Genomic DNA, 56,716 nt, shown 5'->3' on the forward strand with positions numbered 1-56,716 from the left:
ATCAGATAACCGGATTTTCTGGTTATCTGGATTTCCATTTAATTGATCTGCCGGTTTCGTCAAGGACCGGCAGCGAATGCAAAAGACACTTCGGTCGCCAAGACATTTGCGACTTATCCAGTTGATCGTGGACAAGCGCAAAGCCGCAGGCTTGAGCCAAGCCGACTTGGCAAAAGCAATCGATCGATATCAGTCAGTGGTCGCAGCGATCGAGTCGGGAGGGCGCCGCCTGGATGTGATCGAATTCCTCGATCTGGCTGAAACGATCGGATTCGACCCCCATGATATTCTGAATGAGGTGGCAACAGTTCCGAGTATGCCCGCCAGAAAGCGTTAGCGGTCGATTTGCTCGAGGGCGAAATCGGAACTCTGAAATCCAACGAATTTCTTTTTGGCTGCGCTCGAAATGGCAGCAGTCGCATCGCGAGCCGGGCAGAGCCCGGCGAGCGCCCGCCGTGGTTTCAAAACGGCCGCACGCGCCGACCCCGATGATCTGGTCGCTAGATATTCTTGTGCTATGACGGTCTCATTGATGTGGCGGACCTAAAGACCGCGCGGTGAAACGTTCGCCGCGCGGCCCTTCGTTTGCTCATGCCGCCTTTTCCAACAAGGCCTTCGCCCTGCCTTCCAGTTCAAGCCGGCTATCCTGATGCGCCTTGCTACGGGCATGCGCGGTCATGCCTTGCACGAAATCGAAGATGCTTTCGGGCGGGCGGCCCTCCTCCTGCAAAACTGCCTCGATGATCTTGCCTGTTTCGCTTTTGGAGAAACCGCGCTTACGCAGGAAGCTTTCGCGGTCTTCGTCGGTGTAGGCGACGATCTTCTCGCGCGCGGCTTTGATGCCGGCGATGAACGGCGCGGGGCTTGAGTTCGCAAAACTCCTCAAAGCGGGTGCGGCATCACGGGCAAAACGCTGCGCGGCAAACTTCGAATGCCGGATCGTAATTTCCTCGAAACCTTCCACGCCCCATAGATTGCGGTTCATGCAGACGGCGCGGAGATAGAAACTCGCGATGCCTAGAGTCTTCGAACCGACTTCCGAATTCCAGCAATAGAAGCCACGGAAATACAAATCCGGTTCGCCATTCGGAAGGCGTCCGGCTTCGATCGGGTGTGTGTCATCCACCAGAAACAGGAAGACATCGCGGTCGCTGGCGTAAAGAGTGGTGGTGTCCTTGGTGATGTCCACAAACGGATTGTGCGTCATCGTCGCCCAATCCAGAACGCCCGGCACCTTCCACATGGTGTCACCGGTGCCATTGCCCGCGATCCTCATGACCGCGCTGACAAGCTCGTGATCCCAGATACGGCCATAGTCCGGTCCAGTCACGGCGCGAAGTTCAACGCGTCCGTCCTCCGTCTCAAGTGTCTTCATCAATTCTGCTCGATGGCTCAAAAGGCCATGCTGCAAATTGATGCCTGCCAGAGGCGCAGGAAGCTGGCGCATGTAGGTTGCCGGTGCGCCGACAAGACTGCAAAGCTGGCCAAAACTCCAATGTGTGGGCGAAATCGGTTGCTCCTGTCCGGGGACAAGAAGCGATAGCCGCTCTGCATTGTCGCGGGTGGCTTCTACGCGGACGGCGCGACTCTCGACAGTGCGGGCGGTGGCGCGGTCTGCGCGTTGCTTCACGGCATCATGGAGCTCGGTGAGGCTCAGATAGCGCTCATCATCGGGACGCGAGAACCATTCCGAGGAAACCCGTCCGATCCGTCCGCCGCGCGTGATGTCCACGCGAAAGCCACTTGAAGCCGGCTGCTGCTGGCGGTTGCTCTCGCCGTCGATGATGGTGGTCATGTTCATTTCGCTCACTCCTTTTCCTCAATGCCGAAGGCATGTCCCCCGGCATGCCTTCCGGGGGCGCGAGAGCGCGCGGGAGTGATGGGGGCCAGTGCCAGCGCGCGGAGCCGGGTTGCATGGTTGAGCGAAGCGGATGGAAAGCGATCGAGATTATTGCCGTGGTAAGCCGCTTTGCGAGCCAGCGACCCTGCTCTGCACAGCCGGAACTGGCGGGGAAGCGAGGGGAAGCTCCTTGCTTCCCATGGGATCGGCAAGGGCATCCGCAGCCGATCAGGACGATAAAAGCGAAGCTTACTCTTATAATGTTGCGTAAGAGACATGGATTTTACAAAGAAACGTACTATTTGCCTCGTGGGCAGGCTGGGAAAATCAAACGTCGCTCAATTCATCCGATAGAAAAAGGGAAATTACATGAGCACTGCTCTCGAACAAGGCAACCAACTGGACACCGTGTCGATAACGGCTGACATTGTTGCCGCCTATGTATCGAACAATCCAGTACCGGTTGGCGAGTTGCCGAAGCTGATTGGCGATATCCATGCCGCTCTGAACGGCATCGGAACGCCAGCGGTGGAACCGGTGGTCAAGCAGGAGCCGGCAGTATCGATCAAGAAGTCGGTGACGCCGGACTTCATCATCTGTCTGGAAGATGGAAAGAAGTTCAAATCGCTCAAGCGGCATCTTCAGCATTTTAACCTGACCCCCGACCAATATCGGCAGAAGTGGAACCTGCCGGCCGACTATCCGATGGTGGCGCCGAACTATGCGGCGACCCGGTCGGCCCTGGCGAAATCGATTGGACTCGGGCGCAAAGCGCCGGCGGCCACACCCGCCGCGGCGGCGAAGCGGGAACCCGTCGTACGAGCGGCGGCGGCAAGAACAACTGCTGCTGCAATCAAGTCGCCGGTGAAGAAGCCGCGCAAGACGACTGCCAAGGCTTAACTGGCACGTCTGACGAGTGGTCGGTCGCCAGCGGACCTGAACATGACGAAGCCCCGCCTTGCGGCGGGGCTTCGTGCTTTGTCGGATCACTCCGCAGCGCGGCGGGACCAGATGAGCGAGAAGTCGCCCTCGGTGTCGGTCTCGACAAGGCTCGCATAGATCGGAGCCGGGAAACTGGGATCGTCGAGCTTGACGGAGTGGTAGTCGCGGCCCTCGCGCGAGGTCTTCTTCCATGCCGCCCCGAACTCGGTGGCGCCGGCGAAGATGCGGAAGTCGGGACCCTTTTCGTTTTCGCCATCGGCCGGAGAGAACGTCACCGTCTTGACGTTGAGGTTGAGGGTCTTGACGGAGCCGGAGAAGCCGTTCGCGGTGCGGGAGAAAGTGCCGATCGTAGCCATTGTGGTGTTCCTTCTGTTTTTCTCGGGCCGCGCCCATCGCGGCCTCGATGGTGGTCGTGAGACCGGGGACGATCGGTCCGCACCCAAAAGGGGCTGAAACGAAGTGGAGGACGGCGACGCGAGGCTTTCTTGGATCGCGAGGAATGGACGCGCAGCGGCCAGGGGAAGAAAACGCAGCGACGTCGTTGCGGGAACACGATCGAGACTGAGCGCAGCGAAGGCGGTCTTCGGTCAGACCCAATCCATTCGAGGACGCCGTGGTCGTGGCTTGGCGCAAAAGGAGGGGAACACCACGAGCTACGATGGATCATGGCCAGTATCATCCGCTCAGTGACGCTACCCCGTACTGTCAAAGAACTGGTCTCAAACACCAGGAGGTGTAGTCCCTCCTCCCTGGGTGAAAAAGGGACAGCCCGACTCCTTTCATATTCGGGCCAAATCGCCATTGAGAATTGGGCAGGTCCGAAGACGATCGACTGACTGCTGGGATTGCTGCGACTTCCAAGCCGCCAGCCGTGACGATTTCGCATCCCAAATTTACAGAACTTGCGCCCGGTTGAGAGCGAACGCGTTGGCACTCAATCACACCTGATCTCCCGGCATGGCGGACTGATCCCAATACGCTGACTACTCAGGCATGGTGATGCATTGTCGGAAAGGGACCCCCGAAGGCGACCGACGCCGAGATGCGCCGGGTGGATAAGTGGCGTCGTGCCGGGACAATGTTCGCCCCGGTAGGTATCATTAGCGCTCCAACACTTCCGAGCTTCGTGCCGGGTATCCGGCCGCGCTAGAGCATAATCTGACCTGATGGAATCGCGAGGGATTCCCATCGGGGAGAATATCTGATTCATCATGTCGGCTGGGTATGGAGGCCAGCAGGCATGGTTAGAGCCATATCGGAGGATTTGCGTTCGCGAGTGATCGCAGCGGTTGAGAGTGGCCTGTCGCGGCGGGCTGCGGCGGATCGTTTCGGTGTTGCCGCGGCAAGCGCGGTCCGCTGGGTACGCGAATGGCGAGAGAGCGGCGCGACGCGGGCAAAGCCCCAAGGCGGAGACAAGCGCTCCCAGCGGATCGAAGCCTACCGGGATACGATCCTGGCGGTGATCGAAGGTCAGGACGACATCACACTGGTCGAGTTGGCTGAATTTCTCAGGGCGGAGCATGCGGTCGTGTTCGCGCCGAGCACGATCTGGCGCTTTCTCGACCGTCACTCGATGACCTTCAAAAAAAACAGCGCACGCCAGCGAGCAGGATCGGCCCGACGTGCTCGCGCGGCGACGCGCCTGGTTCAAGGCCCAGCCTGATCTCGATCCCGAACGGTTGGTCTTTATCGACGAGACCGGCGCATCGACGAAGATGGCTCGCCTGCGTGGACGGGCAAAGCGGGGCATGCGGTGCCGATCTCCGATCCCGCACGGGCACTGGAAAACGTACTTTTACAGGCGCATTGCGCCTGACGGGCATGACTGCGCCGATGGTCCTCGACGGACCGATGACGGGTGAATGGTTCGCCGCTTATGCCGAGCATGTATTGGCGCCTACGCTTCGAGTTGGTGACATCGTCATCCTCGACAACCTGCCCGCTCACAAAGTCGCCGCCGCCCGCCAAGCGATCGAAGCGGCCGGCGCGCGAATGCTCTTCCTACCGCCTTACAGCCCCGACTTTAACCCGTGTATGGATGGCTCCTGCGGGTCAAGGGTATCGGATCGGGTTTGGTGAACAGGTCGGTTGCGGCCATGTATACGGCGTCTGAATGTGCAACGGGATCGCTGCGCGCCCTGATGAATATCCGCTTGGAGAACAGGTCCCACTCAATCGAGCGCGCTCGAGGCGCTTCGGATTAATCGGGGTGTCCTGGTTCTTCGTCTCCGTTTGTTCGCCATCACCTCACTTTGCCCTGACCATTCCGAGAGCCTGTCAGGCTGACTGCGGCTCGTAACGCGATCCGTCCCTCAGGACGGCGAATATTGTTCGTGCCATGCGATGCGCCAAAGCGACGGCGACGATCTTCGTCTTCTTTCGCATCAGCATGCCCGATAGCCAGTCCGAGCTCGGCTCGCGCTTGAGTCTGCATCTGAGCATGATCTGCGCCATGGCGCCCAGATACAGCAAGCGTCGGATATAACGATTGCCCATCTTCGAGATCCGGCCCACCCTCTGCTTGCCTCCGGTGGAGTGCGGCTTGGGAGTGAGGCCGAGCCAGGCGGCATAGTCCCTTGCGCTGCCGAAATTGTCGACATCCGGCGTCGTCGCCGCGATGATCGTCGCCGACAGCATCCCCACACCTGGGATTGTGGCTAGACGCTGGCTTGTCTCGCTTTGCGCGTAGGTCTCTTCGAGCTCGTCGGTCAGCCGCTCGATCCGCTTGTCCGTCTCGGCCAACTGATCGAAGAGCAAACTCACAGGCATTCGAGCTACTTCCGGCAGTTGATCCAGTTGATCCTTCAGTCGATTGACGTTCTGCGCGCCCTTCGCCGCGATGACGCCGAACTCCGTCATGTGGGCCCGGATCGCGTTGCCGATCTGCGTGCGCTGGCGAACCAGAAAGTCTCGCGTGCGGTGAAGAACCAGAACCGACGAGCAGGCTTCGCTCTTGATGGCGACAAACCGCATGGAGGGGCGTGTCACGGCTTCACAGATGGCGGCCGCATCCGCAGCATCCGTCTTCCCGCGCTTCACGTAAGGCTTCACATAGGAGGGCGGCATCAGCCGGACGTCGTGCCCCATCTCCAGAAGCCTGCGCCCCCAATCGTGAGAACCTGCGCAAGCCTCCATGCCGATCAGGCATCGTGGACGCTTCTGGAAAAACACCAGCAACTGGCTGCGGCGAAGCTGACGGCGTACGAGAACCCGACCGTTCCCATCGACACCATGGATCTGGAAGACACTCTTTGCGAGGTCGATGCCAACTGTGGCAAGTTCTGACATGGATGGCTCCTTTGCTCGGGACGACAACATCCCAACTATGGCGCAATGCGACGCCGGGAGCAGGAGCCATCCACACCATCAATCGAGAATGCCTTCTCCAAGCTGAAGTCGATCCTCAGGAAAGCCGCCGCACGCAACATCCCCGAGCTTTGGGACGCAATCCGCGACGCCTTGCCACGCTTCACCGCCGAGGAGTGCTCAAACTACTTCTGCGCCGCAGGATACGAGCCTGAGTGATCAGATTCTGCTCTAGTGGCGCGGCCGAAAATTCTTGCAAAGTAGGCAGGAGACGCGTTGCAGCCCCTGCCCGTTGCGCCTCATTCGGCGGCGACGTTGAAGGCCTCGCCTTCTTCGGTCGTGTCGGGCTGAGCGGATTTCGTTTCCAGTTCGGAAACGTCCGACGATCTTGCATCCGCTACCTCGTCTTGCCCTTCCACGGAGATCGCTGGCCGCTCGGTGCGTAAGACCGCAGGCAACCATCCGGTTCCGGCAAGCAACTGCTCGGCGGCTTCCGCCATTGGCTGCTTTTGCAGGTCCGATAGCCGGTCTGCCGCCTCGCCGCTGGCAGCTTCGCGCACGGCGTCGAGGATATGCGCCTTGGTGATGCGCCCGAGATACGTCCGGACGGTTGGCGTCCAATGTGCCGTAATGTCGAGGTTGATGGCCGTCGCCAGCCTGTCCGCAGTCTCGTGGGCGCGAAGCTTGCGCTCCCAGGGCTGCTTTACGGCATTGACGGTGAGCGAGGCGCAATGGGCGAACAGAGCCATGACGCTGGCATGGTCGAGTGAGGCGATGAAGCCCCACAGTTCAACCACATAGCCGGGCATGTCCGCAGCCCACTCCGCGTGTCGGTCCGCCAGTGACTTGCCTGCCGCCGTATCCTCGATGCCTTCCGCGTGAGCGGCGAGGTAGACGCTTGTTGGGCGGATTTCGAGGCAGTGGGCCTCATCACCCTGATAAAAGGTCTGCGCAGCAAGCGCATGGGTCACCGCGACAAGGGCGATGTCTGGCTGTTCGCCAAGCGCAAGGCGAAGCCCGAGCGTCCGGTGAGCGGTCAAGTCGCGAATGAGAAGGTCCGACAACGGCTTGCCGTCGTCCTCCGCTTCCTCCTCGTTCCTACCATCGCAATCCGAGCCAGTGCCGGCTCCGGTGATCTCGTCATCGTCGTTGACGGCGTAACCTTCGCCGCCTTGCAGCGTTTCCGCTTCCGGTTCCGGCAACTCATCTTCGGCGCGGATGAAGCCACGTTCGATGCGGGGCCGATCCGTCATGGGCAAGCACAACAAACACGCCACCCCGCGAGACAACATCAGGATCGAAGGCGTGACGCAGCGCGTCGATCCGCTCGATCTCGGCTTCCAGCCTGCCGAAACGCTGATCGATATCGTCCGGCAATTCCTCGGCGCTATTCCATTCTTCGGTCAGCCGGTTGAATTCGTGGGATACCGATGCATAGGCGGCGTTGTCTTCCTCCGACAAATCCACCGGCTGCGCGTAAGTGCGGCGCAAGCCATTTGCATGGGGGAAGTCGATGTGAACGTCCGCCCATTTCCAGCCTTCCGCCTGCCGAACCGTTTCCGAGATACCTTGCAGCTTCTCGATCACCAGGCGGTCGAGCAAAGCCGCATCCTCGTAGAAGCCGCCACGATCTTCGGTGAACAGGTCGCGCAGGATAGCGCCACCAGCTTCCGTATAGGCTTGCGCGCCGATGAAGATGGCCCGCCGGTCGCTCGCCGCGATATGCGTGCGCGTCAGTTCGCGGCGGATGACGTAGGGATCGCGATTGTAGGAGAGGTTTTCGAACACCTGTTCCTGCCGGACGTGATCGTCGGTAATGGCAAAGGCCATCAACTGGTCGAGCGTCAGCCCCTCCTCGCGATAGACCTGCATCAGCTTGGGACTGACCGCGCCGAGACGCAGGCGCTGCCGCACGACATGCGCGGTAATGCCGAAACGGGCGGCGATTTCCTCCGCACCCCATCCGCGTTCCTCGTGAAGCTCGCGGAACGCTTCAAACTGATCGGCGGGATGCATCGCCTCGCGGGTGATGTTCTCGTCCAGGCTGATCTCATGCGCGTCGTTGACCGTGTCGATGACACAGCGGATCGGCTCGGTCTTCTTGATATGCTTGCGCTTCACGCGCAGCAGTTGCGCCAGCCTGCGGCCTTCGCCGATGCTGACGAAATAGAAGCCGGTTTCCGCGCCCTCGCTGTCAAACTCCGGCTCAACCACAAGGTTTTGCAGGATACCCTTGGCCGCGATGCTGGCCGCATAGGCTTCGATGATCGCCCCGCTGTGCGGGGTCTTGCGCGCATTGCGGGGCGACTTCTTCAGCTTGTTCAGCGGAATGAAAACTTCGGTGCCGCTCTCGCCAGCAGTTGCGGCCTTCGCATTTGTCACGTTGATCGTCATGGTTCTGATCCTTCTCCGTTAGATGCCGAAGGCATGCCCCTCGGCATGCCTTCCGGGGGCGCGTGAGCGCGCGGCAGAGAGGGGGGCGAATGCCGGCGAGCGGAGCTGGGCTGCGCGTCGAGCGGGGCGGATAGGATCAGTTCAGAGCGCGACGGTCATGCGCCTTGCGAGCGGGCGGCCTCGCTCTGCGCAGGTGGCATTCGCGGGGGAGAGATGGTCAAGACCATTTCTCCCCTGCAAAGCCAGATGCTCTGTTCAGAGAGGTAGCCACCGTGCCAGCCAAATCGTGACAGTGCCTCAGAGCAAAAGTTTGCGCACGAGCCACTGTCCTCGCAGCAAACGACGAAGTTCTTTCCCATCTGCCCCTCCGAGAACGAACCAGTTGACCCCGTCAGCCACTTGTGAGTGCTCTGACAGGTGCTCTAGTTGACTGCGAAATGGCGCGATCGAAACTCGGTCACGCGCTCAATTCGACCAATCAAATAGGTCTTGTAGTCGGCGAGAACGCCTTCCACGTCAATGCTGCCGTCGGCGAGCAACACGTCTGTCTCAATCAGTGCTTGTTGGAGCGTCAGCCCCCCGGATCCTTCGTCAACAAGGCGGTCGGTTAACACCCGCTCCAAGTCGAGTCGAGCAGCTTCCGACAGCACAGAGCGGCACTCAAAATAGATCAGGCGGAGACCGAATGCCCGAAGACGTTCGTCATCGAAGCTGTGGACGATGCCCAAGGCCTCTGGCCAACTTGCATCATGAAATGCAGCTATGCGGGCCTCGTCACCTGGGCCGGGAAATCCCTCATAGATCTGCTCTTCGATATGTTGTGAGGGAACTTGCGGCTGGCGCGTGGCGACATAGGCAGAGATAAGTCGAGTGCGGAGCGGCAAATTATCTTTGACTCGGCGTGCTCGGGCTTCCAACTCATCCAACTCAATGCCGTTCAGCATCTGATCCGGCGCGTCGTAGAATGCCGTCAGGGTTGGCGCGGCATTGATTCGAAGTCGACGAACCGGGCTCGGTTTCTGGGCGAGCTCCGCCTGTAGCTCTTTATCACCCATTGAAGCTAAACGATCGGACTCGCCATCCAGTCGCAAACACAGACGATTATTGGGCTGTTCGGGATTTGGGCCAAGGCAGACGACTGGCGTGTGGTAAGCTTCATTTCCAAAAAACTCCGTAAGAAAGAAGCCATCCTCTGAGTCGACAAAATCGGCGACAGTTGCCTTCTTCGAAAAACGTACGAAACGCTGCCAGAGTTCGGAGGAGCGCTCCTGCACGCATCGACAGAGAGCAAGCGTTGCGATGACGTCTGCCATTGCGTCATGAGCCTTGGCATGCGCAACGCCGTTCGCCGACGCTAGCTGCTCCAGACGGAATGTCGGCCGGCCGGCCGGCCCAGCAGGGACCGACAGGCACGCTGGAGAGAGCGCGGCAGCTGCCATCACCAGGCCCAAAACATCCGCCCGGCAATTGCCGTGCTTGCTCGTAAGATATGCTGGGTGCAGCGTTTGAAATAGCGCCTGCCTCAGCATCTCCTCATCGAAACGAATTGAGTTGTAGCCGACAAAGATCGACGGAGACCAAGATAGGAGCTTCCGTCGGATCGACCGGACCATGTCATAGTGTGAAGGTAGCTTCTCGTCCGTCAGTCGCCCGATTGGGAGTCCGTTTGTTCGCAAAGCGGATGGATGGGGAACCACATGCGGGAGGAGGCGCGAACGCATCTCGAGCCGATCGATCTCGTTGAGGTTGGCATCGGTCCGAATCGCTGCGAAATGCACGATCTGATCAAAGCCGCGCATGAGGCCCGTCGTCTCTGTGTCGAAGAAGACGAAGCTCGTCATCTCTAATCTAAAAGCGCCCCGCCAATCGATAACGCATAGCTGAAGTGCTCACCCGAAACTTGCGGGCGAGTGCTTCGATGCCCGCTTCATCCTCGATATCCAAGCCGCCCGCATCGAGCGCATCCGCCAGGAACTCTTGCGGCATAAGCAGCTCGGACGCGAACGCGTTGGCCTCAATCTCCAATGGATCGACCCCTTGCGAAGAAACGTCATCTCGAAGCAACACGCGAAATCCTTTATCAACGTGAACTGCCTTCCTAATTTCTTCGGCATGGAGCTCGTGGTGAGCGAGTTCGTGCGCCGCTGAGAATCGCTGCCGGTTTGGATGATGCAGGGCATTCACGCCAATGATCCCGACCCCGTCTTTTATGTATGCCATTCCGGAAAGATCCTCCTCCAGCGGAGCGTATTGGAGGACTATGTTTTTTGACTTGATGATGCGCTCAATAGGAACGGGCGCCGCTTTCACACCGAATTCCCGCAAGACAGCACGGGCAGCCTCCCGGGCTCTATCCGAATTCGCACTCATGACCCGGACTTCGTGGAACCGCGTTGTGCTAGTGCGTTCGCGATCAAATCAGTGATTTGGGCCTTACCCCGGGCGGATACGGTTTCGTCTGACAGGATCATATCAAAGCTCTCCTGAGTTGCTGGTTTCGGTTGCGTCGGCAGCAGGTCTGAGACTTTGGAGCACTCGAGGGCCGACGCAAGACTATAGACGTGATGTAGCAATACGTTTTGCCGACCGCTCTCGATATTGGCGACCGAGGCGCGCGACATGCCAACCCTGCTAGCCAATTCGGCCTGGGTGAGGTCAAGCCTTCTTCGGCGCGTGGCGACGGCCCGCCCAAATGCTCTGTAAAGAACTTCGTCGGACATGGCCCATGCTTGCCCCACAAGCGCCACGATGTCAATCGCGCAAACATTGTGTGTTTAATAAACACATATCGACACGCCGTTGTGTGCTTATTGACAACATTGAGAGAGTCTGAAATCCTCAAGTTGTCGGTGAGTGGTGTCAATCGACCCCCAAAATTCAAGGGCCGGGCGATGTGCCTGGATACCGTGCCGAGACGAGGAAGAATTATGAATGCGATTGTTGAGCAAGTGTCGCTGCCACACGCCGATTTCGCGACCGCGTGGGACACCATCAAGGTCGCTGACGCGGTGAAGCAGCGGCTAGTGGCGCAGGCGCTTCTGTCGCTTCAGCTACGCCAGCACTATTCGTTCGATGCTATGCCGATGCATGGCCTGATCGTGCTCTCGGGACCACCAGGTACCGGTAAGACAACGCTCGCCCGCGGCCTCGCGAACGAGGTGGCCAAGGCCCTGGGCAAGGTGCAGTACATTCAGCTCGATGCCCATGCCTTGGGGAGTTCCTCGCTCGGCAAAAGCCAAAAAGAAGTCTCGAAGATTTTCCAACAGACCATCCCGGAGTTCGCGGATCTCGGGCCGACGATCGTCCTTCTCGACGAAGTGGAGACGCTCGCTGCCGATCGGCAGCGTATGAGTCTTGAGGCGAACCCGATTGACGCGCACCGCGCCACCGATGCTGCTCTCGCCGGTATCGACCTTCTGTGCCGAAAGCACCGTAACACCTTGCTCATCGCCACGACCAATTTTCCCCAGGCAGTTGACCGGGCGCTGCTGTCGCGTGCTGATTGGATCGAGGATATCGGGCCGCCGAATGCAGAGGCGCGCAAAGAGATCATTCTCGATACGCTGGCCCTACTGGCGAAAAAGTGGCCCAAGGTTGCTGATCTCAAGAGCCACATCGCGGCATATATCCACGCCTCCGATGGCATGGACGGCCGGCGTTTGCGTAAGGCGATCACGGCCGCGGGCGCGATCTCCATTGAGACCGCCAGGGATCTCAACAAACTCAAGCCCGAGCACGTCCTCGAAACCCTGAAGCGCGCTGCGGGTCAGGCGGACATTCAGGAGGACGCAGCGTGAAGGTAAGGCGAGACATTGCCTCCATTCCCAGGCGCTCCGCTGCGCAAACTTGGAAAGCAATCACGGACCTCATCACCGGAAGCGGCTCGGTGGACGCGGCTACGCTGACGGCGGCGGCCAGCGTGATGGAGTCGCTGATCGCCGATGAACACCCGGCGCTAGAGCCCATCGTGGTAAGGGGCGTGGGATCACGCCTTGTTATTTACTGCCTCTACGGCGACGACGCGATGGAAGCTGAGGTCGACGTGGAAAAGTTGAACTGGAATCCAACAGCAGGGAACTGGGCAATGACCGCCCCATCCGATGCCGATGACGTTACCTGGATGAACAGCACGCTGAAAGATCGCGCTCCTCGTATCCAAGTGCACGATGTGGGCATGCCGGTCGACGATGACGATGCGAGTTCATCTTCTGCACAGACCTTGAAGATTGACTGGGGAGCGCTGGGCTGATCATGAACGCGGTCAATACCCTTGCCTACGCGCGAACGCACACGGCCATCTATGTGTCGGATAAGATGCGCACCCTTTTGAGGGCACTGGTCCTGCACTACGGTCTCGACCCGCGGAAGCTTGTCGATGCATGGTCGGGCTGGGTCCATGACGCAGCGCGTGAATGGATGGAGACGGGCGATCTCACGAGTTTCGTCATTGAGTTCTATCGCCCAGGCGCGGCCTACGCATCGGCGCGATGGGATTTTCCGATCCGCTATGACGGAACAGATATTGATCAGATGTGGATCGATAGCGATTTCCTGAAAGATTCCTTTGCCAAAGCACCGCGTCCGCCTGCCGATTGCACGTACCGCGTGTTGCTCGTTCACACGCCTTGGGCTCGTGCACTTCCTGGATTGAGCGATGCGGCCTTTCTCGGATTGAATGGCCTCGCTCCGCGCGAAGCTGGAACGGTAATTGGAACACCTGACATCATGGCATCGGCGACGTATTACAGATGATCACGACAGAAGAAGCATTCGAGAAATACCGGCAGCGCCTTGAGCTTAGCGAGACTGAGCGGCAGAACGCGATCAAGCGCCACAGCGACGTGCGGGATGTAATCCGCGCCGACTTCGTGGTCGATCGTGATTTCCTCACTGGTTCCTACAAGCGCCACACCAAGACAAAGCCTCTGAAGGACGTCGATGTCTTCTTCGTGTTGGGCCAGAAGGAGCGCGACAAGTACCGGGAAGGGCCGCCATCGAACTTGATCAATGCCTTTGTAAAAACATTGCGCAAGGAGTACGAAGATGATGCCGTCGAGCCGGGCCGGCGCTGCGCTACCGTCGAATTCGAGAAGAACACTACGGACGAAGAAGGCAAGGTGCTCTCAATCGATGCAGTCCCGGCTTTCGATCTCGGCGATTGCTATGAAATTCCGGACCGCATTCGCGGCGATTGGGTTAAGACAGACCCTGAGATCCATATGGAACAAGCCACTGCTAAAAACAAAGAACTTGGCGGCAAGTGGATTCCTCTGGTGAAAATGGTGAAGCGCTGGAACCGCTCTGCAGAGAAACCGATCAAGCCCGCATTCCTGATCGAAGTTATGATGCAGGATCTCGTTGATCCGCCCTTCACGTCTTACCCGAGCGAAATCCGTCGTTTCTTTGCAGCAGCACTCGATGGCATCGAACGCGAATGGCCCGACCCGGCAGGGTACGGTCCTCCGGTTTCCGAGCAGATGACGCCCCAGTTGATTTCGGCCGCCAAGGAAAAATTACGGCAGGCCGAAATGAAGGCGGCGCTCGCGGTGCGCCTTGAAAAGCAGGGCAAGCAGACCGAAGCCATTGCTCTATGGCGAGAGATTATGGGCCGCTATTTCCCGACGAGTTAAGGTGCCAGATGGCCGATGCGGTAATAGCTCGTCAGCAGGGTGACGATTTCCAGGCCAGGATTTTCTGGTTGGCCGCGGCCAGTCTGCTCGATGAAGAATCCCCGGTTCGGCGCGTCATGTTTGAGACGGGCCCTAGGGCGTTCGATGACGTCGTCATAGACTACGCTCGTGATGGCGCGCCACAGGATCATTTCGGAAAGCCGATCCTGCGTGATCATAGACAGTGCAAATGGCATGTCCGGCCGGGAGATTTTGGTTTTTCTGACTTCACAGACCCAGTATTTATTGGCGGGACCTCCACCTCGTTTCTTCAGCGCGCACGGGCAGCACAATCCACCTACGCCCCTACTGGTGAAGGTGCACGGTTTCAGTTGGTAACGAATTGGCAGACCAGAGAGAAAGACCCGCTTCGCAAACTGATCCTCAATCAAACTAACGCACTCGATCTTGACGCTATGTTTCAAGGCGGCAATAGCAGCCTAATGGGCCGCCTGCGCTTGCTATGGCGCGGCCACCTGGACATCGACGAGCCCGAACTTCGCCTTCTCGTCCGGACGCTCGGCGTCAATTTGCGCATACGCTCAGGCGAAGATTTGCGCGAGCATATCAACGACAAATTTGCCGCCGTCGGGATGCGCAGAGTTCCCCGTGACGAAGCCGGCTTCAGCTACGACGACCTGATCCGGAAGCTTCATGCGCAGGGCCGAAAGGAATTCGACCGCGAGACCTTCCGCGCCCTCGTTCATGAAGAGAGGCTTCTCGCCGAAGCAAAGGATCCACCCAAAACCACGATCGGCGTGCGCTCGTTCATGCATCCTATTGATAACATCGAGGCCCGTGCCCCGATGACGTTGGATCTTGTCCCTCATTTCGACGGGCGGTTCCTTAAAGACGAATCGGGATGGGATTCGGATCTGTTCCCGGTGTTGAGGTCGTTTATTTTGACTGAGGCGCAGAAGAGCGACCACATGCGGCTCGTGCTCGACACGCATGTCTCTTTGGCCTTTGCCGTAGGGGCGATCCTCAACGTCAAGGCAGGCAAGTCTATTGAGATCGAGCAGCGCATGAACGGGCGGCGCTTCTGGAGTCGTGATGATGTTGCCCTTGATCCGTCATGGCCGACCACAGCAACCTCGATTGAGGAGCTTGGCCCTGGGGAGGACACAGCGGTTGCAATCGGCCTCACCCACGAGGTGGTCCCTATGGTGCGCGCGTTCTTAAAGGGACGGCCCGAGATCGGTAAACTACTGGCCGTGGGGCTGTCTGCCGGCGCTTCCGGTGGCAGTGTTAGATCAGGTTCGCATGCGGCAAAGCTCGCCGAGCAGATCGTCGCCATCATCCGAGGCGAGAAGCGAGCACCGATGCTTCATTTCTTCATTGCAGCACCGAATGGCTTCACGTTCTTCCTCGGTCAGCACCAACAGATACTTGGCCACTCTGCCGTGTACGAATGGGACTTCGAAGGCACGCGCTCCCAGACGTACAGCAAGGGGATCACGCTCCGATAACTCCGCTCGGCCCATTGCCGGTCCGAGCGCCACAGCGAGAGTCGTGCCATACTTCTGGCTTTGCCGCCTTCTGGTTTTCTGGATCTCTGCCTTGCAAGAAAGGTAGATTTTCAGGACGACCGCTTTGTCGGCATATGGGCGAAACCGGACTGCGGATTCGGAGCCGAGGCGCTCGACCGGCCCCGGCAGTCTGGAACGAAATTCACCCCCCGCAATTATCGATGCAAACCAAGCGTGGAATAACTCTGCAATAGGCCGAACGTGTGGAGCAGCCATGTGCAATGACTATGAGCAGCATATCGCCTGGGCCGAATATTGCCGGATGATGCAATCGCTGGCGCTCAACATTCCCACCCATCAAACCGAGCTGGATTTGCCACAGGCGGATGACATCCGCATCAGTGACCCCGCCCCGATCATGTGCGCCACTGGCGACATGATCGAACTTACGAGGATGACCTTTGCCTTTCCGCCGTCCGGGCCCAAAGGCGGGCCGATCTTCAACTTCCGCTCGGAAGGACGGAATTTCTCCAACAGCAACCGTTGCCTTATTCCAGCATCGGCCTTTTTCGAATTCACCGGAAAGAAGTCTCCTAAGGCGAAGCACCGCTTCATGCTCAACGGCGCCCCGTTCATGGCGATCGCTGGCCTATGGCGCGATGGTGAAGGCAACAAGCCACCGACATTCGCGATGCTGACCACGGAACCCGGGGCTGATGTAGCGCCTCTCCACAATCGCCAGATTGTGGTGCTGCGCCCGGAGGACTGGGCGGCATGGATCCATCTCACCAAGCCCGAATCACAGCTCCTGAAGGCGCTGCCCGCTGGATCGCTCACGGTTGAAATGGTGCAAGAAGGCAGCGAATAATTCAACTGAACGTCACCTTCGCCGGCACCAGAACCTGGCAATCATCGTGGCACAAGTCACGGGCTGTAGTCGCGGTCAACTATTTGGGCGAGAGGTCGAGTTTGTGCAACATCTCACGCTACGTCTTGTAGAGATCTGCAAGTAATGCTTGAACTGCGCGAGGTCGCGGGGGCATGCAAACAGCGTGATGAATGAAATGATTGGGAGCCTTGAGCCTTCGGTGACTGAGCCGTCTCCGGAGACGGTTGCGCGGGCCTTTGTTGAGGATTGGTCGAAGCGAAAAATCCTTGGCTTTGAAGGCACGATTGACGCCAAGGGCGAATATCTCTCCGAAATCTATTCCACCGCAAAAAGCATCAGCGAGCAGATCGCGGCGGACTACCATGGCCGTTTCCTGATCGAGTTGATTCAGAACGCGCACGACGTCCATCCGGACGGTAGAGCGGATGGCGAAATCGAGGTTCTTTTCGACGCAAGCGAGGCTCCGCCTGTTCTTTACGTCGCCAACCGTGGATCGCCATTCGGCGAAGAGAACGTCAAGGCCCTGTCGGACCTGGGCCTTTCGAGCAAACAACCTGGACAGGCCATCGGCAACAAAGGGCTTGGCTTCCGCAGCGTCCGCCACGTTTGCGAGGCACCGGAGATATATTCGCAGGCAGAAGGCGTCGGCGGGCTCGATCGCTTCGACGGATTTTGTTTTCGCTTCGCCAACCAAGATGATTTGGTATCACTTACATCTGGACCTCGTGTTCTTGAGCTCGCCCGCAAGGATTTGCCACCGTTTCACATTCCCATCTGGCTGGATGATCAGCCATCGCGAGTAAGGGATTTCTCCCAACGGGGCTTTGCGACGGTTATCGCGCTGCCGCTGCGAGACGCTCGGGCAGCCGAAACCGTGGTTTCCGAAATCAACGCGCTACGCGGCCTCAACGTGCCAATGCTGTTGTTCCTGCGGCGGCTGGCGCGTTTGACGGTCAGGGTCGTTGAGAGTGATGGCAGCGAAGCGGATCCTTTGATACTCACACGATCCGAACAACCCATTCAGGGCGGGCCAGCCGGTCTGAGCGTGGCCGATTTAGGATTTTCGGGTCGGCACCTCATCGCGCGGGAAGCGATCGCCGAACCGATCATGATCGATGCGATCGCCACTGGTATCGATCAGGGTCAGCTTCATTCGCATTGGGCGGCCTGGAAAGGCGAAGGCGAGATAGCGATCGCTGTACGGCTTGACGAAGTCCCGGTCTCATCGCGTCTCTTTACATTCCTGCCGATGGGCGAGCAGGCGCACGCGCCATTCCGTGGCTACCTGCATGCGTCTTTTTTCCCAACAGCGAACCGTAAGGGGTTGGACGGCAAGGTTCGCCTCAATGCGATGCTACTTGAGAAGGCTGCGGACCTGGCGGCCAATACAGTGGCCTGGCTGACGCGTCACGTCGCTTCAACCACGACAACCCTGGATCGGCAGCAGCGTGCGCGTGCCAGTGCCGATCTGATGTGCTGGCATCAGGCTCAAAGTTTCGAGACAACTTCGAATCTAGCACAGCGCGTTGCCATAGGGGTGGCCGCGGCGATGGGCGTAGCCGAGTTCGCGAATGCGCCAATTGTGCCCATCCTGACGGTTGAAGGCGAAAGCCTGGAACTCTCTTGGCGAAGCCCGCGCGCGGCACGACGATGGAACCACGTCGGCGACGTGTTCTCATTGGAGGCGGCCGCGCGGCACGCCCTGGCTGTGGGTTCTTGGCCTATCTGGCGTGGATTGGGCGAACGAAGCGACGCATTCTTGAGCTTTGTGCGAGCCCATGTCACGTCCTATTCAGAATTGCCGAATTCGACCGAGCGCGCAGCACTCGCGGTTCGGATCGCCGCGACACTGAAACAGGATGGCTCAACCTCGCCGGCGACGTGGACAAGATTTTACAAGGAACTGGCGGAGTTCCTGGGAGCTGGTGGCGTGGCTCTGGCGAGCCAGGACATATTGCTATGCGACGACGGTCAGTTGCGCCCCGCAATGTCGGTGGTGGCACCGACGGATGACGGCCCCCAATCCGGGCGTCGACGCGTGCGACGGACCGGACAGGTAGCAGTGTTCGCACCTCCCGCGCGTCGGGGAAACGACGGCGACGAAATAACGGATTTGTCACCGCCAACGGCCTTGACGAAAAACTTTGCATTCCTGTCCGACAAGCTGGACTGGTACGGCGAACTCGCGGACGCGCGTGCCTTTTTGCTACGCCACAAGCTCATGCTTGAATTTGACCGCGAAAGCATCCTGACGCAGCTCGCACGTGTTCTCCGCGATGACGCACGGCACCAGTCGAGGTCGGCGGGGCTCCGATGGGCTTTCCAGATTTGGCGGCGCCCGCAAGGTAAGGGACGGAGCGTGTCTCTGCCGCCAAACCTTCGCCTCTATGTGCCGACGGCCGGTTCCGGTTTCCTGCCGGCCGAGGAGGCGGTGTTCTCCGCCGGTTGGCCTGAGGAAACGCGGGGACGCCTAGTCCAACGTTTTCTCGACTCGGCGCCCGCCGATTGTGCTGAACTAGGGGATTTATCCAGTCGGCGTTTGGCGGACCCTGACCATTATGTGTTCCGGGTGGGCAGTATGCCGCTATGGACGGACTTCCTGATCGAGCTTGGTGTGAGGAAGGGCCTCCATCCGGTACGAAAATCGCTATCGGGTTCGCATCGCGGTCAGACGCTTGAAAGCAACACCTTCTGGCGCGGATACGGGCTCCCGGAGGCCGCGATAGCGATGTGGAAGCAGCTGCTCGCGGCTGAACAGCATACTCCCCTGACTGGCCACAGCATGTATACCCTTGGCGGTGAGCTGCAGTGGATGCCGGGCCAGTTTGATGTGTCGCGTTTCGATCGGGAAGCGTTGGAAATTTTCTCGCTGCTGGTGATCGCCTGGCTGGGCGAGAGTCTTCCCGACACATGGTCGGTGTCCGTGCGTCACTCAACCTTCAACCGCGCCGACTTCCGGGAGTGGTCGACGCCCTTGGCGATGTTCCTGCGTCCTGAAGTGGCCTGGCTGCCGGCTCAGGAACCCACATCGGCTGGGATAGAGCGTGTCGCCGTAAAGCCATCGCAGCTCTGGATGGCCGCCGAATCCGGCGAGCGCTTTCCTTACTTTCTTCGTCGTCCGGCGCCGTTGGTGATCCGTGCCCTTGACGCGGCCACCTCGTCGCACATGACCGCGATCCGAAAGTACACTGGGCTTAGCATTCTCGATGATAGTGGCTCGCTCCTGCGGCAGGCGGAGTTCCTGGCGGAGCAATTCGCCAAACCTGGATTCGACAGATACTACGAGCGACATCTCAGCAATCTCTATTCTGGGACTTGGCAAAGAATAGCGGACCATTTTCGCACCGTGCCCCTGCCAAATCCTCAGGTCGCTCCCAATCGAATCCTGGCACGGCGGTCTGGTTCCGTCGAGGTCTTCACGTTGAGAGGCGAGGCTGCGAGCGTAGAGCCGATCTACGTGCGGGATGCCGATGATGAGACGGCTAGTAGCCTCGTGGAGGCGGCGGGGCGACCGATGATGGAGATTCGCGTTGGTGACAGACAACGTCTTGGCCTTGTAACGCGGGCTCTCTATGGCGCCGAGGTGCGCCTCCTCTCCGAAGCCGACTACACGATCACGGTCGATGGACGCGAAGTGGGGACCGGCGACATGGCCGAGGCGGTTGTTTGGTGTCCGCGACTTCCGTTGATGGCGGCCGTCGCCATGGAAGCGATGAAGGGCCTCGATGCTCGAACGCTGCCGGTCAACCGCCAGATCGTGCTTGACCGGTTGAAGCGGGTGATGATTCAGACCGGTGCGCGACTGGGTTTCAAACTCGATGACTTCGAGCATGATCAGTTGGAGGTTGGGCCGGAGGCATTGGGCCTCCGGCTTACCGATGGTCGCGCCGTGATCGTCATCCGGGGTGTTGGCCAGACCGACTGGCGCCAATTGGATCAATCGCTCGTCGCGTTGTGTGAGGCCTTGGACCAGCCTGGTCTGGAACAAGGCATCCGGATTCTTTTGCGAACCCTGCAGGTGCGTGAAGCTCCCATAAGCGAGATCGGCGATCTGGAAGAAGAGATTGACTTTCTCTGCGATAGCCTCCGGTTGACGCCAAACGCACGCCGTGTGGTTCGCGAGACGATGGGCGGTGGGCTCGAACGCCACCTTCCCTGGCTTCGCGCCATCTTGTATCTGGATGCTGGCCAGACGGGCCTTGATGCCTTCGCATTGAGCGAGGCCGAGGCGGTGCAGGACGCCGACTTCCTGCGCCAGGCGATCGCGCCGTGGATATCGCCGGTTCGAGGCGACGCGCTGGCGGTTCTGGACGCGTGCCGCAAGTCCCTTTCTATCGCGGAACTGCGTGAGGCACTTGGTCTTGATTTCGAGGCGTTCAATCATGCACTACAGGCTGTCGGTCAAACACCCGACACCTACACTGACGTTCATGCACGGCAATTGCTCAATCAGGTCAAATCGGCCAGCCGTGACATAGTCGATGCGTTGCGGGCGGTGTTCGTCCCCACGCTGGCGGCCGGCCACCCGGCGCCGGCGTACGCGGTCGCAAGGGAAGCGGCGAGTGCGATGCCGACCGATCCGGCCTGGGCGATGCGTTGGCAAGAGGTTCCGGAAGCAGCGTTGGCGCGGCATATCGATGCCTGGCTACTCTCTCTCGGGGCCGATCCGCTAGGAATCGCCCATCCAGACCTCGAACCGCTGGATGAAGTACGTCGCGCTAATGCGCGATCGTTGAAGGAATTCGTTGAGACGGCCGTGCCGTTGATCCGGGCATGGTGCTCGGCACGGAACCTGACGATCCCATCGCCCTGGGCCGCCGCAGATAGCGGTTTGAGTGAGTTGCGCACCTTATTGGACAGGGCCGGCGTCTTTGACTTTCGGGCGCTTGAACGAAACAGCCTCCTCGTTTGGGTTGATCGGCTTGGTGTCTGGCCATCCGGAATGGAGAAGACCCTTGATAGAGATGAGCTCGAACTGGGAGACGTAGCGATCGCCGCCGCCCGTGCGAAGGCCGAGTCTGATCTAGCTGACAAGCGCAAGCGCGAGCGCTCGGTCGAATTCAACGGCATGCCACGTGATCCCGAGGACGCGGACTGGGTGGCGATTAACGCGGAGTTGGTTCAGACCCTGTCTCGACAATTCCTAGAGACACCCGTGGGCAACGCCGCCGCCCTTGAGAGAAACTCCGATAACGACAAACCGGCCGGCACCGGCAAAGCCCGTGGCTCAATCAGAGGCAATGGAGATCATCAATTCGCGCCGTCCGCGAAAACCGACATGATCGGACGTTTGGGTGAGCTCGCGGTCAGGCATTGGCTGCAAGCGCGTCTTCCCAAGCAGGACATCGACGCCGCTTGGAGGTCAAGCAACGGAACGCCGTTTACCGGTCGAGAGGGTAATAACGGCTTGGGCTACGACTTCGAGATATCATGGCAACGGCAAACCTGGCAGGTCGAGGTCAAGGCGAGCCTCAACGATCCACGCATGTTTGAAATGGGTGAGACCGAAGTCCGCGCCGCCCGGATCGCGGCACGCTCGAGGGCGGGATTGCGCTATTGGATCGCCTATGTCAGCAATCTGGAAACTCCGGCACAAGCTCGCGTCGAAATGATCGCGAACCCGCTGAGTGAAGAAGGTGAGGACTTCCTGAAATTGGTTGGCGAGGGGCTTCGTTATACCTTTCGGCGTGGATAGTCGAACAATGTCCATCTGCACGGGCCGCGTCGCGCCGATGGCTCAAAGCGCGCGGCAGTGAGTTAAATGTAAGGACGTAGCCAAGACCGTGGCAACGAATGTATTAGTCCGGCGCGCGACGGCTTGGCGGGCCACATCGGTAAAGTGATCATCCCTGCGAAAAGTGTCTTTTTTCCGCGGTCAAGCGATTAGTTAATTCGATGAAGTGATGCCTTTCCGCATTCAGGTAGGCCTAGTCCAGAACTTGCTTCGCCGTGAGCTTGAATGCTCTTACTAACCCCAGGAATAGCGCCATGGCTTTGTCCAACGATCAGTGCACGCCATACTTGTCTTTATCGCTGTTCAAGGGCGCAGGAGATGTTGGAGCAGACGTGGGTGCTTTGCTCGCCGCGATCAGAGACGCCTCGAAGGAGCTTGCGAATCACAAGGAACTGGAGAGACCAAGATTTCACTCGCCCGAAAATCCTGAAATTGAAAAAGATGGGACAGTCATCGGCTGGGTACATTACGTCGAAAAACGCGCGCCGACCTGGTTCACCGGCGACGGGCTGACGGATCTGCTCAACCACCTCATCATCGTTGCTAAGCGGGAGCAGCTCTACTCGCTGCTATTTTCGGACAATGGGCTTAGAAACGCGGTCACGAAAAAGATCGCGCGGGCGACAACGGGGCCGTTGGCGCGAATTACGCGTCTCTCCCCTTCCGAAATGAACAAGGCCTTTGTTGAAGGCCAAGTTCGCACCCTTTGGCTAACCGGAACACACCGGCGCACCTCGATCAAACCAGATTCCAAAATCCTTTCCGGCCTCGAACTTGAGTCATCGCTCGACCCGCTTGGCGATCAGACCTACTATTTCAGCTCGGTCCGAAGCACGATGTCGTTGTCGGAGCAGCTTGCAAGTGCAGTCGTAGGCGCCAGCCCGGGCGGAAGCAGAATATGGATCGGACCCACGAGATCATGGGATGAATTCACCCAAACCTTAAACCTGGTTCTCGTCAGAGCCGAGAATTTGATCGGCGATGCTGCGCGTTCGGACAGGCCGCTTCCCGTTCTCGCGTCCGCCATGCCCAGTTTGACGGGCATCGAAGAGGCTTACGACATAGCGCTAATCGTGCCGGAACAGAGCAGCGCCGCCGGCGATGCCCAAGAGGAATTTCGATGGTTGCAGCAGTTTGGCGACGCTGCCCGCTTTGAGATCACAGCGACGGCCGGAAGCCCTGACTTCGAAGCCGACGTCTATTGGGCGGGAACGAGACTCGGTCGACTGGCCTATGAATTTACGCAGAAATCGGGGTCAGACGTTCGATTAAAGATACGAGCGGTGAATGGTTTCGATGCAGAAGACAGAGACGCCGAGATTTTGAAAATCTGCAAGAACTCCGAGAATCTGACGATCTACTTCGATACGGGTCAAACCTTTTCGCGCGATCAGTTTTACGAGACCAGATTTCGAGATGCCCGGTTCTCGGATTGGGAATGGATTTCGATGGCGGCTGACGACACCGCCTTCTGGAAGGAGAAACCACTCGATGGGCAGCGGTTCGCGGTTGAGAATACAGGAAACGGGGACGACAAATCTCTATTTGGCATGGTCGCCAGGCATTGGCCCAATCTAGACGAGCGAGGAGATCAGACAGGATGGCTCGTCTGCGACGATGGCGCCATGGAATCAGCTGATTTCATTCACATCGATGATGTCTCGATCCCACCCCGGCTTACCTTGATACATGTAAAAGGCAGCGGTTCCGACAAAGGCAATCGAGGGATCTCTGTGTCGGACTACGAAGTCGTCGTGGGACAGGCTGTCAAGAACCTGCGTCATATAGATAGGGGCCTTTTGCGCGATAAACTGGCTGCGAACGCCAACGGCGTGCTCAAGGACGCTGTATGGCACAATGGCCAAAGACTGGAGAACAGAGATGCCCTGCTGTTGATGCTGGATGGCCTTGGATCCGATTTGGAAAAGAAGGTGGTGGTGCTGCAGCCTAGTGTGCGGCGGCTCGCTCTAAAGGCCATCCGTGAGAAGATGGATGACGGCGACGTGGCCGGGTCGGATGTTCGGCGAATGCAACAGCTTGACGCCCTGCTTCTGGCCGCGCGGGCAGACTGTTTCTCGTTGGGTGCTGATTTCTGTGTCATTGCGGATGATGACGACGAGGACGCTGATGTGTGAATCAACGCACGCTCTTTTAGGCATACCTAATGTCAACTCAAATGAAGATTGCCTCGATCTCGAAAATAGTCATGTGCGTTTGAAACCAGTTCTTAGATTTAGTTTGTGCTGGTAGGGTGGGACGGGCGGAACCATGACATCGCTTTACGCGCGTATGCGTACCCACGGAACTCTGACCGAGACACCCGACGAGATACCGGACGCCGTGTTCGCTCTCCCATCCACACTGAACTGGATGCGGGCGAAGGCCATATTGGTCTTGGATCGCAGCTTGAATTTCAGCGCAGCCAGAACCTTCTATCAAAGGGTTCAACGAAAGGACTTAACTGAGCCGCAACTCAACTCGGTACTCGAGCAATTACTCTTCTCATTGCACCAGATCGCTGCTCTCCGGGGATTGGCGATCGTACCTAACAAGGCCGACGTCGCCCGCGTCGGGATCGTGACCTGGTACTACGGCGTATATGGTGCGGCTTCCGCTATGATCGCCGCTGCCGACAGTTCCTTTCCCGAAACCCATGCCACGACGGCGTTCCAGTGGGACCGACAGTTCGCGGCACCGAAACTGGCAATGGAGCCCTTCAGTGACCGTCTCAGCAGCTTGGTTTCTTCGGGCGTCGAGGTGGAGCTGGCGATGCCTCGATCGCGCGGTCGGCACTCGCTGACCTCGGTGCCCGTGACGGTCGAGCAGGCCTGGGGATGTCACGCGGAATATTTATCGGGGACAGCATCCTGGGAGCAATGGAATCTTGAGCAACGAGTTCGACGATCGCCGGATTTCAGGGCGTTGGTGGTCGATAATTTCCGCACCAAAGCCGCCCGTGCGCTGCGGGATGACGCCTTCAGCAAGAAGAGCATCGCCTTCCTCCATGAGGCTTCGCGATACCGCGGAAAGGCAAACTATCGCGATGCCATTTATCTAGCCTATGGCAAGTCCGTGCCGAAGCTCGCTGAGGGGTTCATAGACGATCTGTCCGCGGTATTGACAGCCTTTTCGGCGATGGCGGCCGGGTACTGCTCCGTCCGGATGGGACGCGACCGATGGGAGACGTTCATAGAAGATCTGGAAGAACGGCGAGCAATCTCGCTCTCGCCGTTTGCCGTCTGGTCGTAGGCCTCGCTTCGCCGATCGACGGTTCTCAATCGATGTAAGTGTGCCGCGGTGTCCGAGTTGGCTATATGGTCAACGTCGCCGGCCGCTCCTCCCTTGAGTCACTTCTAAACCAGGCTATTTGAAATCCCGCGTCTTCACCTTCACCGCTCGTTCGCGCGTGTTTCCGCCTTCGAGACGCGCAATGCGATCTCGCAGATCAGAAATGGCAGCGTTTGGCGCACCACAGCACCTTGCCTTGCGTCCTCGCTGCAATCCCGGCTGCAAAAAGCGACGCGGCGGCGCCATCGATGGCACCATTGCCGCCACCTGCAACCTCGTGGAGAGCGCCAAGCGTGCTGCCTTTCCCCTGCCGCATGGACGCGGCGATGAGTTTCATCATGGCAGTCCGGCCGCCGTCGGCTGCCCGAAATCGGCGGCCTCGGTCTGACGCCGCCAGCGGCGGATGGCGATGCCCATCGCGCCAGAGGCTTCAGACGCGAGTTGCAAGCGTCGCGAGGCCGTCATCGACAGCCGGGCAACCTCGGCAACCACAGCTCCCAGCCCGACATGCCGCAAGCCCTCCTCGAAGCAGGCGAGCAGCGATTTGTCGTCACCGGCTTCGACATAGATCACGCGGTCCGGGTGAAGTCCGACCTGGGCGATTGCCGGCGCAAACAGATCCTGGCGCGTGACGCGTCGATGCACTCATCTGTCCCCTGAACGCGGAATGCTGATGGCATGTTCCTCATTTGTTCTCTTCCTGATGAAGAGTCAATGGCATGGTGAGGTGGCGCTGCGGAAGAAGACGTTTGTCGCGACCGTCCGCCTGGTGGATCGACAGGGTCATTTGCCGATAGGACGATGCGGTCAAAGGCCACGATGGCGCTCGACGTCGCGCCGGCGACTGCCGGCGCCTTCAGGAAAAAACGGCGCATAAACCGTAGTCCTGTGCGCGTCCGCAAATGCGGACATTGTCGCGCGCGGGACGAAGGAAATTCGCCCCCGCCGGGGGCGGTTAACAGGACAGCCGCAGGAGCGTCAGCATAGCACCGGCCGCAGGACGGGACGCGGGACCGACTGTCCCGCCCGCGGTGGCTCGGGTGTAGCATCGGTCACGAATGCAGTTGCCTTTGGGAATTGAGGACAGATTGCCCAGTGTGCCATCTGGTTGAAAAAACGTAGTAATTTCGCCTTTGTCAAGAGTCTATTGACAACGATGTTCTTATTTTGTTCACTATTGGGAGAATTGGTACGGGAGGCGAATCATGGAACTTCGCTTGAACATTGAAGGTGCAACGCCGGAGGAACTGGCATGCGGTGTCGCAGCAGCCGAAGCAGTCTTCGCGCGGGCCGGCATTACGGGTTTGCAAGGCGCGGAAGGTTTGTTCGCGTTGGAAGGGTGGGATATCAAAGGCTTTCCGGAAGACGACCAGCCAACCGAGGATGAAGATCAGGCTGCTTCGGTCTGGATGGAGGCCGACGAGGCTGCGATGGCTGCATGCTGCGCGGGCTGGCCGGAGGACAAAGTTCCGCGCCACCAGATCATGGAGCTGATAGACATTCCTCGAACGAGATTGCAAGCCGAGGCGCTTCCGGACACGTGGCCGGCGCGCAAGCAGCTCTATCCTGACGTTGTCAAACGGCTTGAGGTTACAGCCGGCCCGGACCGCCAGATCGACTTCGATATTGCCTCGTTCTGGGTTGGGTCCCCGACCGGCCGACGCTGGATCGGGTGGAGCCGCTTTCGGAAGAAGGCGACCGTATCCCCTTCTTCACCAGCGACCTTGCCCAGGTTGAAGAAATGGCTCGCAAGGCGCTCAAGGACTGGACGATCGAGATTGACCGCGATCCCTATGATGCCCACGTTTCCGACCCTGCAGCCGCCGATGACGGTGACGAATTGCGCATGGCGGCATGGCGTGATTTCGACGGCTCCCTGCTTATGGAGAAGCCACCTGCAAATCCTGCAATCGCACTGACCCTGGCAATGATGCGCGGCCAGTCGATGCATTTCGAATAGGGGTGAACGGGGTTACACGGCCGCCATCGTCTATCGATCGTGCTTGGCCACTCCAGGTCGCACGGCCAGATGACTGAAACGGCTGAGGAAGCCACACCACGTCTGAGGAGAAAGACCGTGCCAGAAAAACCACCCTATATGCCGACCGGCATTGGAATGGGCATGATGAGCGACGACGAGGCCAGGGTCGGCGTTCTGATATTTGAAACGGCGCAGGGTAACTTCGACTTCGCCGTTAATCTGCAGGCAGTCGATGTCCTCACCAAGGCCATCAATAAGATCGAGATGCATCTCCGTTCCGGCAGGACGCACTGAGTGTCCGACGATGTGCCAGATCAGAAAAAGCCGAAGCTGATCGTTGTCGTGGCGTTCGACCGCGGCGAGGATGGCGACCTGTTCACCGCATACGGCCCGACCGACCAGCAAAGCGAGGATCGCGCGATCCGCACGGCAAAGGCGCTGGCTTCAAACCACGTCGGTGTCATAGCATGGAGTCGCGACGCCGACCCGGCGCTTGGCGACTATGGGCCGCCGACAGTGCTGTTTACCAATGGCGAAGTGCCGGACATGGAGTGAGGAATGATCGATCCGCCCAGGCACCAGGACGACCATGACTACGCAGATCGCGCGCTGGACTGCCAGGAGGCCATGGAGCCCGGCTTTCAGGCAATCATCGATTGCATGTTGGAAGTGGGCTGGACCCGGGGTGAGACATTGCGGGCGCTGAAGCGGCTCATTGCCGCGGACAACATGACCCAGAAAGAGAATGCCAAGATGGAAGCCGATCTCGCGATCGCGCGTGCTATGGTACGCGCCGGCAAGCCGCTTTAGGCTGCCGGCTACAGTTTGCTGACCCCAGCTTCATCGACCTCCGCTTCCATCTGATCGCCTACCGGCTCGGCCTTGCCGGCACCTTGGATGGACATACCGTCGAAGCCCTGCAACCAGGCCTCGGCATATTCCCTCCAGAACCCGGGCACGACCCGCTCCCTTCCGTCCTTGCGCGCTTGTACCCCATAGAGCCAAGCATATCCGACGCGCTCCTGATCTTTCTTAGCCACGGCCATAGTCGTCCTCGCGCAAGATGTCGGCATCAGGCGGGGCATTTACGAATGCCGCCCTTGCTACGCTGGCTTCTTTGATTCCGTCTAGGACCGCCAGGCAGGCCCTTCGAGCGGCCACATGGCTTTTCCCCGTCACTGCGGGCCAGCGATTGAGAAGCACGTCGGCCGCCTGCGCCACGCGCTCAACCTTGTAGATAGTGTTGCCGGACCGGCCCAACGCGACCGAAACGGGCATATCGAAACGCTTGTCTTGCATCATGACACCCCTGGGCTACTCGAACCTGATTCAAGAGTCGGAGCGCGATTCAGTTCCGGTTTGTCATTCCGGAATGCCGCCCGCGCTGTTGTCGACGGCCGCGACCATGATCGCGAACGCGCTGCAGACTTTCTCATTCTCACCCGTAACAGTGAAGCCGGAACTGGTGGTTCAGCGAGTGGGGGGAAGGAGGTAGCGCTCGAGCGCTACCACCATCCAGCATACCAATCTCATGAGCCGACGCATCCGATCCGCCCCGAAAGGCACTCCAAGATGGCGGCGGGCGTTTTTGAGAACGACAAACCTGCCACTAGACAGCGAGGCTTGCGCTTGCATGCGGTTTCCGCAATCCTGACATGATGCGACAATCGCCTCTTCAATTTGTGCTGGCGCTGGCAAAAGCGCGGTTGGCTCAAAGGCCTTCCGCCGCTGCGGAGGAATGGAAACCGCTTTCGACGGCTGCTACAGACCGCATGACTGCTCCAGAGGTGTACTACTCGCCAGAGGAGTTGGAACGGCGGCGTGAGAACTCGAGGCGAGCAACCGAACACGCCACCGCCCTACATCACCGCGGAACTGGAAAAGGCAAAAGGGCGCAGTGAACGGCGCGACAAAAGACCATGACCCGCCTGTCCTTTGCTGAGGAGCTTGAAAGCGCCGCGGATCGCATAGGGGACATGTCGCGGCCAGATCTGCAGATCATCCTTCGTCGCGCTGCTTTGATGCTCAGGAATGTTGCCGGCGTTACCCTTGAGCCGGCGACTGAGGATGCTCTTAACGACCTGGCTGCCGAGATGAAAGTGGGCCGGTCCGACCTCATACAGATTGTAATGCGCGAGTGGCTGGAGACGAACGCCTATCTCCCCGTGCGCACCATCGACGAGGAGAGCGAAACCAACGGGAGCGCTTAGTGGTTTGGCGTTAAGCGACGCGTGCTCACCGGCCAGTCACCACGCGGGCAACTGTCGGCGCTCTGAGGAAGACGGCGTATAAACCGCAGTTCTGCGCGCGTCCGCAACAGGGGACATTGTCGCGCGCAGGACAGAGGAAATTCGCCCCCGCCGCGGGCGGTGAACGGGACAGCCGTAGGAGTGTCAGCATAGCGCCGGCCGCAGGACGGGACGCGGGACCGACTGTCCCCGTCCGCGGTGGTCCGCATGACTTTGCGACACAGTGGAAACCGACCAGCTGTGATCGCGCTGAGTTCCGGTCATCGGCAGTCGAGCCGCCGATCGGCTACGATGCTACTGGCTTGCCCGCCGTTCGTCATCGGTAAATGAGGCCGGCCACGAAATCCGTCAGGGATATCGACCGCTCTGTCTAACCTCGATGCCGAGACGCTGGCCCATCTCCCTGCTTAGTCCGACTACCCACCTTGTCATCACGTCGCCGGCAAGGTCAGCTTGAGTGAGACCGAGTTGCGTAACAATTTGCGCCTTGAGCTTTGGCAAACGGCTCAGAAAGTCTCTGGTGCCACTGGCGACAGGAAGCATCCGGGCTATCGTGTCGAGCGCCCAGATCACAGTCGCCCAACATTCGAGAAAATCTATGGGCATCTCCTGGAGATCACTGGCCAGGATTAGTCGGCGGATCGGTGGATTCCTTCCGCAAAAGAACGCCGCGATGACCCGGAGCACGAGGCGGGGCCACCCTTTATCGTCCACCGAGCACTGCAGGCCACCTGGGAAAGCAACACAGTAAGCGTTCCATAGAATGACCATAAGCAGGAGGCGGAGTTTAACAACATCGGCCGGGCTCAGCGAGCGCTCGTCGTTGGTCAGACCCTCGACGTAGTTGTCCACAGCCCGCTCGAAAGCCTTGCGGTCGGCAGCTGGTGGCTTCTGGTCGACCTCGACCCGGGATCCGGGATCCGGTTCTGGAATCCGGGGATTGAGGCTCTCAGAATCTCCGCTCTCGTCACCGAGATCCATCCAGTTGTCATCATCCACGTCCTCGGTGCGATCGTCCGCCGCCTCCCCTCCGCCCGACAGGCGATTGAGGAGCACTCGCACACCATCGCAATGTGTTCCTGCGAGCGCGTTTTCGCCCTTTGCTCCCCTGGAGGGACGACCAGCGCGGTCAGCCATGAACTCCTCGTAGCTGAGCTTTCGTCCGGGCTCAGCGAGGGTTTCCTTTCTTGGGCGTGGTCCGTGTGCCGCCCCGACCTCAGGCGCCGCATCGGCCTCTGCAGTGTCGGCACGGTACAGATATTCGAAAGCTTCGAGCAGAAAGAACTCCGCGCCGGATCCCTCCAGGAACGCTGCGGCCGAACGCGCAACGCGGCCGCTGGCAGGTTCTCGCCGCCTGTTCCTCATCAGCGCGCGATGGACCACTGGCACAACTGTCGAAGATATTTCGCCTTCGACCACGCGGGCGAAATGAACTTTCGCCAGCAAAGGATCGTCCAGCGGCACGATCCGTTGGTGCGAGCGCGCGATCAGCCGCTCTGCTTCTACACGGATGACCGGATCTCCCGACGAGTCGATGAGTTCAATGCTGCCGCCCGTCCAGCGCGGCACGTCTGGAGGTGTCCATATCAGCAGGCCATGATCCACCTCAAAACTTCCTGCGCGACGCCCTGCGAGGGGGGTAAACGAGATCGGCTCTCGATGCTCGACGACCGGCAGCTCGCTTGCGGGCGTAGCTGGAAGGTCGAGAAACTCCAGGAGTTCCAGCGTCTCGATAGAGATTCCGGCAGGCAGTCTGCGGTACACACATGCCTCAGCGTTGGTACCGGCGAAACCTTTGCGGCCGAGGGCGGGCGGCGTGCAGTTCGCGCTGCCTGAGAGCACATGGTCATGGCCTGCGGTCATCGCGATAAGAAGCTTTGCGTGAGTGAAGCGGCTTCCTTCCCACTCTGAAATGTCGATGATCTCCAGATCAGCAGCATGTTCCGCGTCACGGGGAAAATCATGCCGTTGGGCGTCCAGCAACACGGTGATCCGCCCTGGATTGAGGGCCGCGCGAATGTCAGCAATAGCGTCGAGTGCTTTGTCCCAATAGGGGCTGACGATGATCAGGCGCTCGACGGGAGCACCTCCGACTAGGCCTGCGAAACGTTCCAGGACGCCCAGTTCGTCAGGAATGGCGAGAAACGCCAGAAGGCTGTCATCACCAAGGACCTGCACGTCTTCGGGTACAGGTCCGGCAATCCACGGTGTTCGCTCGCGTGCCCAGTCAAGCGCGTCGCGCGCGGCTCCCTCTGTCTCCGATGTGATGCGTTCAACATAGTGCCAGACCGCGCGGATGAAATCCTGTTCGGGTCCAGGCTCCGCAGAACATTCAATTTCGGTCGCGATCTCCAGATTTCCGCCCAGACCGGCGCCGGTGATGTTCGCTGAACTGACGAACGCCCGGCCTCCATCACGGCCAAGCTGCAGAACGATCTTCGGATGAAACACGCCTGCCCGAACCGGTGGCCCGTACAGCGCGTAGTCCCGACCGAGTTGCCTTGGCAGCGTCGAACCATCCATAAGAGCGAGCGCTGTCATCCGGTCGTCGGCAACAATGAGAATGTTGGTCGCCCCGCTACCCATCAGCTGAGGCAGCATGACGTCCTCAAATGCGCCGAATTCGACGGCAAAGCTGGTCGCCAGTGCGCTGTGAAAGCCGCGGCCCTTTCGCCGCACCAGACGGTCAAGAAGCCTCATGGGTTGAGACCAAGCAACTCGTGACCACGGATCGTTGGACCATCCAGCCCGACGAGGTGTATGTCAGCGAGGAACTGCACAGCAGGCGCGAGCCGCGGTGTGGTCGCGACCGGGAGGTAGTCGGACCGGTGTGCAATCCGACCGTCGCGCGCCTCAAACAGGAAAGTGTAGTCTTTCTGTCGCCGGAACTTCTGCATTGCGACCCAGCTGTGCCGTCGCACGATCCGCCGCACGAGATAGTCTGAGACGAGTTCGGCGACAGGGCGCCCTTCCTGCTTGTCGAACCAGGCCAGTTCAGTCCGGATCGATCGGGCATGGCCATCCAGAGGAAAGCTTTGCGCGATCTCAGCAGCCAGTTCGGACCGCCGATGGATACGGCCATGCAATGCCGCGATGAGTCGAAGAGCTTCCCAGACCTTGTCTTCCGCCGGGTGCCGCCTGGCCGAAAGGGTGTCTGACCAGTTCTGATAGTCGTCATCGTCCGCACGCAGGTCGCCGCGAAACTCGCTCCAGGTTCGGTCAGCAATCACTGAGTCAGAGCTCCGGAGACGGAATTCAACTTCCGCCCCTATCTCGCCCAGCTCAAGACCGCCTTCCACTTCGCTCACAAGCGCAATCGCCCATCCGAGCAATCCCGCTGCTGCCAGCTGGAAAAGATCGTGTGACTGATAGGCCTCCCAACGCAGGCGTTGGCGTTCAAGCGCTTCAGGCAGGTCAAGGTCCGCGCTGTGAAACAGAAACCAGCGGATGTCGTCAGGATCAGGACGGCTGCCCAGTGCATCTGCAGCCCGCAGCAGCAGCAAGAGGGTTGAATGCCGGCTCTGGCCGGACACGGTCACGCTGTCACCTACCGGAAACAATACCTGTTCATAGATCTCACGTTCCGGCGAGTCCTCCTGAATTCGGGAGGGTGCGATGGACCCGAGAAAGCTGAGCTCTTCCCTGGTGACGCGCGCAGATCTGATTTTTGCGATGAGCAGCGCTTCCACCTGCGGACCGATCGCGCCGCGGAACGCTCCGGCGGCGGTAATGCCCCGGGCAGCCGTCGCCTTCGGGATGCCATGATCGCCTTCAATGAACAGCCCGGTCTCTACCATCTGCGAGTAGTATGCGCCACCGAACACACCCATAGGCTGGCGCAGATACCGGTTCACATTCGGGTCGGTCGACGCGGCCTCGATAAAGTCAATCTCTGCCTCACCCCTGAGAAGCCGATTGTTCGCCCAGTCGATACCACCAACTCCGGTTTCGCCTCCTTGCGCCGACGAAACCAACGCATAAAGCGCCTCGGCCCGCCGTACCCATCTCTTCCAGTCTTCAAAGTCGGTGCTGCCTTCATGGCGCGCGTAAGCATCACTCAGCCAGCAATAGAAACCATAATACCGCATGCGCAGCGTCACGTTGCTGATGCCAGGCACCAAAGACTGATAAAGGGCAACGCCGCTGTTTTGCATGCCCAGTGGATCGAGGCCGCGTTTTTCAGCGAGCTCCGTCCATTGCGGCAAAGCGTTCATGCAAATCTCCCCCCAAAACTTTGATAGCACTTTGACATCCGGCCGCCAGCAAATTTCGGTCAGTGGTCGGGTGCAATTCTCCACAGGACACCAGAGCTGGACATTTGGGATCGGAAGAACGTCGTCGCGTGCAGAAGCAAGGAGATAGTGGAAAATAGTTCTGATTAGTTTCTTCGAGGCCCGGGGTGCGGTACGAACGACCGGTAACTCCGTGGTAAATTGATCTGCAAGGGTCTCACTGCAGGTCGAACGCTCGCCTTCAGAGGATGCCAGATGACTACGACGCGAAGCGCTAAAGTGGCTCCCGCCAGCGACAGGATTTACGATCCGACGGCGCCCGCAAACTTCCTTGCCGGCTTCGAAGATATGGACCTCATTAAGTTGCGGGCAGCACTCGACGTTGAAATGAACGACGAAAAATCGCGATCTCGGTTGGCCAGATGGCAGAGGAACTTGCGATACAGTACTTCTACAGCACATCCGGGCGACCGAATTTACTCGCCGCCCCCACTGGAACCGCGAATGTCGACGCCCTGTCAAGGAAGGGAGAGAGGTATTCGATCAAGGGTATATGCAATGCAAAGAAGACCGGAACAATATACCCTGACTCCGATGATCCTCGTAAGCAGCTGTTCGAATACCTGCTGATTGTAAAAATGGGCCGGGACTGGTCGCTGGAAGCGATCTACGAGTTCGATTGGAATACGTTCTGCGAAAACCGCAGCTGGGATAAGCGTATGAACGCCTGGTATATCGGGGCCTCCAATAAGACCCTTGCGAAGGCGACCGTGTACTTGCCGACTGAAAAAAACTGAGAGGAGTGGGGCTGTCGTTTTGCTTTCACGTGGTTTCGGCCGTCAAGCTCCGCCACTTTTCTGCCCCTCAATTTCGGCGCATTGGAAATCCCCGCGTACGAAGGCATTGCACGATTCAATGACGTGCGCCAACGGCTGACGTGCCGGCCCCTTCATGCAGCACTCCCAGACTGTCAGAACGCGCCAATGCGCTGCGCCCAGCGCCACGTGGTTTTGTTGATCACGCGCCCGGTTTCCTGCAATCTTTGACACCCAGAACTCCGGGCGCGTCGCCGGAAGCTTAAACAGCGGACAATCATGTCCGTGCCAGAAACAACCATTCACCAGTATGACAGCCCGGAAGCGGGGAAATACCAGGTCAGGTCGTCCGGGCAGTTCCGGGGCGTGGAGACGGAACCGGAGCCCCGCCCTGTGCAAACCGCGACGCAGAAGCAATTCAGGCTTAGTGTCGCGACTCCGGATGCGGCTCATATTGTGCCGGCGTTGTTCGGGTGTATGAACGTCCATATCAGGCGACTACAGCTGCTGCACCGGCGACGACAAGCCGAAGCGCTGCCCCGCTGTGTCCGCGGTCGTCATGCAGGGACATGAAGCCACAGCAAAGCGGGAGCCCGCGCGATAGTAGGGATGGAATGGGCGCCCCGGCATGGCTCTCTCGGTTGCCCTTTCCCAACATTGGGCTACGCAACGTCAGAAGATAGGCCGCTTTGACCATGCCATCAACTCACAGAAACCGGCCTTGTGCACAGGAGCATCCCGACAGGTGTGAATCGAGCTCTGGGCCCTAATCCAAGCCGCCCTCCATCAGCGAAGTGTTAAACCGTCGCTGCTTCAGCTTCTCCGCCCGCCACGGTTCACGCGTCGTCCACTTCTGCCCAGTGCAGATCTGTCGACGCCGACCATTTGAAGTGGTCGGACCTGACCGTGAACCCGTCGGGACGCACGCCAGCCGGCAATACCGACAGGACGTTAAGAAGGTCACGTGCGAAATCGCCCACATCCCCTGCGACCTGGAGCTTTGCCCCTTTCGCATTCAGGAAGCTGAGTCGATAAAGGTCGTAGCGCACGGCGCGTGCGGCCGCTTCAATCTCCGCCATAGATATGTGAAACGGGGTGTGATGCTCTCCAGTGGTCGTCTTCACTTCGACCTGGATCGCGGTGCCAACTGAAGTGATGACATCGAAGTCGTAGGGACTGATCGCATTCTCCGCTGAACGCCAAATCCAGGAGGCGATGTCGCTGTTGCGGTCAAGATGATCACAAACGAGTTGCTCGCCCTCCAGACCAGTCCGTTCAGCGCGACGACGCGCCTCAGCCAGCTGCTCGGCCGATACGATGCGACGGCCGGGTCGTGTCAAAAGCCGTTCAATCGCATCAGCATCGCCTTGCGCGGCCTGATCGAGGTCGGCGGCCAGCGCAGGTTCAAGAAAGAGGTCGTGAACCGGATGTTGTGGCGGAGCCGCGACGATAGCTGCCGCCAGGGCATCCCGACTGATCGACGCCATGCTCCCGCCGACCGGTAGTGAGAGTGCCGCGAACAGGGCGGCGTCGTCTGGCACCGCTGCCGAGATCACGAACAGCCAGATGCGTTTCGGCTGTCCGGCACCGTCGAAGGCCAGAAGCGCGATGTCTCCGTGCACAAGTGAGTTGAACCTGCTCTCGTTATCATCGGGATTACGGACGAACTCTCCGTTCAGGCGATAATTCTTGTAGCTGCCGCCTTTAGCGATCTTCCGGATGACACGTATCTGTTCATAATCGGAGCCCGGCCCGGAAATACGAAGGCGAACCTCAAGTTCGCCGTCGCCAGCCGCCAGGATCTCCGGGAAATCCGGGAACAGCTCATCTACGAGGACATCCCGGTTCAGGTTGATGGACTTCTGGTTTCCCACGTTTTGGAGCCTGTACTGCGGCTCGAAGAACGTCAGGTCCGACCGGGTTAGCACCTTGATTGCAAATTTCATTGTACCGCCTCGCCCTCAGGCACCCGCATCCCGCAGAATTGTCTCAAGTGCCAATGCGATTTCTTTGGTGCTCATCCCAGGCGCCAGCGAAACTGCTCCAAGTCGAAACTCTGAGCGGTAACCCGGGTGGAAGAGTCGTCCAGGCATCGGCGTCGATCTCCAGTCGCCACCGGCAACCAGTGCGTCTGGACTGAGCAGATAGGCTGCGCTCACCATGCGCCGCACGCTACCACCACTATCTTCCGCAACGAGCGCATCGCGGTACATGTGCGCTGACGCCAGCGCATTATTCAGGTCCGCGCCGATCCGGTACTTCGCATCGAGCACGATCAGCCGGTCATCAGCCCCGGCAATCGATTCGATCGCCACGTCGGGCCGCATTTCCCGGCTAAAGCTGCCGCGACGATCCTTCTCGATCCAGAACTCGCGGTACCGACGTTGAAAGCATAGTGAGAAGCCCGCCTTCGGAAGTCTCACGACCGCCTGCCCTGCGGCCAGTGTGACGCCCTGTCCGGCTTCGAAGAGCCCTGCCACGTCGACCGGCTCGGCGCCATAGCGATCGACTGCCGCACGCACGAGGCGCAGATAGGCCCAGAGTTCATAGAGGTCGAAGGTGCGGGCCAGCGGCATCTGCAGGAAGTCGCCGAACACGTTCGCAATGCCTAAGGACATGTCCCGGTGAAGCGCGGCGAAACGTCGATATTGGGGGTCGTTCTTCCAGATGGACGAGGCGTCGGGACGAGGGTGACCTGAGACCACGGATTCAAATAGCGGCAGCGCCAGAAGACCGCGCAGCTGACGCGCCATGCGACGCGAGCGAACAGCCCACACTCGGGCCACCCGTCCTGCTTCAGGGTCTGCCGGCGTGTTCGCGCGGAGCACCGCCCCGATATCCTCAAGCCAGCGGGCCCAGACCTCCAGCGACGCCTTCATCTGACGATGTTCGGAGATGTCCAGACTCGATTTTCGGACCTTGCGGCGGATATTCGCCGGCAGGTGACCACGAAGGGCCGCAGGCAGTCGTGCGGGACCAGTCTCGCGATTGAGGCGCCCGGAGCGAAAGGACTTCAGGATCTCGGGCGCTGTCGCGCGGGTCGCGCGATGGGCGGGTGTCACCGCGTCCTCTGCCCTCAGAATTCGCCGAGGCCGCGCGTTGACTGCATTCACCGTCTGGACCAGGCGAGACAGGCGGCTGCGCAGAAATTCCAGCCTCGCGATTGGCGGCGGCCTTCTGCCCGCACCGCGCGCGATGCCTTTGCGGAAGGCGCTCAACGCAAAGAGCGAAAAGGTGTCCTCAAGCACCTCGCGGACCATTATGTCGAAGGCGTCGCGCGTCAGCTTCCGTTCCGCCGGATCGGTCACAACCTCAAAATCGAAGGTGGCGTCCGGCAGCTTCAGCCGGCATTCCACCGCGCCGGCATGAAATCCCGGCGACCAGCGCCAGATCGCACCGTCTGGAAACGGCGCCCGCAGCGCCTCAAGCGGGAGCTCATCAATGAAAAGGTCGGCCTGGGATCCGCCCGGCGCTCCGCTCAGGACGAACAGGTGCTCCCTGGCCTCCTGGACGAGGCCCGGTGGCGCCTCTTCGGGATCAGGCCAAATCCGCACGGCACGGGTCGGGTCGCGTCCCGGCCATATATGGAGAACCGCCGTCACCGGCTGTTCTGGAACGCGCCGAACTCTTCGAGATCGCGCTGGAGACGTTCGACGAGTGCCAGCGCCCGTGGTTGAGTGGCAACCGTTTTTACCAGTCCGGCAAGCATGTCGCGCTGAGCATCAGAGCCGCGCAGCCGGACCAACGCCTTCTGGACGAGCTGATCGTCGACCACCTCGTCCGAGCCGCGCTTCAGCACCCCGGTAGCGAAGGCATGGTAGCGCACGAATTCTTCGGCGAGCCGATAGCCAAAGCCGAGACCGTGCGGAACAAGCAGCGCGTTCAGCGCCGTTAATGTCGATTCACATGTAGCGATCGAACTGCCAAGCTCGGGCGACCGCGCCGCCAGGCCGGCGAAGAACGTCGCAAAATCGACGTCAGACATGTCAATTACGACGGCACGATCGAGCACTTTGTCGCTTAGTGTGCTGGTGGTCTCGTCAACATTGATCGTGCCGATCAGAAAGAGATTCGTCGGCACGCGCAAGTCTGCCGGGACGTCCCCGCCCGTGCTCCCTTCCATTGGCACGCCGCTTGAATGCAGCTGCAGCTCATGCCGGCTTTCGATGGCGCTCAGAACATCGGAAAAGTAATATTCGACGCGAGCCAGATTCATCTCATCGAGGACCACAAAGACAGGTGACGCCGGGTTGGCCGTGGCGACGAGAAGTGCCTCCAGGAACGGCGGCACAATGTATCGGTCGGAGAGCCGGTCCTCATAGCCGGTCAGCCCGGAGGGATCTGTCCATTCCGGCCGCACCGGGCAAACGAAAAGCAATGGGTCGGCGACATCCATCGCTGTGAGGCCGTGCACCGTCCGGGCGTACTGCAGCGCCAGCAGTGTCTTCCCCGTCCCCGAAAGGCCCGAGAGGATCATGAAGTGTTTGTGAGATAGGTGGTTCAGGCCGGCGTGGAACCGGTCAATAACCGCATCCGCGTAGATCCCTCCCAGCGCTGCGACTCCCTTGCGGATCTCGGCAGGGTCAAGTGCTGTCGGCATGCGCTGCATCAGCGGACCAAGCGCTGTTTCTGCCGTCCAGATCTTGCGTTCGTGCACCTTGTCGCGGCCGACAAGGCGACCAAGGTAGCCAACAAACTCGCGGGCGAGCAGACTGCGCTTGGCAGAGACGGCGGGCGGCCAGATGGCAAACTCAATTGAGTCCACCTTCGCCCGGCGTACAGGATCGAGCACGGCGCCAGCCAGCGAGTCCATGAACTCGTTGTCGAAATAGAGTTCGCCCTGTTCGGTCAGAAAGAATTTGACATTGTTGTTGATGCTGCCTTCGGTCTTTCCGGCCGCCTTCAGAGCGGCATTTTTCGCGACCACGTCATCGTGCAGGCGGACCAGGCCAGCGTTGACCCGGCCGGACTCGGCCCGGACGGTGATTGCGAAATAGACCTCGTCATGCGGCGGGAAGGTCAGTACGCACAGGAAGACGAACGCACCTGATCCGGCGGTAGAATCGGCTGCCACTTTCTTCGAATAATTCTGCAGATTGTTCGTGCAGGCAAACAGGCCACCCTCGATCACCCGGGCACTGTTTGAGAACCCGAAATTTTCGGCGAGACGCGCGTCACCCCCTGCTCCGGCCTCAATCGCAGCCCTAAACTGCTTCTGCCGATCGGAAAATGACATCATTGCGCCTTGCGAGGGAGGATCGGAGGGTGGACATCATTTCGTTAGCCACAGCTTTGGCCAGCAGAGGCGGCACAGCGTTGCCGATCTGCCTGAAAGCCGGATTCATCGTCCCCGAAAAGATAAATCCGTCCGGAAACGACTGCAGGCGCGCAGCCTCTCTTACCGAGATCGTGCGCGCCTGAGCACTATCATAATGTATGTGGCTGTAGCTGTCCTTGCCCAGATGCGCCATGAGCGTACGTGCCGGCAGATCAGCCTCCATCTTGCGCCATTTGTTCGGGAATTTGCCAACGTCATAGGGCGGCACGATCGAAGCGTGGAGCGCCTCCCAGGCTTTGGTGCCTTTCCGCGGCACAGCGCCGGTCTCGGCTTTCAGTTGCGCTAAAGCCTCTTCGAACATCTTGACCGCATGCGCGTGAGCCTGCGGATACTGGTCGCCTGGATTCAGGCGCGAGAAGAGCTTCCAGTCCCGTGGCAGATAGCGGATCACGTGATCGCTCACACCTTGCGCGTTCTCGAAGCCGGACCATTGCCGCATGAGCTGCGCATAGGCGTTCAACTTGCCCTTGGGATATTTCTCGAGCTCGTCAAAACGGCGAGCGCCGCGTCTGAGCTTCCCCTCCAAGTGCTTGGTAATCTTCGGAAGGTCCGCCAGCGCGTCCTGAGCTGTGATAGCGGCGGGAAGACTTGACGATGGTTCCGGTGGTTCGACGTAACCCGGTGCCTTCTTATTCAGGTCGCCACCCTTTAGCAGCTTCAGTGCTACCTGACGGCTGCCGGCATAGCCCGGTGGCAGTTCCATGAAGTGACTCGGCTGCGGGAAGCTGACCATATCGGCGAGCTCCTTGCGCCAGGCGATCAGGATCATCCGTTCACGCATCTGCGGCACGCCGTAGAACGACGCGTTCAACAACGTGTAGCGCGCAACGTAGCCGTTTTCTTCGAGGACTTCGCGGGTCTCTTCCGCGATGTTCTGCCCTCCATGGTTAAGGGCGTCAGGAACGTTCTCCATCAGCAATGCCAGCGGCTTGAACGCGTCGACATACTCCAGGTACTTGATATAGAGCTGCGCTCGCGGATCAAACCTGAAGGCCTCAGGATGATCCCTGACCTCACGTAACTTCGATCGACCGACGCGAGCGAATGCCTGACAGGGAGGTCCGCCAACCAGCACGTCAATGGCCGACCCTGGGGGACCGAGCTCCAGCGCAGCGGCGAATTTTTCAGGTGTGATGGCGGTGATGTCGCGCGCCACAGCATGACGTTCATCGCCCGGATGAAAGTTCGCGCCATGCGAGGCCGCCGCGTCAGGATCAAACTCAACCGCTGCTGCGATCTCGAAGCCGGCCGCTTTGAACCCCAGGGACAGGCCACCGCATCCGGCAAAAAGATCAAGGACGCGCGGCAACCCGCCTCGCGCAAGCCGTTCAATCTTCGCGTCGATGATTGAACCTGCAGTCATGCTGGCGCGCCCGGCCGCCCGCCGATGAGCAATGCGCGCCGTGAACGGAAATGCTCCCGATTCGCGTGACAGGGCACCAATCGAACGATCAGCGTGGACTTCCTGTTGACCCGCTCCTGGCAGCAGCGCAGGAATCGCTCCACCCTATCCCTGCGCATGAGCACCGGAACACGCGCGGCCTCTACCATAACGAATCGCTCCTCATAGATCCTGAAAGTCCGACCTCGGGCCAGACACGTCAACAGAATTACGCAATGTCATCCGCGGCACGTGCCGGCTGAAAGGCTGAACGCCGAACTGTTCTTTTCTCGATGCGACAGGAGCGGCCGGCGCGCAAGGTCGCAGCGCCGCTTTCCACGCTAAATCTGTCGTCACAGTGGCTCAATGAGCGCATTGCGGACTCTTCGATAAGAAGCAGCAAGGACGGTGGTGCAACTGAGTGCCCCTCCCCCACAGTTAAGCTGACGGAAGGTGGCCTGTCTGAGGCGGAACCGTTCCAGGGTGTGTGGGAAAGCGGTAGCGCTCTAGCGTCGCTGTTATCAACCAAGTCACTCTGACGAGCCGATGCATCCTATCTACAGGCCGCGACCGCCGTTTGCCGCACAGCTCAATCACACCAGTTTCCCCTGAGATGATGCCGGTGTACGGCGATTCTGATTTCTCAACTGAGACCGGAGATGAAGCCGTGAGAAGCGACCCGCTCGCTTACCCTCCAAGAGGCCTGTCACGCGAAGAAGCTGCGAGATACGTCGGCGTCGGGATCACCAAATTCGACCAGATGGTTGCGGACCGTCGCATGCCGAAGCCAAAGAAGGTGGACGGCCGAGTGATTTGGGATCGTATCAAACTTGAGGCGGCGTTTGCCGACCTGCTTGGCGACGATGAAGAGAATATCGTCGACTTCCTGTTGCAGGGGAATCATAGAAAGGAATAGGTTCGGTTGCGATGACGGATAAATATCCTGGCCTCTCCTCCTATACCGATCGCCATGGCAAAGTTCGCTGGCGTTATCGAACCAAGGAGCGCGTGGTCAGTCTGCCTGCACCTAATCAGCCTGGATTCAAGGAGGCTTATTGCGCTGCCGTCGAAGGCCGAAAAGCCCCTAAGGCACCCGTCGTCAGGATGCCGGGTGCAGCCTTGCCTGGCACGTTCGGCGCGGCCACCCAGAGGCTAAAAGTGTCGGTCAAATGGCTGGCCCACGACGAAGCGACAAGGCGAAAGAATACTCGTCTAATCGATGAGTTCCTGGACTTGCGGGTGGTGCCTGACCATCCGCTTACCTGGCGCGACGTGCCGGTCAAGAATCTCAGGCGCACCCACGTCGAAGAACTTTTGGGCCGCTTCATTGCCACGCCTCACAAGGCCAAGCACCTGTTGGTCGCAATTCGCAAACTGGTCTATGTCGGGCTGCGTCAGGATTGGATCGAGACAGACCCTACAGCCTCAGTTGAATGGCGGCCCGCCTATACCGGCTGGAAGGCGTGGCCTCACGAAGCAATGGAACAATTTGAACGGCGCTGGCCGGTCGGCACTTCCGCGCGCACATGCTACGGGCTTGCACTTTGGCTTGGCAATCGTAGAGGCGATGTCGCAGGCTTGCGATGGGACCAGCGCGTAACCCACCGCGTCCTGATCGATGGTGTCGAGCGCCAGTTCGACGGGTTTGACATTGTTCAGGCCAAGAACAAGGGAAGGACCGGCGGAAAGCGGCTTTTCGTTCCAGTAACTCCCATGCTCGCTGAGATCCTCGATGCCGCGGACCGGCGCGGCGAAACCGTTCTAGTCACGGGATATGGCCAGCCCTTCTCGGCGAAATCACTGACGGGCGCCATGGCACACTGGTGCGCTCTCGCCGGATTGCCGAAGGGCCTTACTCTGCACGGTTTGAGGAAGTCACTCGGTGTGTATCTCGCCGAAGCGGAAGCATCCACCAGGCAGATGATGGACGTTCTTGGCCACGACGACATTGACCATGCCGAACTCTATTCCCGGGAAGCGTCGCAGGTGCGTTTGGCTGTGCAGGGCATGGACCGGGTCGTACGGCTGGTAACGCGCAAACCGCTGCTTGGCGAACCTGTTGGCGAACCTCGTGGCGAACCGGTCAGTAAGCAATTGATAAATAACGATAATGGTGGGCCCGGAGGGACTCGAACCCCCAACCAAGCGGTTATGAGCCGCCGGCTCTAACCATTGAGCTACAGGCCCCACGCGGGCTGGATTAATGTTTTTCGCATCCCGGCACAAGGCTTTCCCGGCGGGCTTTCGCAGATCGCCCAAATCAACCCATAATCGCGCTCTACGCGACCCTGCGACTTGATCGCAGACCAAGGAGATTTTCATGACCAGACATCTGTTGCCCCTCGCGCTCGCCGCTGCAATCGCTTTTCCGGCGATGGCTGGAGCCACCGATCTGCCGACGCCGCCCCGCATCATTGTGTCCGGCGAGGGGGAAGCAACCGTGGCCCCAGATCTGGCGGTGCTGACGCTCAGCGTCATGCGCGAAGCCAAGACGGCGCGCGCCGCGCTGGACGCCAACAATGATGCCATGGCCGCCGTGATCGCCGCGATGAAGGCCGCCGGCATCAAGGATCGCGACCTGCAGACCGCGGGCATCCAGATCAACCCCCGCTACAATTACACCAACAAGCCGGACGGCAGCCAGGAGGCCGAACTCGTCGCCTATCAGGTGACCAACACGCTGTCGGTGCGCGTGCGCGACGTCGACAAGACAGGCGAGATCCTCGACAAGGCGGTGTCGCTCGGCGTCAACCAGGGCGGCGGCATCGCCTTCACCAACGACAATCCGGCGGCCACCGTCACCGAGGCCCGAAAGAAGGCTGTCGCCGACGCCATGGCCAAGGCCAAGACGCTGGCCGAGGCGGCCGGGGTCAGCCTGGGCCGGGTGCTCGAGATCACCGATCAGAACATCAGGCCAGCGCCGATGCCTATCAACGCCAAGGCATTCGACGCCGCGGCCGGCGCGGCGCCGGTACAGGCCGGCGAGAATGCCTACAATGTCCAGGTTACCGTTACCTTCGAACTGAAGTAGGCGGCGCTGGACGCCGTGGCCGAGCATTGCTTGGCCACGGACCTGCTAATGAGAGACCACTGCGGACATTAAAACCCCGCGGAATCGCTCCCGCGGGGTTTGGGGCCACTTCTTTCCGAGAAAGGGGCTCCATCTTCATGGTTTCAGGCTGAAAAACTTCAGCGATTGATGACCGGGCAACCGCGCTCATTGGCGAACACGATGACGACGCGGTCGCCGTACTGACGGCCCATCACCTTGACCACGCGGCGGTTGACATCGACGATGCGGGCACGGTGCAGCCCCATGCGCTCGGCCTTGTCGAGAGCGCGGTCCGGCGAGCAGCCACGGCGCCAGTCGTCGCGGCGCTCGTCCCGGCGGTGGCGATAGCCGTCGTCGCCGGCATAGACGCCGAAGCGCGGATCCTGGTTGTTGCCGAAGCCAAGATAGAGGCTGTCGGCATGGGTGGGCATGGCCGCCAGCGTGCCGAGGCCGACCAGAGCCGAAAGCGCCGCCGTCTTGATGGTGGTGTACATGGTTGTCTCTCCTTGTTGCGGGCTTGCGCCCTCCTCGTGAAACCGATGGCGGGAGAATGCACCGGCCTGTCTGAACTATTTACGAACTGCCCGTTCATCTGCGGTTCATGTGGCGCCGCACGGGCAAAGCGGCCGAATTTGCAAATCTCTCGCCGGCCAAATCCCTCGCCGGCCAAATCCCTTGCCGGCCAATCCCTTGCCGGCATTCAAAATTATCGCGCCAAGCGTCTTGCCCTCGCACGGTTCCCGACAGGCAAACTCCTGACGGTTTACTGTCGCGCGTCAGGGCTCGTCGTCGAGCATATAGTCAAAATAGTCTTCCGGCTCGGCCAGGTCGGTCTCGCTCGCCTTGACCCGGCCGCGCATGGAAATGCCGGCCTCATGCACGGTCTCGGCATTGCCCGAGACCAACCGATGCCACCAGTAGAGGTCGCGGCCCTCGGCCACCAGCCGGTAGGCGCAGGTGCTGGGCAGCCAGCTGATGGCGCGCACATTCTGCGGCGTCAGGCCGACGCAATCGGGAACGCGCGCCAGCCGGTTGGCATAGTCCGCACAGCGGCAGCTCTCGGCGTCGAACAGCCGGCAGCCGACGCTGGTCCAGTAGATTTCACCGGTGTCCTCGTCCTCGAGCTTGGACAGGCAGCACTTGCCGCAGCCGTCGCAGAGCGATTCCCACTCGGTGGGGCTCATCTCTTCCAGCGTCTTGGTCTTCCAGAACGGGGTTTCCATTCCCGGCATGTGGCCCCAGCCGCGGCCAAGGTCAAGCGCGGCAACAGCCGCAATGAGGCTGCAAGCGGGCCGAATGACATGAAGTTGCCTTCAAAAAGTCGGCCAATAGCCCTGTACGGTCCCTAACGATGGGCAGCTGGAACCAATTTCGTTAAAAGCGGTTTCGGCAAGGATGGGACCCCACAAGGAGAATTTCGATGAAACGCCAACCACGGATTCTGGCAGGCACAGCACTTGGCCTGTTGATGGCGTCCGCGCCGTTAGGCGCGTCCCCGCTTCAGGGGACAGCCGCGTTCGGCCCCATGCAACGCGGGGGGACACCGCAGATCGTCCTGGCGCAGGACACGCCCACTGACCAGAGCGACCAAGAACTGCCGCGCAAGAAGAAGCGCGAGCAGCAACAGCAGACCCAACAGGCGCCCGCCGCCGAGCAGCCCGCGCCTGCGGCCGAGGAACAGCAGCCGCGCAGGAAGAAGCGCGACCAGCAGCAGCAGGCCGAGCAGGCCCCCGCCGGAGAGGCGGCACCCGCCACCGACGAGCAGCAGCCCCGCAGGAAGAAGCGCGACCAGCAGCAGCAGGCCGAGCAGGCCCCCGCCGGAGAGGCGGCACCCGCCACCGACGAGCAGCAGCCCCGCAGGAAGAAGCGCGACCAGCAGCAGCAGACCGAGCAGGCCCCCGCCGGAGAGGCGGCACCCGCCACCGACGAGCAGCAGCCCCGCAGGAAGAAGCGCGACCAGCAGCAGCAGACCGAGCAGGCCCCCGCCGGCGAGGCCGCACCCGCAACCGACGAGCAGCAGCCCCGCAGGAAGAAGCGCGACCAGCAGCAGCAGGCCGAGCAGGCCCCCGCCGGCGAGGCGGCACCCGCAACCGACGAGCAGCAGCCCCGCAGGAAGAAGCGCGACCAGCAGCAGCAGACCGAGCAGGCCCCCGCCGGCGAGGCAGCCCCTGCCAACGACAACCAGCCGACCAAGCCTGGCAGGAAACACAAGCTGGACCAGCAGAAAGAGGCGCCGGCCGCCGTGCCGGAGACCGCTCCGACACCGAAGCAGGCTCCTGCCGGCGAAGCGACGCCGAAGGTTGAATCCGCTCCCGGCGAGCAGGCTCCCGCCCAGGGCGAGCAACCCCAGGACAAAACGAAGAAGCACGGCAGGAAACCGGCTGGCGAACAGCCGGCAAATGGCGAGCAGCCCGCGACCGGCCAACAGCCGGCGACGGGAGAGCAGCCCGCTACCGGTGGGTCCGCTACCGATGGGAAGGCCGCGCCTGTCCAGGGCGAAAACCCGGTTCAGGGCGAAGCACCCGCCGACAAGAATGCCGCCCCCATCCTCGATAGCCAGAAGGATGCCAGGCGCAAGGGTCGTGGCGAGAACGGCCGGAACCCAGCCAACCAGCCCGCCAACCAGAATGGCGAAGAGCAGAACGGTGGACAGCAAAATGGTGGGCAAAACGCCCAGCAGGGCGGTGACCAGGGCCGGAAGCCGGTAGTGGCGCCGGTGGATCAGGGTCCGCCTCCAACCGACGACAGGGCAGCCCAGGAGGCGATCAAGACGGAAAAAATCGTCCCGGTGACGCAGGAGAAGGGCAAGCGGCTCGAGCGCGCGCCTGACGAGAACATCCGTGACCGCCGCAGGCCCAAGGGCGTCGACGTCCTCAAGGAGATCGGCGACCGGGTGATCGTCCAGTTCAACGACCAGACGTTCGTCCAGAGCAACGATCGCCCGCGCCTGACCCGCGGCGCCAAGGATGTCTACTACGAGGACCTGCCGCAAGGCCGCACGCGCGAGACGGTCGAGCGCGACAATGGCTTCCGGATCGTCACCATACGCAACCGCTACGGCGACATCCTGCAGCGGTCGCGCATCGCACCCGACGGTCGCGAATATGTGCTGAGCTATGTCGACGAGCGCAGCTATCAGGACGAAGAGGACTGGCGCGATCCCGGCGATGATCTGCCGCCGATGCGGCTGACCATCCCGCGCCGGGACTACATCCTAGATTCCGAGGATGTCGAAAGCCCCGACGACTACTACACCTTCCTCGAACAGCCGCCGGTGGAGAAAGTGCAGCGTCTCTACTCGATCAACGAGGTCAAGCGTTCGGCTCGCGTGCGTGACATTGCACGGCGCATCGATCTCGACACGCTGAACTTCGAATTCGGCTCGTCCTCGATCTCCGACACCGAGGTGCAGAAGCTCCAGGGTGTCGCCGACGCCATGGAGAAGCTGTTGAAAAAGAACCCGGCCGAGACCTTCCTGATCGAGGGCCACACCGACGCCGTCGGCACGCCCGAGGCAAACCTTGCTCTGTCGGACCGTCGCGCCGAAGCCGTCGCCGAAGCGCTGACCAACGCCTTCGGCATCCCGCCCGAGAACCTGACGACACAGGGCTATGGCGAGGAGTATCTGAAGGTCGATACCTCGGCGCCCAACCGTGAGAACCGGCGCGTCGCCATCCGCCGCATCACCTCGCTTGTGGCGCCGGTGGCGAGCAACAACTGACCTGCGTTTCCAGCCACTTGTAGTGATTCCTGGAATCAGATCGGCAACAACGTCCCATCCCGGTCAACCGGGATGGGATTGAATCACCGGGGTTCGCACCCCAGATTCCTGACTGGGCGTTCCCTGCCCCGTCCCGACTCCAGCGGGACGCATTGAGCCCCGCCGGCCCTCTCCGGCGGGGTTTTTTGCTTTCAGATCCACCGTGCAAACCGTGCCCTGCTGGCCGAAATACGTGCTCAACGAAGGACGAGGCGACTTGATGCCTACGGAAGAAAACGGCGATCAGAAGCTTGAGCAGCTTCGTCGGGCAATCGATGAGCGCGACCAGTCAGGTGAACCGGAGCCGTTCGAGTCGTTTTTTGAAAGCGAGCGGCGGCAGCAGGATTCCCTTCAGTAGATGTTCTTGATCTTGCTGTCCGTCCTGGCAAACACCTCATCCGGCACAAAAAAGTCTCCGGCCAGCGGTCCGGTTGCTTCAGGCGCATAGACCGAGAAATCGCTGAGGCCCTCGGCGCGCAGCACCTCTTCGTCGATATAGAAATTGCCTGATGCCTCGCGCGACGGCCGCATGAAGATCGCATGCGCGGCATCGGCCATGATGTCGGGCGACCGGCTCATCGCCGCCACCGTGGCTCCGCCCAGAAGGTTGCGCACCGCGGCCGTGTCGATGGTCGAGATCGGCCACAGCGAATTGACCGCGATGCCATCCCTGGCGAATTCCGCGCTCATGCCCAGCGTGCACATCGACATGCCGAATTTGGCCATCGTGTAGGCGACATGGTTCTTGAACCATTTGGCCTTCATGTCGAGCGGCGGCGCCAGATTCAGGATGTGAGGATTTTTCGCCAACTTCAGGTGTGGAATGCACGTTTTGGACACAAGGAAGGTGCCGCGCGTGTTGATCTGATGCATCAGATCGTAGCGCTTCATGTCGGTTTCCAGCGTGCCGGTGAGCTGGATGGCGCTGGCATTGTTGACGCAGATATCGATGCCGCCGAATTTCTCGACGGTTCTGCCGACCGCCTCGGCAACCTGCGCTTCCTCGCGGATGTCGCATAGCACCGGCAGTGCCTTCCCGCCGGCCTGCTCGATCTCTTCAGCGGCGCTGTAGATCGTTCCCGGCAGCTTCGGATGCGGCTCGGCCGTCTTGGCCGCGATCGTTATATTGGCGCCATCGCGCGCGGCGCGTAGCGCTATCGCCAGCCCGATGCCACGAGACCCGCCGGAGATAAACAGCGTCTTTCCGTTCAGCGACATCTTCCGGCTCCCTGCAATCTTTTCGTCGTCGTGATCCTTGCCCGCGCTGCAGCGGGATACAAGAGCCCGCGACAGGAAGCCATGGTGACGCAGCGGAGGCCGGCCAGGGTTGGGAGCGCAAAACCTATTGGATTGGCAGCCCCGGTTGTTGGCAGCGCCAACCTTTCTTGAAACCACCATGGTGCTCGCGGGCAGCCGGTAGGATCAAGTCCTGGATCGCCTTGAACGCTTCCTGTGAACCGCCTCGATCGAGACAATCGACTTAACCGGCGCGACCATGCAGCTGTCGCCCGGCAAGCCTTTCCGCGTTACGGCAAGGGGCGGCACCCGGCGGCGCTGACCTTCGGCGACTGCATCGCCTACGCCACGGCGCGGCTCGAAGCCGTGCCGCCGCGGCTCTTCACGGGCGAAGACTTTCGGCCGACCGACATCGAAGCCGCGATCTGATCAATCTCAGACCAGAACCAGCCCCTGCCGCATCGCGATGGCGATGGCGTCCGTACGATTGACGGCACCGAGCTTGATCAGGATCGCGGCGACATGGAACTTCGCCGTGTGGACGGAGATGTTGAGCCGCCGCGCGATCACCTTGTTGGGCGCCCCTTCGGCCAGCAGCGCCAGCACTTCCGCCTCGCGCGGCGACAGCGCCGGCCGGGCGGCGGCGCCATCGTCGGCCGTTTCCTCACCGAACAACCCGCTATGGCTTTCATCTCGATTGGCCGCATCGCCGCGGTCGAAATCGGCATGCCTATCCGGCACCGAACGCCCTTCGCCGGACACCCGGTAACCGGCGGCGGCCAGCCTGACGGCAGCGGCGATCAAAGCTGCGTCCGCGGCCGACGGCAGCACCGCAAACACCTGGCCTTGCGGCCGGCCCGCTTGGTCCGAAAGCAGTACCTTTGGGGTCGTGATGCTGCCGACGCTGGCTCGATCGACCAAGGCCGCGCTGTTGGCGACAGCATCATCGATGATGGCGACATCGGCGACCCCGCCGGCGGCCACGACCGGCAGCAGATCGTCCGCCATGGCAAGCGAAGCCGACAAGCGCTCGGCGCGCCCGGCATCGCGCAGTGCGATCAGCACCACGAGTTGGCGTTCGCCGCGCGCCACGTCAGGCCTTGTCAGCGTGTCGCTTTCCATCCGTCCTCTCAGCTCAGCGGCTTTTCACCGATGGTCAGCACGACGTCGCGCTGTTCGCCGCCGCGCACAACACCCAGCTTCACCGAAACACCGGCGCTGTCGGGCCCGAGCCGACGGATCAGGTCTCGCGGACCATGCACGGCCTCGCCGTTCCATGCCACGATGATGTCGCCGAGCGAGAGGCCAGCGGCCTTGGCCGGACCATTGTCGTCGAGGCTCATCACCATTGCGCCACGCGCGTCGCGGTCGCGCACCGGATGCAGGCCGGCGCCGAGGTAACCACGTGCGACATGGCCCTTTTCGCGCAGCGTCGCCACCGCGCGTTCGATCGTCTCATGGGGCATGACCAGCGCGCGGCCACGCGGGCCGAACAGAAGCATGCCGATCAGTGCGCCCTTGGCGTCCAGCACCGGGCCACCCTCGAAGCGGCCGCCGGCGCCGACAGCCAGGTTGATGCGCCGGTCGATGGTGCCGCCGCGCATCGAGCGCCAGGCCGGGCCGACTTCACCGACCGAGCCCGACACGGCCAGCACCGAGCCCTGGCTGCTGCCGATGGCTATGGCGATATTGCCTGGCCGAACGGGGCTGGCTCTATCGAGGACAGGCGCGGTGGCCGCATCCGCGGGCTTCAGCAGGGCGACGCCCGTCGAAGGATCGCGGCCGACCAGTTCGGCCTTCGCCGTCTCGCCGGAGGCCAGCGTCAATTCGATCTCCTCGCCGGCCTCGACGGCTTCCTCGGCGGTGACGAAATAGCCGTCGCCCCAGTGGAAGGCGCTCGCCGTGCGGTGATGATGCGTGGCGAAGCTTGCCGTTGTCGGCGTCGCCTTGGCGGCGATATCGGCGATGGCATCGGAAAATGCATTCAGATTGAAGTCGCTCATGATGATCTCCTGGGTTTTCTCCTGCCCCAGATATCGCTCGGCGGTACGCCAGGAGGTACTCGCCTGACGGCTAGTTGCGGGTTCGACTGGCCATCTGGTCAGGTCGCGGTGGTTCCGGCCGCTCCGCACATATAGTCACGATCAAGCCTGAAAACACGGAGCCCCCCAATGGCCCTCGCCGCGCCAAAATTCCAACCGGACGAGACATTGCTCGACGCCTATTCGACGACGGTTGCCGACGCGGTCGACCGCATTGGACCGGCCGTCTGCCGCATTGAGCGCATCGGGGGGCCGGGCGGTCATGGCTCGGGCTTCGTCATCGCGCCTGACGGGCTGGTCGTCACCAATTTCCATGTCGTCGGTGATGCCCGGACGGTACGCGTCTCGATGCCGGACGGGGCCTCCAGCGAGGGCCGCGTGCTCGGCCGCGACCCCGACACCGACATCGCCCTGGTGCGCGCTGACGGCAGCTTCGCCGACGTGGCGCCGCTTGGCGATTCCAAGCGGCTGCGGCGCGGCCAGATCGCGATTGCCATCGGCAATCCGCTGGGCTTCGAATGGACGGTCACCTCGGGCGTGGTCTCGGCGCTCGGCCGTTCGATGCGGGCTTCGACCGGCAGGCTGATCGACGACGTCATCCAGACCGACGCCGCGCTCAACCCCGGCAATTCCGGTGGTCCGCTGGTCTCGTCGGCCGGCGAGGTGATCGGCGTCAACACCGCCATGATCCATGGCGCGCAGGGCATTGCCTTCGCCGTCGCGTCCAACACCGCGAACTTTGTCATTTCGGAGATCATCCGCTTCGGCCGCGTGCGCCGCGCCTTCATTGGCGTCTCCGCCGACACGGTAAACCTGCCGCGGCGCGCGGCACTCTTGTCGCAGGTCTCGACCAGTACGGCGGTACGGCTGCGCAGCGTCGAGAAGGACGGCCCAGCAGCCAGGGCGGGTCTCAGGGAAGGCGACATCATCTCGGCAATAGACGGGCGCCCGGTGACCGGCGTCGACGACCTCGTGCGCATGCTGGACGCCGAGCGTATCGGCCGCGAGACGCTGTGCACCGTGGTGCGCCGCACCGGCGTCAGCCAGATGGCGGTGACCCCGGTGGCACGGGCGGGCTGAGCCTGCCATTCAAGCCCCCGCCGCGCCTTCCGCATACCGCGCCAGGAACTCTTCGCTGGGCGGGATCGGCTTGATGACGTCGATAAGCACGCCGTTGGGATCCCTGGTGATGAAGTGGCGCTGGCCGAAAGGCTCGTCGCGCAGCGTTCGCAGGATAGGCAGGCCGGCAGCAAGGATCCGGTCATGGACCGCATCGGGATCGCGGACCTCGAAATTGATCAGCAGCCCGGAGGTCCGCCCCCGCCCCTCCTCGGGGATCGTCTCGTGGTCGCCCTGGACGATGCCGAGATTGACGCGTTTGTTGTCCACCGACCGCAGATGCACGTACCAGTCGCTCTCAAACAGCGGCTGGAAACCGAAATGCCTGATATAGAAGGCCGCCGTGCCGGCGACATCGCCGGTCATCAGCACCGGATAGTAGCTCGTCGTCTTCATCTTTCCTTCTCCCGTCAATTAACATACAGTCTGCATGTAAATTGAAATAACATACAGGCTGCATGTATGCAACAGGGATCCGCGCGTCGTTCGAACCGCGATCGTACCGAGACGACGCGCGCCGAGCTGATCTCGGCGGCGCGCGAACTGTTCACGGAGAAATCCTATGCCGAGACCGGCACGCCGGAGATCGTTGCCGCCGCGGGCGTGACACGCGGCGCGCTGTACCACCATTTCGCCGACAAGCAGGCGCTTTTCGCCGCCGTGGTCGAACAGGAAGCCGCGGCGGTAGCGCGGGAGATTGACCGCGCCTCCCCGCCTTCGCTCAGCGCCCGCGATGCGCTGATTGCCGGTTCCGATGCCTATCTCACAGCCATGCGCGTGCCCGGCCGCACGCGGCTCTTGCTGCTCGACGGCCCCGCCGTGCTCGGCCGCGCTGAAATGGATGCCATCGACAACCGCCACGGCAACCGCTCGCTGCGCGAGGGCCTTGTCGCGGCGATGCGGACGCAGTCGATGAAAAGATTGCCGCCCGAAGCGCTGACCGCCCTGCTTGCCGCCGCCTTCGACCGCGCGGCGCTGGCCATCGAGGCCGGCGCGTCGGGCGAAGACTACCGTGCCGTCCTGACGGCGCTGATAGACGGACTGTCGCCCGCCTGAAGTACATGGCGACATCGTCGCCCGCACCCGGGCAATGACTGCACATTCGCGGGCATGCCACCGCCTGACCAGGACATCGCGATTGCCGCGAGCAGCGGCTAGTCCGTCCAGCGCCGGAACAATGCGCTGGCGTTCACGCCGCCAAAGCCGAAGCCATTGGAAATCGCGTAGTCCATCTCCATCGGCCGGGCGTGGTTTGCGACGAGGTCGATCCCGTCGCTTGCCGGATCGGGGGCGCTCAAATTGAGGGTTGGCGGTGCGACCTGGTCCCTGAGCGCCAGGACCGTGAAGATCGCCCCAAGCCCCCCGGCGGCGCCGAGCAGGTGTCCGGTCGCCGATTTCGTTGCACTGACGGCTATGCCGAAATCCACGCCAAAGACGCTTTTGATCGCCTCTATTTCCCCCGCATCGCCGACCGGCGTGGAGGTCGCGTGCGCGTTGAGGTGGCGGACCTCCCGTGCCGAAATACCGGCTTGTTTGATCGCCATTTCCATCGCCCGGCGCGCACCGTCGCCATCCTCCGGACCGGAGGTGATGTGATAAGCGTCCGCCGTCGTGCCGTAGCCGACGAGCTCGGCCAGCGGTTTGGCGCCGCGCGCAAGCGCATGGCTCAATGCCTCGATGACCAGGATTCCGGCGCCTTCGCCCATGACGAAACCGTCACGCAGCATGTCGAACGGACGGGACGCCTGATCGGGACGGTGATTGAAGGAGGTCGAAAGAGAGCGTGCCGCGGCAAAGCCACCGAGGCTGACCGTATTGATGCAGGCTTCCGTTCCGCCGCAGACCGCGATGTCGGCCTCATTGGCGCGGATAAGACGCGCCGCATCGCCGATCGCCTGGATGCCGGCCGCGCAAGCCGTCACCGGAGCGCCGAGCGGACCCTTGAACCCATATCGGATCGAAATCTGTCCCGCCGCCATGTTCACCAGGAACGACGGCACCGTGAACGGTGAGAGACGCCGGACACCGCGCTGATCGACCGTTCGCACAGCTTCGGTTATCGCGGGAAATCCTCCGACGCCCGAGGCGATGATCGTCGCGGTGCGGGCCCTGTTATCGTCCGAAACCGGATTCCACCTGGCCTCCGCAAGCGCCTCTTCCGCGGCCGCAAGCGCGAACACAATGAAGCGATCGGCCTTGCGCTGTTCCTTGGCGGCCAGGACGGTGTCTGGATCGAAGCCACCTTCGGGATCCTGTTCGAGGGAAGGAACGATGCCGCCGCTCTTCGCCGGCAGGTCTCCCACCATTTCGTCCGGAAGGCTCCGAATGCCCGAGCGGCCAGCCAGGAGCCGGGACCAGGAAGTCGCCGCATTGGCCCCAAGGGGGCTGACTGCTCCCATGCCTGTAACAACGATACGACGCATGTCTACTCCAGCTTCTGTTTGATAGGTTCGCCCGACGGCGCCGCGGGGACGCTCGATGGCGACCACCGCCTCTATCCTTGCGCGGCCGCAATTCGCCTGATTTCGCTGGCGGCGGCATCGAGAAAACGCTGCGATATCTCTTCATCTCTGAAGATGCGGGAGATCGTCACCGCCCCCACCATCAGCGACAGCATCGCCATGGTCTTGCGCTGGTTTCTCGGGCCTTCCGCGGCTGGCACCAATTCGTCGAGGACTTCAAGGTGAGCTGCGATCCCATCCTGGAAGGGGATCCTCACTTCCTCGCTTTGGCGCGCCGCATCGGAACCAAGCGCCACGATCGGACAACCGTCGCTCTTCTCTTCGCGATGCCCGAGGGAAAGGTAGAGTTCGATAACGGCTTCTAGGGGATCAGGGCTCCCGGTAGCAACAGCCGACCATCTGCGGGTCGCGTGCTCCATCGCTCGCCTCGATGCCTGGGCTGCCAAGTCTTCCTTGGATTCGAACTGCTTGTAGAAGGCACCTTGGGTCAGCCCGGCACCCTTCATCAGATCCTTCAGCCCGATACCGTGAAAGCCGTGCTCTCGAAATAGGCGGCTTGCCGCGTTGATCACCGCTTCGCGATTTGCTTGTGCCTGCGCACGGCTGACCCGCATGTCATTCTTCCAGTTAGACTTTGAATGACATCTATAGCGAGGATAGAGTTTGAATGCAATCTAACTTGAATCACTCACCTTCCGTGGCAGAGAAATGCAATGGCGAGGCAACCGGAACCGTCCAGTCCCGTTATGGCTGTCACTCACTTGCGGGCTCGCATTCGGGTTGGACACATGAAAAAGACCTATGAGAAACCGACGCTGCACAAGCGCGGAAAATTGACCGCTCGTACGGCGCAGATCCTGGTTTCCGGGGTGACGCTGATCGAATGATTTTCGGCTGAGTTCCAGGATTCAGCCGCCGGCGTTCGCATCGCCGTCGGTCTCCGGCTCCTCTTCGGGCACCTCGCCCGGCTCGAACTCGTTGAAGCAGCCGAGCCCGCGCTTGAACCGGTTGATCAGCCAGGCCGCCGCCGGCTTTGGGCTGCGATCGTTGCGGTGCATGGCAAACAGGGGCGAACTCACTTCCTTGTAGGGCTCGAGATCAAGTTCCACCAGGCGACCCGTGGCCAGGTCGTCGGCGATCAGCCAGCGCGGCAGCCCGCCCCAGCCGAGTCCCTCGCGCATCAATATGTGCTTGGTTCGCATGTCGGTCAGTCGCCAGGTGCGGTAGGCGAAGACGCCGTAATCGCGTCCCTTGGTGCGCTCGGACTGGTCGGTCACGACAAGCTGCGTATGCTCGCGCACATCCTCGAGCGCCACCGGCTTCGGCAGCAGGGCAAGCGGATGGTTGGGAGAGGCGGCCGGCACCAGCGACATGAAGCCGATGCGCACGAGATGCACGTCGACATCGCCCAGCAGGCCGCCAATGCCGAGATCGACCTGCCCGCTGACGACAAGATCGGGGATGAGGCCGAGCGTGCCGATATGCAGGCGCAGCATCACGGTCGGAAACCGCGCCTCG

At 60.8% G+C, this 56,716-nt stretch carries 50 protein-coding genes, 1 tRNA gene and 5 pseudogenes (1 of these 56 cut by a window edge); 28 read left to right on the forward strand and 28 right to left on the reverse strand.

The window, feature by feature from the left end; translation table 11 throughout:
• The first annotated feature begins 76 nt into the window (after nt 1–76).
• Complete coding sequence (locus ACVWWD_RS00005; protein ID WP_084652625.1) at nt 77–337, forward strand: helix-turn-helix domain-containing protein; 261 nt, start codon at nt 77–79, stop codon at nt 335–337.
• A 252-nt stretch (nt 338–589) separates the two neighbouring features.
• On the opposite strand, the gene ACVWWD_RS00010 is transcribed toward ACVWWD_RS00005, so the two are convergent.
• Entirely contained in the window at nt 590–1,795 is a 1,206-nt protein-coding gene (locus ACVWWD_RS00010) for a DUF932 domain-containing protein (RefSeq protein WP_457103604.1), read from the reverse strand.
• Nucleotides 1,796–2,209: 414 nt separating this feature from the next.
• Here ACVWWD_RS00010 and ACVWWD_RS00015 point away from each other — a divergent pair, with 414 nt between their 5' ends.
• Nucleotides 2,210–2,740: a MucR family transcriptional regulator gene (locus ACVWWD_RS00015; protein WP_457102829.1), complete on the forward strand. Its 531-nt coding sequence runs from the start codon at nt 2,210–2,212 to the stop codon at nt 2,738–2,740.
• Between the two features lie 86 nt (nt 2,741–2,826).
• On the opposite strand, the gene ACVWWD_RS00020 is transcribed toward ACVWWD_RS00015, so the two are convergent.
• Complete coding sequence (locus ACVWWD_RS00020) at nt 2,827–3,138, reverse strand: DUF736 domain-containing protein (protein WP_352680085.1); 312 nt, start codon at nt 3,136–3,138, stop codon at nt 2,827–2,829.
• 884 nt (nt 3,139–4,022) lie between these two features.
• Here ACVWWD_RS00020 and ACVWWD_RS00025 point away from each other — a divergent pair.
• The gene (locus ACVWWD_RS00025) at nt 4,023–4,445 is read left to right on the forward strand and encodes an IS630 transposase-related protein (protein WP_023690367.1); all 423 of its coding nucleotides are present in this window, start codon (nt 4,023–4,025) and stop codon (nt 4,443–4,445) included.
• A pseudogene (locus ACVWWD_RS00030) lies at nt 4,441–4,813 on the forward strand (IS630 family transposase); the annotation flags it as partial. The gene ACVWWD_RS00025 and the pseudogene ACVWWD_RS00030, both read left to right, overlap by 5 nt.
• A 246-nt stretch (nt 4,814–5,059) precedes the next feature.
• Here ACVWWD_RS00030 and ACVWWD_RS00035 read toward each other — a convergent pair.
• The 5 genes and pseudogenes from ACVWWD_RS00035 to ACVWWD_RS00055 form a co-directional block, all read right to left on the reverse strand.
• Nucleotides 5,060–6,070 carry an IS110 family RNA-guided transposase gene (locus tag ACVWWD_RS00035; RefSeq protein WP_023832783.1) on the reverse strand — a complete coding sequence of 337 codons (1,011 nt, stop codon included), beginning with the start codon at nt 6,068–6,070 and terminating at the stop codon, nt 5,060–5,062.
• Nucleotides 6,071–6,387: 317 nt separating this feature from the next.
• Nucleotides 6,388–8,482 (reverse strand): annotated as a pseudogene (locus ACVWWD_RS00040) (ParB/RepB/Spo0J family partition protein).
• Nucleotides 8,483–8,904: 422 nt separating this feature from the next.
• Nucleotides 8,905–10,323 carry an exonuclease domain-containing protein gene (locus ACVWWD_RS00045; protein ID WP_457102830.1) on the reverse strand — a complete coding sequence of 473 codons (1,419 nt, stop codon included), beginning with the start codon at nt 10,321–10,323 and terminating at the stop codon, nt 8,905–8,907.
• 7 nt (nt 10,324–10,330) lie between these two features.
• Entirely contained in the window at nt 10,331–10,852 is a 522-nt protein-coding gene (locus ACVWWD_RS00050; protein WP_457102831.1) for an ImmA/IrrE family metallo-endopeptidase, read from the reverse strand.
• A complete protein-coding gene (locus ACVWWD_RS00055; protein ID WP_457102832.1) occupies nt 10,849–11,202 on the reverse strand; it encodes a helix-turn-helix transcriptional regulator in 354 nt (117 codons plus the stop codon). The genes ACVWWD_RS00050 and ACVWWD_RS00055 overlap by 4 nt, the downstream gene beginning before the upstream one ends.
• Before the next feature lie 207 nt (nt 11,203–11,409).
• On the opposite strand from ACVWWD_RS00055, the gene ACVWWD_RS00060 reads away from it, so the two are divergent.
• From ACVWWD_RS00060 to ACVWWD_RS00100, 9 genes are all read left to right on the forward strand, one after another.
• Nucleotides 11,410–12,279, forward strand: coding sequence for an AAA family ATPase (locus ACVWWD_RS00060; RefSeq protein ID WP_457102833.1), 870 nt, complete (start codon nt 11,410–11,412; stop codon nt 12,277–12,279).
• Nucleotides 12,276–12,731, forward strand: coding sequence for a hypothetical protein (locus ACVWWD_RS00065; protein ID WP_457102834.1), 456 nt, complete (start codon nt 12,276–12,278; stop codon nt 12,729–12,731). The genes ACVWWD_RS00060 and ACVWWD_RS00065 overlap by 4 nt, the downstream gene beginning before the upstream one ends.
• Nucleotides 12,732–12,733: 2 nt before the next feature.
• Nucleotides 12,734–13,234, forward strand: coding sequence for a hypothetical protein (locus tag ACVWWD_RS00070; RefSeq protein ID WP_457102835.1), 501 nt, complete (start codon nt 12,734–12,736; stop codon nt 13,232–13,234).
• Nucleotides 13,231–14,112, forward strand: coding sequence for a CBASS oligonucleotide cyclase (locus tag ACVWWD_RS00075; RefSeq protein WP_457102836.1), 882 nt, complete (start codon nt 13,231–13,233; stop codon nt 14,110–14,112). The genes ACVWWD_RS00070 and ACVWWD_RS00075 overlap by 4 nt, the downstream gene beginning before the upstream one ends.
• An 8-nt stretch (nt 14,113–14,120) precedes the next feature.
• The gene (locus ACVWWD_RS00080) at nt 14,121–15,620 is read left to right on the forward strand and encodes an SAVED domain-containing protein (RefSeq protein ID WP_457102837.1); all 1,500 of its coding nucleotides are present in this window, start codon (nt 14,121–14,123) and stop codon (nt 15,618–15,620) included.
• A gap of 274 nt (nt 15,621–15,894) precedes the next feature.
• Entirely contained in the window at nt 15,895–16,488 is a 594-nt protein-coding gene (locus ACVWWD_RS00085; RefSeq protein WP_457102838.1) for an SOS response-associated peptidase family protein, read from the forward strand.
• Nucleotides 16,489–16,675: 187 nt separating this feature from the next.
• Nucleotides 16,676–22,204, forward strand: a complete 5,529-nt coding sequence (locus ACVWWD_RS00090) for a sacsin N-terminal ATP-binding-like domain-containing protein (protein ID WP_457102839.1) — start codon at nt 16,676–16,678, stop codon at nt 22,202–22,204.
• 293 nt (nt 22,205–22,497) lie between these two features.
• Nucleotides 22,498–24,378: a hypothetical protein gene (locus tag ACVWWD_RS00095; RefSeq protein WP_457102840.1), complete on the forward strand. Its 1,881-nt coding sequence runs from the start codon at nt 22,498–22,500 to the stop codon at nt 24,376–24,378.
• A gap of 133 nt (nt 24,379–24,511) precedes the next feature.
• Complete coding sequence (locus ACVWWD_RS00100; RefSeq protein ID WP_457102841.1) at nt 24,512–25,492, forward strand: hypothetical protein; 981 nt, start codon at nt 24,512–24,514, stop codon at nt 25,490–25,492.
• A gap of 208 nt (nt 25,493–25,700) precedes the next feature.
• On the opposite strand, the pseudogene ACVWWD_RS00105 reads toward ACVWWD_RS00100, so the two are convergent.
• Both ACVWWD_RS00105 and ACVWWD_RS00110 read right to left on the reverse strand, forming a co-directional pair.
• Nucleotides 25,701–25,838, reverse strand: a pseudogene (locus tag ACVWWD_RS00105) (damage-inducible protein); the annotation flags it as partial.
• Between the two features lie 41 nt (nt 25,839–25,879).
• Nucleotides 25,880–26,164: pseudogene (locus tag ACVWWD_RS00110) on the reverse strand (ImuA family protein); the annotation flags it as partial.
• 572 nt (nt 26,165–26,736) lie between these two features.
• Between ACVWWD_RS00110 and ACVWWD_RS00115 the strand changes: the two are divergent.
• The 4 genes from ACVWWD_RS00115 (at nt 26,737) to ACVWWD_RS00130 (ending at nt 28,322) form a co-directional block, all read left to right on the forward strand.
• Nucleotides 26,737–27,450: a hypothetical protein gene (locus ACVWWD_RS00115; protein WP_457102842.1), complete on the forward strand. Its 714-nt coding sequence runs from the start codon at nt 26,737–26,739 to the stop codon at nt 27,448–27,450.
• Nucleotides 27,451–27,608: 158 nt separating this feature from the next.
• A complete protein-coding gene (locus ACVWWD_RS00120) occupies nt 27,609–27,806 on the forward strand; it encodes a hypothetical protein (protein ID WP_457102843.1) in 198 nt (65 codons plus the stop codon).
• Nucleotides 27,807–28,067, forward strand: a complete 261-nt coding sequence (locus ACVWWD_RS00125; RefSeq protein ID WP_063170768.1) for a hypothetical protein — start codon at nt 27,807–27,809, stop codon at nt 28,065–28,067.
• Between the two features lie 3 nt (nt 28,068–28,070).
• Nucleotides 28,071–28,322: a hypothetical protein gene (locus ACVWWD_RS00130; RefSeq protein ID WP_457102844.1), complete on the forward strand. Its 252-nt coding sequence runs from the start codon at nt 28,071–28,073 to the stop codon at nt 28,320–28,322.
• Nucleotides 28,323–28,330: 8 nt separating this feature from the next.
• Here the strand turns inward: ACVWWD_RS00130 and ACVWWD_RS00135 are convergent, their stop codons facing one another.
• Nucleotides 28,331–28,558: a hypothetical protein gene (locus tag ACVWWD_RS00135; protein ID WP_457102845.1), complete on the reverse strand. Its 228-nt coding sequence runs from the start codon at nt 28,556–28,558 to the stop codon at nt 28,331–28,333.
• Complete coding sequence (locus ACVWWD_RS00140) at nt 28,545–28,814, reverse strand: DUF982 domain-containing protein (protein WP_457102846.1); 270 nt, start codon at nt 28,812–28,814, stop codon at nt 28,545–28,547. Before ACVWWD_RS00140 ends, ACVWWD_RS00135 begins: the two co-directional genes overlap by 14 nt.
• A gap of 617 nt (nt 28,815–29,431) precedes the next feature.
• Between ACVWWD_RS00140 and ACVWWD_RS00145 the strand changes: the two genes are divergently transcribed.
• Entirely contained in the window at nt 29,432–29,722 is a 291-nt protein-coding gene (locus ACVWWD_RS00145; protein ID WP_126106277.1) for a hypothetical protein, read from the forward strand.
• A gap of 387 nt (nt 29,723–30,109) precedes the next feature.
• Here ACVWWD_RS00145 and ACVWWD_RS00150 read toward each other — a convergent pair whose 3' ends face one another.
• Both ACVWWD_RS00150 and ACVWWD_RS00155 read right to left on the reverse strand, forming a co-directional pair.
• Nucleotides 30,110–32,461, reverse strand: coding sequence for a hypothetical protein (locus ACVWWD_RS00150; protein WP_457102847.1), 2,352 nt, complete (start codon nt 32,459–32,461; stop codon nt 30,110–30,112).
• Entirely contained in the window at nt 32,458–33,975 is a 1,518-nt protein-coding gene (locus ACVWWD_RS00155) for a hypothetical protein (RefSeq protein ID WP_457102848.1), read from the reverse strand. Before ACVWWD_RS00155 ends, ACVWWD_RS00150 begins: the two co-directional genes overlap by 4 nt.
• A 440-nt stretch (nt 33,976–34,415) precedes the next feature.
• Here ACVWWD_RS00155 and ACVWWD_RS00160 point away from each other — a divergent pair, with 440 nt between their 5' ends.
• Entirely contained in the window at nt 34,416–34,790 is a 375-nt protein-coding gene (locus ACVWWD_RS00160) for a hypothetical protein (RefSeq protein ID WP_457102849.1), read from the forward strand.
• Nucleotides 34,791–34,832: 42 nt separating this feature from the next.
• Here ACVWWD_RS00160 and ACVWWD_RS00165 read toward each other — a convergent pair whose 3' ends face one another.
• The 5 genes from ACVWWD_RS00165 to ACVWWD_RS00185 all read right to left on the reverse strand — a co-directional run bounded on the left by ACVWWD_RS00165 (nt 34,833) and on the right by ACVWWD_RS00185 (nt 41,509).
• Nucleotides 34,833–35,297: a very short patch repair endonuclease gene (locus tag ACVWWD_RS00165; protein WP_457102850.1), complete on the reverse strand. Its 465-nt coding sequence runs from the start codon at nt 35,295–35,297 to the stop codon at nt 34,833–34,835.
• A gap of 347 nt (nt 35,298–35,644) precedes the next feature.
• Entirely contained in the window at nt 35,645–36,754 is a 1,110-nt protein-coding gene (locus ACVWWD_RS00170) for a protein NO VEIN domain-containing protein (RefSeq protein ID WP_457102851.1), read from the reverse strand.
• 15 nt (nt 36,755–36,769) lie between these two features.
• A complete protein-coding gene (locus ACVWWD_RS00175) occupies nt 36,770–38,410 on the reverse strand; it encodes a DUF2357 domain-containing protein (RefSeq protein ID WP_457102852.1) in 1,641 nt (546 codons plus the stop codon).
• Entirely contained in the window at nt 38,407–40,047 is a 1,641-nt protein-coding gene (locus ACVWWD_RS00180) for an McrB family protein (protein ID WP_457102853.1), read from the reverse strand. Before ACVWWD_RS00180 ends, ACVWWD_RS00175 begins: the two co-directional genes overlap by 4 nt.
• Nucleotides 40,013–41,509: a DNA cytosine methyltransferase gene (locus tag ACVWWD_RS00185; protein ID WP_457102854.1), complete on the reverse strand. Its 1,497-nt coding sequence runs from the start codon at nt 41,507–41,509 to the stop codon at nt 40,013–40,015. The genes ACVWWD_RS00180 and ACVWWD_RS00185 overlap by 35 nt, the downstream gene beginning before the upstream one ends.
• 685 nt (nt 41,510–42,194) lie before the next feature.
• Between ACVWWD_RS00185 and ACVWWD_RS00190 the strand changes: the two genes are divergently transcribed.
• Nucleotides 42,195–42,443, forward strand: coding sequence for a hypothetical protein (locus tag ACVWWD_RS00190; protein WP_457103605.1), 249 nt, complete (start codon nt 42,195–42,197; stop codon nt 42,441–42,443).
• A 563-nt stretch (nt 42,444–43,006) separates the two neighbouring features.
• Nucleotides 43,007–43,495: pseudogene (locus ACVWWD_RS00195) on the forward strand (tyrosine-type recombinase/integrase); the annotation flags it as partial.
• Nucleotides 43,496–43,638: 143 nt separating this feature from the next.
• On the opposite strand, the gene ACVWWD_RS00200 reads toward ACVWWD_RS00195, so the two are convergent.
• Nucleotides 43,639–43,714: transfer RNA gene (locus ACVWWD_RS00200), tRNA-Ile, on the reverse strand.
• A gap of 133 nt (nt 43,715–43,847) precedes the next feature.
• Between ACVWWD_RS00200 and ACVWWD_RS00205 the strand changes: the two genes are divergently transcribed.
• Nucleotides 43,848–44,558: an SIMPL domain-containing protein gene (locus ACVWWD_RS00205; RefSeq protein WP_140735174.1), complete on the forward strand. Its 711-nt coding sequence runs from the start codon at nt 43,848–43,850 to the stop codon at nt 44,556–44,558.
• A gap of 158 nt (nt 44,559–44,716) precedes the next feature.
• Here ACVWWD_RS00205 and ACVWWD_RS00210 read toward each other — a convergent pair whose 3' ends face one another.
• On the reverse strand, nt 44,717–45,073 hold the full coding sequence (locus tag ACVWWD_RS00210; protein WP_352546486.1) for a hypothetical protein: 357 nt from the start codon (nt 45,071–45,073) through the stop codon (nt 44,717–44,719).
• Nucleotides 45,074–45,355: 282 nt separating this feature from the next.
• On the reverse strand, nt 45,356–45,802 hold the full coding sequence (locus ACVWWD_RS00215) for a YcgN family cysteine cluster protein (RefSeq protein ID WP_023770117.1): 447 nt from the start codon (nt 45,800–45,802) through the stop codon (nt 45,356–45,358).
• Between the two features lie 197 nt (nt 45,803–45,999).
• Here ACVWWD_RS00215 and ACVWWD_RS00220 point away from each other — a divergent pair, with 197 nt between their 5' ends.
• Both ACVWWD_RS00220 and ACVWWD_RS00225 read left to right on the forward strand, forming a co-directional pair.
• Nucleotides 46,000–48,300: an OmpA family protein gene (locus tag ACVWWD_RS00220; protein WP_457102855.1), complete on the forward strand. Its 2,301-nt coding sequence runs from the start codon at nt 46,000–46,002 to the stop codon at nt 48,298–48,300.
• Nucleotides 48,301–48,559: 259 nt separating this feature from the next.
• Entirely contained in the window at nt 48,560–48,697 is a 138-nt protein-coding gene (locus ACVWWD_RS00225) for a type II toxin-antitoxin system ParD family antitoxin (RefSeq protein WP_023781530.1), read from the forward strand.
• Here the strand turns inward: ACVWWD_RS00225 and ACVWWD_RS00230 are convergent.
• On the reverse strand, nt 48,691–49,557 hold the full coding sequence (locus ACVWWD_RS00230) for an SDR family oxidoreductase (protein ID WP_352546484.1): 867 nt from the start codon (nt 49,555–49,557) through the stop codon (nt 48,691–48,693). The two genes, ACVWWD_RS00225 and ACVWWD_RS00230, sit on opposite strands and share 7 nt — an antisense overlap.
• Before the next feature lie 234 nt (nt 49,558–49,791).
• Here ACVWWD_RS00230 and ACVWWD_RS00235 point away from each other — a divergent pair, with 234 nt between their 5' ends.
• A complete protein-coding gene (locus tag ACVWWD_RS00235) occupies nt 49,792–50,004 on the forward strand; it encodes a type II toxin-antitoxin system VapC family toxin (RefSeq protein WP_457102856.1) in 213 nt (70 codons plus the stop codon).
• Between the two features lie 6 nt (nt 50,005–50,010).
• Here ACVWWD_RS00235 and ACVWWD_RS00240 read toward each other — a convergent pair whose 3' ends face one another.
• Nucleotides 50,011–50,697, reverse strand: a complete 687-nt coding sequence (locus ACVWWD_RS00240) for a helix-turn-helix transcriptional regulator (protein ID WP_352546482.1) — start codon at nt 50,695–50,697, stop codon at nt 50,011–50,013.
• 8 nt (nt 50,698–50,705) lie between these two features.
• Nucleotides 50,706–51,578 carry a S1C family serine protease gene (locus ACVWWD_RS00245; protein WP_352546481.1) on the reverse strand — a complete coding sequence of 291 codons (873 nt, stop codon included), beginning with the start codon at nt 51,576–51,578 and terminating at the stop codon, nt 50,706–50,708.
• A gap of 168 nt (nt 51,579–51,746) precedes the next feature.
• Here ACVWWD_RS00245 and ACVWWD_RS00250 point away from each other — a divergent pair, with 168 nt between their 5' ends.
• Nucleotides 51,747–52,697 carry a S1C family serine protease gene (locus ACVWWD_RS00250; RefSeq protein WP_023770125.1) on the forward strand — a complete coding sequence of 317 codons (951 nt, stop codon included), beginning with the start codon at nt 51,747–51,749 and terminating at the stop codon, nt 52,695–52,697.
• Nucleotides 52,698–52,706: 9 nt separating this feature from the next.
• Here the strand turns inward: ACVWWD_RS00250 and ACVWWD_RS00255 are convergent, their stop codons facing one another.
• Nucleotides 52,707–53,132, reverse strand: a complete 426-nt coding sequence (locus ACVWWD_RS00255) for a VOC family protein (protein ID WP_023770126.1) — start codon at nt 53,130–53,132, stop codon at nt 52,707–52,709.
• 66 nt (nt 53,133–53,198) lie between these two features.
• Here ACVWWD_RS00255 and ACVWWD_RS00260 point away from each other — a divergent pair, with 66 nt between their 5' ends.
• Nucleotides 53,199–53,792 carry a TetR/AcrR family transcriptional regulator gene (locus tag ACVWWD_RS00260; protein WP_352546480.1) on the forward strand — a complete coding sequence of 198 codons (594 nt, stop codon included), beginning with the start codon at nt 53,199–53,201 and terminating at the stop codon, nt 53,790–53,792.
• A 98-nt stretch (nt 53,793–53,890) separates the two neighbouring features.
• Here ACVWWD_RS00260 and fabF read toward each other — a convergent pair whose 3' ends face one another.
• A complete protein-coding gene (fabF, locus tag ACVWWD_RS00265) occupies nt 53,891–55,159 on the reverse strand; it encodes a beta-ketoacyl-ACP synthase II (RefSeq protein ID WP_457102857.1) in 1,269 nt (422 codons plus the stop codon).
• Nucleotides 55,160–55,230: 71 nt separating this feature from the next.
• On the reverse strand, nt 55,231–55,812 hold the full coding sequence (locus tag ACVWWD_RS00270; RefSeq protein WP_352546478.1) for a TetR/AcrR family transcriptional regulator: 582 nt from the start codon (nt 55,810–55,812) through the stop codon (nt 55,231–55,233).
• 174 nt (nt 55,813–55,986) lie between these two features.
• Here ACVWWD_RS00270 and ACVWWD_RS00275 point away from each other — a divergent pair, with 174 nt between their 5' ends.
• Nucleotides 55,987–56,085 carry a putative RiPP precursor gene (locus ACVWWD_RS00275; RefSeq protein ID WP_352546477.1) on the forward strand — a complete coding sequence of 33 codons (99 nt, stop codon included), beginning with the start codon at nt 55,987–55,989 and terminating at the stop codon, nt 56,083–56,085.
• A 21-nt stretch (nt 56,086–56,106) separates the two neighbouring features.
• On the opposite strand, the gene ACVWWD_RS00280 is transcribed toward ACVWWD_RS00275, so the two are convergent.
• A protein-coding gene (locus tag ACVWWD_RS00280) for a LysR family transcriptional regulator (RefSeq protein ID WP_023770131.1) crosses the window boundary here: on the reverse strand, nt 56,107–56,716 show its 3' portion. Its footprint extends 353 nt past the window's final position; the window shows 610 of its 963 coding nt (coding positions 354–963); its start codon lies off the right edge, out of view; the stop codon is at nt 56,107–56,109.

The organism is Mesorhizobium sp. URHB0026 (genome assembly GCF_054059755.1).

Coding starts and splice junctions, on each gene's coding strand:
- ACVWWD_RS00005 (WP_084652625.1), top strand. CDS start 77: ATGCAAAAGACACTTCGGTCGCCAAGACATTTGCGACTTATCCAGTTG.
- ACVWWD_RS00010 (WP_457103604.1), bottom strand. CDS start 1,795: ATGACCACCATCATCGACGGCGAGAGCAACCGCCAGCAGCAGCCGGCT.
- ACVWWD_RS00015 (WP_457102829.1), top strand. CDS start 2,210: ATGAGCACTGCTCTCGAACAAGGCAACCAACTGGACACCGTGTCGATA.
- ACVWWD_RS00020 (WP_352680085.1), bottom strand. CDS start 3,138: ATGGCTACGATCGGCACTTTCTCCCGCACCGCGAACGGCTTCTCCGGC.
- ACVWWD_RS00025 (WP_023690367.1), top strand. CDS start 4,023: ATGGTTAGAGCCATATCGGAGGATTTGCGTTCGCGAGTGATCGCAGCG.
- ACVWWD_RS00035 (WP_023832783.1), bottom strand. CDS start 6,070: ATGTCAGAACTTGCCACAGTTGGCATCGACCTCGCAAAGAGTGTCTTC.
- ACVWWD_RS00045 (WP_457102830.1), bottom strand. CDS start 10,323: ATGACGAGCTTCGTCTTCTTCGACACAGAGACGACGGGCCTCATGCGC.
- ACVWWD_RS00050 (WP_457102831.1), bottom strand. CDS start 10,852: ATGAGTGCGAATTCGGATAGAGCCCGGGAGGCTGCCCGTGCTGTCTTG.
- ACVWWD_RS00055 (WP_457102832.1), bottom strand. CDS start 11,202: ATGTCCGACGAAGTTCTTTACAGAGCATTTGGGCGGGCCGTCGCCACG.
- ACVWWD_RS00060 (WP_457102833.1), top strand. CDS start 11,410: ATGAATGCGATTGTTGAGCAAGTGTCGCTGCCACACGCCGATTTCGCG.
- ACVWWD_RS00070 (WP_457102835.1), top strand. CDS start 12,734: ATGAACGCGGTCAATACCCTTGCCTACGCGCGAACGCACACGGCCATC.
- ACVWWD_RS00075 (WP_457102836.1), top strand. CDS start 13,231: ATGATCACGACAGAAGAAGCATTCGAGAAATACCGGCAGCGCCTTGAG.
- ACVWWD_RS00080 (WP_457102837.1), top strand. CDS start 14,121: ATGGCCGATGCGGTAATAGCTCGTCAGCAGGGTGACGATTTCCAGGCC.
- ACVWWD_RS00085 (WP_457102838.1), top strand. CDS start 15,895: ATGTGCAATGACTATGAGCAGCATATCGCCTGGGCCGAATATTGCCGG.
- ACVWWD_RS00090 (WP_457102839.1), top strand. CDS start 16,676: ATGAATGAAATGATTGGGAGCCTTGAGCCTTCGGTGACTGAGCCGTCT.
- ACVWWD_RS00095 (WP_457102840.1), top strand. CDS start 22,498: ATGGCTTTGTCCAACGATCAGTGCACGCCATACTTGTCTTTATCGCTG.
- ACVWWD_RS00100 (WP_457102841.1), top strand. CDS start 24,512: ATGACATCGCTTTACGCGCGTATGCGTACCCACGGAACTCTGACCGAG.
- ACVWWD_RS00115 (WP_457102842.1), top strand. CDS start 26,737: ATGGAACTTCGCTTGAACATTGAAGGTGCAACGCCGGAGGAACTGGCA.
- ACVWWD_RS00130 (WP_457102844.1), top strand. CDS start 28,071: ATGATCGATCCGCCCAGGCACCAGGACGACCATGACTACGCAGATCGC.
- ACVWWD_RS00135 (WP_457102845.1), bottom strand. CDS start 28,558: ATGGCCGTGGCTAAGAAAGATCAGGAGCGCGTCGGATATGCTTGGCTC.
- ACVWWD_RS00140 (WP_457102846.1), bottom strand. CDS start 28,814: ATGATGCAAGACAAGCGTTTCGATATGCCCGTTTCGGTCGCGTTGGGC.
- ACVWWD_RS00145 (WP_126106277.1), top strand. CDS start 29,432: ATGACCCGCCTGTCCTTTGCTGAGGAGCTTGAAAGCGCCGCGGATCGC.
- ACVWWD_RS00150 (WP_457102847.1), bottom strand. CDS start 32,461: ATGAGGCTTCTTGACCGTCTGGTGCGGCGAAAGGGCCGCGGCTTTCAC.
- ACVWWD_RS00155 (WP_457102848.1), bottom strand. CDS start 33,975: ATGAACGCTTTGCCGCAATGGACGGAGCTCGCTGAAAAACGCGGCCTC.
- ACVWWD_RS00160 (WP_457102849.1), top strand. CDS start 34,416: ATGGCAGAGGAACTTGCGATACAGTACTTCTACAGCACATCCGGGCGA.
- ACVWWD_RS00165 (WP_457102850.1), bottom strand. CDS start 35,297: ATGGACGTTCATACACCCGAACAACGCCGGCACAATATGAGCCGCATC.
- ACVWWD_RS00170 (WP_457102851.1), bottom strand. CDS start 36,754: ATGAAATTTGCAATCAAGGTGCTAACCCGGTCGGACCTGACGTTCTTC.
- ACVWWD_RS00180 (WP_457102853.1), bottom strand. CDS start 40,047: ATGATGTCATTTTCCGATCGGCAGAAGCAGTTTAGGGCTGCGATTGAG.
- ACVWWD_RS00185 (WP_457102854.1), bottom strand. CDS start 41,509: ATGACTGCAGGTTCAATCATCGACGCGAAGATTGAACGGCTTGCGCGA.
- ACVWWD_RS00205 (WP_140735174.1), top strand. CDS start 43,848: ATGACCAGACATCTGTTGCCCCTCGCGCTCGCCGCTGCAATCGCTTTT.
- ACVWWD_RS00210 (WP_352546486.1), bottom strand. CDS start 45,073: ATGTACACCACCATCAAGACGGCGGCGCTTTCGGCTCTGGTCGGCCTC.
- ACVWWD_RS00215 (WP_023770117.1), bottom strand. CDS start 45,802: ATGGAAACCCCGTTCTGGAAGACCAAGACGCTGGAAGAGATGAGCCCC.
- ACVWWD_RS00220 (WP_457102855.1), top strand. CDS start 46,000: ATGAAACGCCAACCACGGATTCTGGCAGGCACAGCACTTGGCCTGTTG.
- ACVWWD_RS00225 (WP_023781530.1), top strand. CDS start 48,560: ATGCCTACGGAAGAAAACGGCGATCAGAAGCTTGAGCAGCTTCGTCGG.
- ACVWWD_RS00230 (WP_352546484.1), bottom strand. CDS start 49,557: ATGTCGCTGAACGGAAAGACGCTGTTTATCTCCGGCGGGTCTCGTGGC.
- ACVWWD_RS00240 (WP_352546482.1), bottom strand. CDS start 50,697: ATGGAAAGCGACACGCTGACAAGGCCTGACGTGGCGCGCGGCGAACGC.
- ACVWWD_RS00245 (WP_352546481.1), bottom strand. CDS start 51,578: ATGAGCGACTTCAATCTGAATGCATTTTCCGATGCCATCGCCGATATC.
- ACVWWD_RS00250 (WP_023770125.1), top strand. CDS start 51,747: ATGGCCCTCGCCGCGCCAAAATTCCAACCGGACGAGACATTGCTCGAC.
- ACVWWD_RS00255 (WP_023770126.1), bottom strand. CDS start 53,132: ATGAAGACGACGAGCTACTATCCGGTGCTGATGACCGGCGATGTCGCC.
- ACVWWD_RS00260 (WP_352546480.1), top strand. CDS start 53,199: ATGCAACAGGGATCCGCGCGTCGTTCGAACCGCGATCGTACCGAGACG.
- fabF (WP_457102857.1), bottom strand. CDS start 55,159: ATGCGTCGTATCGTTGTTACAGGCATGGGAGCAGTCAGCCCCCTTGGG.
- ACVWWD_RS00270 (WP_352546478.1), bottom strand. CDS start 55,812: ATGCGGGTCAGCCGTGCGCAGGCACAAGCAAATCGCGAAGCGGTGATC.
- ACVWWD_RS00275 (WP_352546477.1), top strand. CDS start 55,987: ATGAAAAAGACCTATGAGAAACCGACGCTGCACAAGCGCGGAAAATTG.